Source organism: Streptomyces achromogenes subsp. achromogenes (assembly GCF_000720835.1).
Taxonomy (GTDB): domain Bacteria; phylum Actinomycetota; class Actinomycetes; order Streptomycetales; family Streptomycetaceae; genus Streptomyces; species Streptomyces achromogenes.
Genome location: NZ_JODT01000003.1, coordinates 112,583 through 168,252, shown reverse-complemented (window position 1 = coordinate 168,252; position 55,670 = coordinate 112,583). Strand labels below are relative to the sequence as shown.

Below are 55,670 nucleotides of genomic sequence, written 5' to 3'. Positions count from 1 at the left end.
CGGCCTCTACTCCACCGGCCGCATCCTGCGCTCCATGGCGATGAGCGGCTCCGCCCCCGCCTTCACCTCCCGGATGAGCCGCAGCCAGGTCCCCTACGGGGGCATCCTGCTCACCAGCGGGATCTGCGTCCTCGGCGTGGGCCTGAACTACGTGGTCCCCGCCGACGCGTTCGAGATCGTCCTCAACTTCGCGGCGATCGGCATCCTCGCCACCTGGGCCATGATCATGGTCTGCCACCTGCTCTTCTGGCGGAAGACCCGGCAGGGCGACCTGACCCGGCCGGCCTACCGGCTGCCGGGCTCCCCCTGGACCGAACTCGTGACGCTGGCGTTCCTCGCCTCCGTCGTGGTCCTCATGTACGCCGACGGCGGCGCCGGACGCACCACCGTGCTCTGTCTGCCGCTGATCGTCGCGGCGCTGGTCGCGGGCTGGTACGCCGTCCGCGCCCGCGCGACCCGCACCTCCACCGGCGCCGGCGCGTGACCCGCGTTCCGGACGGCCCCGACCCCTTGATACAGGCAGTGATGTACAGCAGTTCCCCCGCCGACGCCCCCGTCGTCCGCGAACCCCTCCACGCCCCCGTCGCCCACCTCGTGCGCGGCGGGGTCGTCGAGGGCATCCACTACGGCTCCGTCGTCGTCCTCGGTGCCGACGGCCGGGTGCGCTTCCGGCTCGGCGACATCGAGGCGGCCTTCTACCCGCGCTCGGCCCTCAAGCCCGTCCAGGCCGTGGCCATGCTGCGGGCCGGGCTGCCGCTCGACGGCGAACTGCTGTCGCTGGCCGCCGCCAGCCACTCCGGCGAGGAGCGGCACCTGGCCGGCACCCGGCGCATCCTGGAACTCGCCGGCCTCGCCGAGGACGACCTGCGCAACGTGCCCGACATGCCGTTCGACCCGGTCGTCCGCGACGCCTGGGTGCGGGAGGGCCGCATGCCCTCGCGGCTCGCCCAGAACTGCTCCGGCAAGCACGCCGCCATGCTGTGGACGGCCAAGCTCAACGGCTGGTCCCTGGACGACTACCTGGACCCGGCGCACCCGCTCCAGCGGAAGATCGCCGCCACCGTCGAGGACCTGACCGGCCGGCCGGCCGCCCGGGTCACCGTGGACGGCTGCGGCGCCCCGCTGTTCGCCATCTCCCTGCACGGCCTCGCCCGCGCCCTCGCCCGGATCACCACGGCCGCCCCCGGCACCCCCGAGGCCCGGGTCGCCGACGCGATGCGCGAGCACGCCGAGATGGCCTCCGGCACCGGCCGGGACGTCGCCGCGCTCATGCGGGCCGTGCCCGGACTCCTCGCCAAGGACGGCTTCGAAGGCGTCCAGGTAGCGGCGCTGCCCGACGGCACGGCCATCGCCGTGAAGATCGCCGACGGCGCGAACCGGGCGCGGATCCCCGTCGCCGCGGCGGCGCTCGCCCGCGCCGGCGTCGACCCCGCGCTGCTCACCGAGTTCGCGGGGGAGCCGCTGCTCGGCGGCGGGGAGCCGGTGGGCAGCGTACGGCCCGTGCGCGCGCTCGACCCCGACCCGGCCACCGCCCGCGCCTAGTCCCGCCGGAATTCCGCACCCCAGAAAGAGGCCCGCACCCTCATGACCGCCGCCACCCGCCGCGAACACGACCTGCTCGGCGACCGCGACGTCCCCGCCGACGCGTACTGGGGCATCCACACCCTGCGCGCCACGGAGAACTTCCCCATCACCGGCACCCCGATCTCCGCCTACCCGCACCTGATCGACGCCCTGGCCGCCGTCAAGGAGGCCGCCGCCCTCGCCAACGAGGAGCTCGGTCTGCTGGCGCCCGAGAAGGCCGCCGCGATCGTCGCCGCCTGCCGTGAGATCCGCGCCGGGAAGCTGCACGAGCAGTTCGTGGTGGACGTCGTCCAGGGCGGCGCCGGCACGTCCACCAACATGAACGCCAACGAGGTCGTGGCCAACCGCGCGCTGGAACTGCTCGGCCACGCCAAGGGGCAGTACACACATCTGCATCCCAACGAGGATGTCAACCTGAGCCAGTCAACCAATGACGTCTACCCGACCGCCGTCAAGATAGCGACGGTCTTCGCGGTACGTGGACTGCTCAAGGCGATGTCCGTACTCCAGGACGCCTTCGCCGGCAAGGCCGTCGAGTTCCGTGACGTGCTCAAGATGGGCCGTACACAGTTGCAGGACGCCGTGCCCATGACGCTGGGTCAGGAGTTCTCCGCGTTCGCCGTCATGATCGAGGAGGACCGCAGCCGTCTCGCCGAGGCCGTCGAGCTGATCCACGAGATCAACCTCGGCGCCACGGCCATCGGCACCGGCCTCAACGCACCCGCCGGGTACGCCGAGGCCGCCCGCCGCCATCTGTCCGCCATCACCGGCCTTCCGCTGGTCACCGCCGCCAACCTGGTCGAGGCCACCCAGGACTGCGGCGCCTTCGTCCAGATGTCCGGCGTCCTGAAGCGGATCGCGGTCAAGCTCTCCAAGAGCTGCAACGACCTGCGCCTGCTGTCCTCCGGTCCGCGCGCGGGCCTCGGCGAGATCAACCTGCCGCCGGTGCAGGCCGGTTCGTCGATCATGCCGGGCAAGGTCAACCCGGTCATCCCCGAGGTGGTCAACCAGGTCGCGTTCGAGGTGATCGGCAACGACGTCGCCATCACCATGGCCGCCGAGGCCGGGCAGCTCCAGCTCAACGCCTTCGAGCCGATCATCCTGCACTCCCTGTCGAAGTCGATCACGCACCTGCAGAGCGCCTGCCGCACGCTGGCCGAACGCTGCGTCTCCGGCATCACCGCCAACACCGAGCGGCTGCGCGCGACCGTGGAGAACTCCATCGGCCTGGTCACCGCGCTCAACCCGCACATCGGCTACACGGCCGCGACCGACATCGCCAAGGAGGCCCTCGCCACCGGCCGCGGCGTGGCCGAACTGGTGCTGGAGAAGGGCCTGCTGCCGGCCGGCCGGCTGGCCGAGCTGCTGCGCCCGGAGATCGTCGCGGGCAGCGGCGCACCAGCCGCCTGACCTGCGACAAGGCCACCTCGACACGCCTCGGGGACCGGCCGGGAGGCACAATGGTGATCATGACAACGACGTCGTCCGCCACCTTCCTGCCGGTCCTGGAGCGCATCGCCGAGGAGATCAGCCACACCCCCGGGCGCGGCCGGCCCGCCGACTACATCCCGGCCCTCGCCTCCCGCGACCCGCGCAGCTTCGGCATGGCCGTCGCCGAGCCGGACGGCACGGTGTACGGGGTGGGGGACTGGCGGGAGCCGTTCTCCGCCCAGTCGATCACCAAGGTCTTCACCCTCGCCCTGGACCTGGCCCGCGAGGGCGACGAACTCTGGGAGCACGTGGGCCGCGAGCCCTCCGGCAACCCGTTCAACTCGCTGGTCCAGCTGGAGTACGAGAACGGCATCCCGCGCAACCCGTTCATCAACGCGGGCGCCCTCGTCGTCACCGACCGGCTGCAGACCCGTACCGGGGACGCGGCCGGCGAGCTGCTGGACTTCCTGCGCGCCGAGAGCGGCAACCCCGGTCTCGACTTCGACACGGAGGTGGCCGCCTCCGAGACCGCGCACGGCGACCGCAACGCCGCCCTCGCCCACTTCATGGCGTCCTACGGCAACATCGACAACGACATACCGGTCCTGCTCGACCAGTACTTCCGGCAGTGCTCCATCGCCGCCTCCTGCGCCGACCTGGCCCTCGCCACCGGTTTCCTCGCCCGGCACGGCGTCCGCGCCGACGGCAGCCGGCTGCTCAGCCGCAGCCAGGCCAAGCAGGTCAACGCGATCATGCTGACCTGCGGCACCTACGACGCGGCGGGCAACTTCGCCTACCGGGTGGGCCTGCCCGGCAAGAGCGGGGTCGGCGGCGGGATCATCGCCGTCGTCCCCGGCCGGTGCACGCTGTGCGTATGGAGCCCGGGCCTGGACGAACGCGGCAACTCGGTCGCCGGGGTCGCGGCCCTGGACCGCTTCACCACGCTCACGGGCCTGTCGATCTTCTGAACGCACCCGGCGCACGCACCCGCCGCCGGACGCCCCCGCCCCGTCCCCTGCCGGTCACCCGTCCGCTCCCGCCCGGCCGGACCGGCGTCGCCCACCGGCCACCCGGCGTTGCCACGCTGCCCCGGTGTTGGCCATGGCGTTCCCCGTCGATCTCCGCCACTGCCAGGCCCTGGGCCTGGCCGGCACCGGCTTCCTCGCGCTCGGCGGCGAGACGGCCGGCGCCCTGCCGGTCCGGGAGCTGTGGGCGCCCGCCTCGGTGCACGCGGCCGTCGGCCTGGTCGGGGTGTACGTCGGCATCGTCCTGCTGACAGCGGCCTGGCTGCTGCTCGGCCGGCTGGTACGCGGCCCGCGACCGCCCACCCCGCGCGCCCTGCTGCTCGTGCTGGCCCTGTGGGCGGCCCCGCTGCTGCTCGCACCCCCGTTGTTCAGCCGGGATGTCTACAGCTACCTCGCGCAGGGCGCCATGGCCGACGCCCACATGGACGTCTACGCCCATGGCCCGGACCGGCTCGGCGGCCCGCTCGCCGACGAGGTCGCCCCGATGTGGCGGCACACCGCCGCCCCCTACGGCCCCGCCTTCCTGGCCGTGGCCGCCGCGCTGTCCGGGCTGACCCACGGCGAGATACCCGCCGGCCTGCTCGGCATGCGCCTGGTCGCGCTGGCCGGTGTGGCCCTCATGGCGGCGGCGCTGCCCCGGCTCGCCCGGCACAGCGGCGCCGACCCGGCCGCCGCGCTCTGGCTCGGCGCGCTCAACCCGCTGGTGCTGCTCCACCTGGTCGCGGGCGCCCACAACGACGCCCTGATGCTGGGCCTGCTCGGGCTCGGCCTGGTCGCCGCGCACCGGCCCCGGCCCGCCGCCGGTGCCGCCGGTGCCGTTCTCGTCACCCTCGCCGCGCTGGTGAAGGTACCGGCGGCGCTCGGCCTGCCGGTCGTCGTCGCCCTGCGGATCCGCTCCGGGGACCGTCCGCTGCCGGCCCTCCTGACCACGGTGGCGGCCTCTGCCGCGACCACGGTCGCCGTCACGGCCGTGGCCGGCACCGGCTACGGCTGGATCGGTGCCCTGGGCACGCCGGTCTCCCCGCACAACTGGGCGCCGACCGGCCTGCTCGGCCGGGCGACCGGCGCGCTGCTCGGCCGCCTCGGCAGCGGACTGGCCCCGCTGGCCGTCCCCGCCTGGCAGCTGCTCGGGCTCGCGGCCGCCGCCGTCGCCGTGCTGCTGGCCGGGCGCGCACTGCGCGCCCGGCCGGTGTACGCGCTCGGCCTGTCCCTCCTCGCCGTCGCGGTCCTCGGCCCGGCGCTCCGGCCCTGGTACGTGCTGTGGGGCCTGTTCCTCGTCGCCGCCGCCGCGCCCGCCGCCCCGGTACGGCACCGGTCGGCCGCCCTGGCCGGGGTGCTCGCCCTCGCCGTGCTGCCGAGCGGCGGCCCCGCCGAGCCGGGGCAGCTGGTGCTGGCGGTCGCCGGCGGGGCGCTCGGCGTCGTTGTCCTGTGGCAGGCCCTCCTGGCCGCCCGGGCCCCGGTCGCGGGACGCCCGGCATGACGGGTCCGAGCCGGTCCGGGGGGTCACGCGCAGGGCTGGAACGGCTGGCACGGCTGGGACCGCGCACGGACCGGGGCCGGCTCCTGCTCGTCCTGCTGCTGGTGGCCGCCGTCACCGCGTTCACGGCGACCGTGCCGCTGCTGCGGGGCTTCTTCGACCTGCGGGTGTACTACGGCACCGTGCACACCTGGGCGCACCACGGCGGCCGGATCTACGACTACCGGGTGCCGGGCACGGTGTACGGCTTCACCTATCCGCCGTTCGCCGCCGTGGCCATGCTGCCGCTGGCCCTGCTCGGCAGGGCCGCGGCGATCGCCGTGTCGCTGCTGGTGAACCTGGCCGCGCTCACGGCGGTCCTGTGGATCCTGGCCGGGCCCGGCCGGCGCCGCGACTGGTACCGGTGGGCGCTGTGCCTGTGCCTGCTGGCCCTGTTCGAGCCGCTGCGGGACACCTTCAGCTTCGGCCAGGTGAACCTGGTGCTGCTTGCTCTCGTCCTCGTCGACTGCCTGCTGCTGACGACCGGCCGGGGCCGCTGGGCGGGCGCCGGTATCGGGCTGGCCGCGGCGGTGAAGCTGACGCCCGCCCTGTTCATCGGCCTGCTGCTGCTCGCCGGGCGGCGCCGGGCGGCGGCCCTCGCGACGGCCGTCGCCGCCGCCGCGACCGGGCTGGCCGCCTGGGCCGACCCGGCGGCCTCCCGGTTCTACTGGACCGAGGCGCTGTGGGACACCGGCCGGGTGGGGCGGCTCGACTATGTGTCGAACCAGTCGCTGCAAGGGGTGCTGGCCCGCCTCGGCGAGCCGGGCCGCCCGCTGTGGGCGTCGGCGGTCCTGCTGACCCTGGGCGTCTGGGCGTGGCGGGCCCGCCGGGCGGCCGTGGCCGGCGACTGGCCGGCCGCGTTCGCGCTCACCGGCATCGCGGCCTGCCTGGTCAGCCCGGTCACCTGGGTGCACCATCTGGTGTGGCTGCTGCCGTCCTTCGCGGTCCTGGTGCGCGCCGGGCGCCCACGGATCGCGGGCGCCCTGTACGCGGTGCTGTGCACCAGCGTGGTGTGGCTGTGGTCCGGCGACGCCTCGGGCCTCGGCGGGTTCCTCGGCGCCAATGCCTACGTCTGGGTCTCGCTGGGCCTGCTGTTCGCCTTGCCGGCGGGTCAGCCGCGGGCCGACCGGCCGCCCTTGGCCCGCAGCGCCAGCGCCACGGCTCCCGCGCCGAGCCCGGTGAGCCCCGCCACGACGGCGGCGGGGGACCAGTCCGAGTCGTCGTCCGAGGCCGGTGCCCCGGCCGCCGCCACCGGCGCGGCCGACGGCTCGGCGCGGGAGGGCGGGCGCAGTCCGTCCAGCGAGCCCACCGGGTCCACCTGCCCGGCCGCCGCGAAGCCCCAGTCGAGCAGCGCGCGGGCCTCCTCGTACACGGTCAGCCCGCCGTCGGCCTGAGGGTTGAGGACGCTCACCACGAGGGTGTGCCCGTCCCGGCGCGCCGCGGCCACGAGCGTGTTGCCCGCGTTGCTGGTGTAGCCGTTCTTGATCCCGATCAGGCCTGGGTACGGCGCCACACCGTCCTCGCCGGTCAGCAGCCGGTTGGTGTTCTCGATGGGATACGACGAGCCGTCACCGGGAAAGCGGGCCTCGGCGGTGCCGCAGTACCGGGCGAAGTCGGGGTCGCGCAGGCCGGTCCGCCCGAACACCGCGAGGTCGAAGGCGGAGGAGACCTGGCCGGGGGCGTCGTAGCCGTCCGGGGAGACCACGTGGGTGTCCAGCGCGCCGAGTGAGCGGGCCTTGTCCTGCATCCTGGCGGCGGTGGCCTCCCAGCCGCCGCCGAGCCGGGCGAGGACGTGCACGGCGTCGTTCCCGGAGCTGAGGAACACCCCCCGCCACAGGTCGGCCACCTGGTAGGTGTGCCCCTCCTCGACGCCGACCAGGCTGCTGCCCTCGCCGACGTCGGCCAGTTCGTCGTAGTCCACGGTGTGCTGGAGCCCGCCGGGCAGCATGGGCAGGACGGTGAGCGCGAACAGGGTCTTCAGGGTGCTGGCGGGGGGCAGTTCGCGGTGCGCGTCGTGCGCGGCCAGCACCTCGCCGCTGCCCGCGTCGGCGATGAGCCAGGAGAGCGCCGATACGTCGGGCAGCTCGGGGGCGCCCCGGTGCGGCCGGACCTGCGTGCCGGACCTGTACAGCAGGGACGGCCCGGGCATCACCGCCGGGGGGCGGGGCGGGGCGGGTTCCCCGGCCGGGGGTCCGGCGGCGGCAGCGGCCGGTGTGAGCACCAGCAGGCCCGCCACACACAGGGAGCAGGCCGACACTGCCGCGCGATACGAGAATCCGGTGATCATACGATCAACCTACGAACAGGGTGCGGGTCCCTCACCCCGCCGGGGCCGTTCGGGGTGCCGAGCAACCCGGATGCCGCACCGGGGCGCCCGGGGCCGGGGTCAGCCGGCCGGGAGGGTGGGCCGGATCTGCCGCAGGAACGCGGCGTTGTCGGGGGTGGCGCGCAGCCGTTCGAGCAGGGTCTCCACGGCGGACGGACCGCCCTCCCGGGAGCGCAGGGCACGGCGCAGTCCGCGTACGGCGCTCAACTCGGCCGGGGTGAGCAGCAGTTCCTCACGCCGGGTGCCGCTGGCGTCGATGTCCACGGCGGGGAAGACCCGCCGGGCGGCCAGCTCCCGGTCCAGGCGCAGCTCCATGTTGCCGGTGCTCTTCAGCTCCTCGAAGAAGTAGCCGTCGGCCCGGGAGCCGGTGTCCACCAGCGCCGAGGCGAGGATGGTCAGGGAGCCGCCCTCCTCGGCCTGGCGCGCGGCGCCGAAGAACCGCTTGGGGCCGATCAGCGCACCCGCGTCGACGCCGCCGCTCAGGGTGCGGCCGCCGGCGGCGGAGGCGTTGTTGTACGCGCGGCACAGCCGGGTCAGCGAGTCCAGCAGCACCACGACGTCCTCGCCGGCCTCGACCAGCCGCTTGGCCCGCTCCACGACCAGCTCGGCGAGGGCGATGTGGTCCTTGGGCGCGCGGTCGAAGGTGGAGGCGTACACCTCGCCGCGCACCGAGCGGCGCATCTCGGTGACCTCCTCGGGCCGTTCGTCGAGCAGCAGGACCATCAGCCGGCACTCGGGGTGGTTGCCGGCCACGGCGGCGGCCAGCTGCTGGAGCAGCACGGTCTTGCCGCTCTTGGGCGGCGCCACGATGAGGCCGCGCTGGCCCTTGCCGACCGGCGCGAGCAGATCGGCGAGGCGTCCGGTCAGCGCGGCGCCGGGGTGTTCCAGGCGCAGGCGCCGGTGCGGATGGAGCGGGGTGAGTTCGTGGAAGTGACGGCGTGCGCGGGGCTCCCCGGGGGCGCGTCCGTTGACGCGCGCGATCTCGGTCAGGGCCCGCTGGGCGCCCCGGACGCCCTCGATCAGGTCGCCCTTGCGCAGTCCGTGGCGGCGCACCAGTGCCGGTGTGACCTGCGGATCGGCGGGGGAGGGCAGCAGGCTCGCGGCCCTGAGATGGCCCTTGCCGTGCGCGTCGATGTCCAGGACGCCGGTGACGAGCGGGGCGGCCGGCGCCTGCGGGGCCTCGGGAGGGGTGGCGAGTGTGGTGGTCATGGGGGTGTCCTTTCGCGGACGGGACAGGGAGGAGAAGGGGGGTGAGGCCGCGAGCGGGAGGCGTCTGCGACTGCCTCCGGGCGGCGGAGACGGTGCCTCGGGTACGGCGGAGAAGCCCGTCACGAGGCGGTACCGGAAAGCTGACGCGCCGGGGACCGGGGGATCCGGGACAGCGGCGAACCGATCAGCTGAGAAAGAGAGAATGGCACCGGCGCCCACCTTGGGCGTGCACGAGTGCTGATAGCACGCTACCACCGGATGGGGTGCTGTGTCCGTGTCGCGGTCAACAAACCACCCGAACGTGGCATTCCCGCGGGGCCGGCCGCGCCTGCCGGGCCCCCGGCCGGCCGTGCCACACAAAGGCGAATGTCCGGAGGGGAGTTGCCGGGGCCCGGTGCGGACACCCGATCATCGGGACGGGTCCGTCACCCCGGCCGGTCGCTCGTGGGAGTGGTGCTCCGGCGTGGAGCGGGCCGCCGCCGCGGGTGGTGCGGAACAGTGGGCGCGTGCCTCGCCGACTTCTTCCCCTGGTGGTCGCCGCTCTGGTGAGCGTCGCCGGCTGCACCACCGTCGACCCCGTCCCCCATCCCGGTGCCGCCGGCTCCCGGCGCGCCCTCCCGCCGGACACCGCGGCGAGACCGTCGGTCCTGCGGGCCCCGGTGAGCGAGCCGGCCACCGGGGCGGCGCTCGTGCGCACCGGCGACGGACAGCCGGACCGGCCGGGCCCGCGGGCCCGGACCCGAGGGCCCGCGTCCGGCGGTGGTCCGGCGCCCGCCGCGCCCCGGACCGCCCCCGCCGCACCGGCCACCCCGCCGCGCGCCGAGCGCCGCTCGCCCGTGCGGCACCCGGCACCCCGCCCCCGTACGGCCTCCCGTCCGCCCACCGCCGTGATGCGCGACCTGTGCCGCCGGGCGGACGGCGTGGCGGCATCCGAGATCGTCCGCCTCTGCCGCGAGACCTACGGCTGAGACCGGGACGGGGGCGTGCGCGGGCGTGGGCCGTGGCGCCGTAGGCTGCCGGCATGTTCGGTCCCGAAGGCCCCACCCTCCGCGAACTCGCCGTACAGGCCCTGTCGTCCGTCGAGCACGGATACGACCTGCTCGCGCCGAAGTTCGACCACACCCCCTTCCGGACCCCGGCCCCCGTGCTGGACGCCGTGGCCGAGGCGCTCGCGCCGCTCGGACCGTTCACGGACGGGCTCGACCTGTGCTGCGGCACCGGCGCCGGGTTCCGGCCGCTCGCCCGGCTGTGCCGCCGCAGCGTCACCGGGATCGACTTCAGCGCCGGCATGCTCGACGTCGCCCGGCGGCGGGTGCCGCCCGCCGGACCGCCCCGGGTTTCCTGGGTACGCGGCGACGCCCGGGCCCTGCCGTTCACCGGCGCCTTCGACCTGGTGGTCTCCTTCGGGGCGTTCGGCCACTTCCTGCCGGGGGAGCTGCCGGGGCTGTTCGCCGGGGTCCGCGCGGCACTGCGGCCCGGCGGCCGGTTCGCCTTCCCGGTGTTCGCCCCGCCCCGCCCCACGCACCCCGGTTTCTGGCTGCTGTCCGGCTTCGACGCGGTGATGCGGGTGCGCAACGCGCTGTGGCGGCCGCCGTTCGTCATGTACTACCGGGCGCTCCGACTCGGCGCCGTCCTCGGGGAGTTGGAGCGGGCCGGGTTCACGGTCGAGCTGCGCGTGCTGCCCGGGTCCGGCCGGCGGGCCGACGGCAGCCCGCGCGGCCGGCTGGTGGTGGCCCGGAGCGACGGCGCGCCCGAACCCGGCGCTCACACCGCGGCGGGCAGGGTGAACTCGTAGACCAGCGCGTCCTGTTCGGCGTGCACCACCAGATCCGTGATCTCCAGCGGGCGCGCGTACTGGTCGTGCACGCGCCGGGTCACCCGGACCGACGCGGCCTGCGAGACCTGGCTGATGGAGTCCCGGTGGTGCAGGCACAGCCCGGCCTTGCGCATCCAGTCGTAGGCCCGCCCGAGCTGCGCGGGCGTGGCGCCGTCGGCCCGGTCCCGGTAGCGCGCCAGCTCGGCCACCTCGGCCAGGGCCACCGCCGAGAACGACGTCACCGCCGTCCGCAGCGCCCGGCCGTCCGGTGTGACCGACCGGTAGTGGTGTACCAGCGTCGGCCGGTGCGGGGCCAGGCCCAGTTCCCGCGCGTGCTCCGGCGGCGGCACCTCCCAGACCACCGTGGCCTGGTCCACCGCACAGGGGTCCGCCGGCCGGGCGCCGACCGGGAAGGCGAGCGAGTCCGGGGACTCCACCGGCCGGCCGGGCAGCATGGCGTGGCTGCCCCGCCGGTCGGTGGCCACCACACCACTGCGGCGCAGCACCTCCAGCGCCTGGCGGACGGTCTCCCGGCTGACCCCGAAGTGCGCCGCCAAGTGCCGTTCGCCCGGCAGCCGTTCACCGGGCGGGATCGTGCCGTCGCGCAGCTCGTCGAGTAACAGCGCCGCTATGCGTCCGTACAGCGGCCGGCCGTCGACGGGCGGGGGATCGTTCGGGGTGGTGCGGGCCATGCCGCGCCCTCCTGTCGGTGACAAGACGTAGTCGTGCGGGTTCATTGCGCGACCACAATTAGCATTGGTCTAAACCACGAGGGAAGGGCGGTCGGTGGTTTCGACCGAAATCCACCCGCCCGCCACGGCGGTCACCGGGCGCCGTGACGCGCGGCTCACAGGGCGCGGTAAAGGGCGTCGACCAGCGCCGTCTTCCGTGGATCATCGGCGAGGCGGTGCCCCATGCGATTCATCACGTAGCCCAGCGACACCCCGGCCTCCGGGTCGGCGAGTCCACAGGAGCCGCCGAAGCCGTCATGGCCGAAAGCCCGCGGGTTCGGCCCGTACAGCCCGTGGGGGCCGCTCAGCCACAGACCGAGCCCGATCTCGGTCTCCCCCTCGAAGGCCGCGCCGAGCACCAGGTCGCGGCCGGGGCCCTCGCTCTCCCGCGCCCGCTCCGCGGCCCGCGGCGACAGGAACCGCCGGTCGCCGAACGCGCCGCGCCCGGCGAAGACGCCGTACAGCGCCGCCACCGCCCGCGCCGTGCCGTGCCCGTTGGCCGCGGGGATCTCCGCCGCCCGCCAGTCGGCGCTGTTCGCCTGCGCGGGCCCGGTGGCCGGGTTGGCCAGAGCGGCCCGCGCGACCGGCGTCAACGTGCCGAGGCCGACGGCCTGTTCGGCGCCCTGCGGGGCCGGCGCGAGCACCAGTTCGGCCGCCCGGCCGGCGTCCCGCGCCGGCAGGCCCACCGTGAAGTCCACCCCGAGCGGCCCGGCCAGCTCCCGCTCCAGGAAAGCCCCCGGCCGCAGCCCCGAGACCCGCCGTATCACCTCCCCGACCAGGAAGCCGTACGTCAGCGCGTGGTACCCGGACCGGGTGCCCGGCTCCCACCAGGGCGCCGTCGCGGCGAGCCGGGCGGTGGTCGTCTCCCAGTCGTACAGCTGCTCCAGGGTGTGCGGTTCACGCAGTCCGGCCAGCCCGGCGCGGTGCGACAGAAGATGCCGTACGAGCACCTTCCCCTTGCCCTCGGCGGCGAATTCGGGCCAGTACGCGGCCACCGGCGCGTCCAGGTCGAGCAGCCCCCGGTCGGCCAGGAGATGGGCGCACAGGGCGACGACCCCCTTGGTGGTCGACCACACGTTGACCACGGTGTCCCGCTCCCAGGGCCGGGTCCGCGCCGGGTCCGCCCAGCCGCCCCAGAGGTCCACCACCGTCTCCCCGGCGACGGTGACCGCCACCGCGGCGCCCAGCTCCCCGCGTGCGCGGAAGTTCTCCTCGAAGGCGTCCCGGACCGCGGTGAACCGTGGATCGCAGTGCCCGTGGATCCGTAGGGGCGTCCGGGGTGTCTCCTGCGTGGACATAAGGCCTCCGTCGTCGCCGGGAACCCGGTTCCGCGCCCACCGCGGCCCGGGTGGCTCCGAACGTACCGACTGCCCGGTCTGCGGGGAAGGGCGCCCCGGCCGCCCCGCCCGCCGCCGGGCTCAGGCGTACGAGCGCAGCCAGCGCACCCGCGCCGCCTCGTGGAACGGGCCGCCGCCCTCGTGGTCGTTGAAGTCGTACACGTCGATGGTCTTGTCCTCGTGACCCCAGGCGTTGAACGCCGCGAACACCGTCGACGGCGGGCACGTCTGGTCCTCCAGGGCCGCCGAGAACAGGGCGGGCGCCCGGCCCCGGGCCGCGAAGTGCACCCCGTCGAAGTAGGACAGCGTGCGCCGCACCTCCGCGGCGCGCTCCCGGTGCGTCTTGAGGAAGAGGCCGATCTCGCGGTACGGGTGACGGTCCGTCAGCGTCACCGCGCGCGGGAAGTCGCACAGGAACGGTACGTTCGGGGCGACCGCGACCAGGTCGGGCACCAGGCCGCCGACGGCGATCGACAGGCCGCCGCCCTGGCTGTCGCCGAGCACCACGGTCCGCGTCGCGTCGGTCAGCGGGTGCGAGCGGGCCGCCTCCACCGCGCGCACGCCGTCGGTGATCACCCGGCGGTAGTAGTAGTTCTCGGGCGCGTCGATGCCCCGGGTCATGTAGCCGGGATAGGCCGGGGCCGAGCCCACCGGGTCCGCGGTGTCGCCCCCGCCGCCCCAGGTGCTGCCCTGCCCGCGGGTGTCCATCAGGAAGTGCGCCCGGCCCGTCGACGCCCACAGCAGGCTCTCGTGCGGCAGGCCGCGCCCGCCGCCGTAGCCGAGGAACTCCACTACCAGAGGCAGCGGTTCGGTGGCCCCGGCGGGCAGCCGCAGCCAGCCCTTGACGGGGTGGCCGCCGAACCCGGCGAACGTCACGTCGTAGACCTCGACCGTGGTCAGGCCGGTCTCCACCGGCTCGAACCGCGCGTCCAAGTCGTGTTCGCGGGCCTCCTGGAGCGTCTTTTCCCAGAAGGTGTCGAAGTCCTCCGGTTCGGCGGACTCGCTGCGGTAAGCGCGGAGTTCGTCCAGGGGGAGATCGAACAGAGCCATCAACAACCGCCTTTGTGAAGGGAGGGTATGCGGTCTCACGGTACGTGGGTGATCGGATCTCTGCCAGGGATCCAGGGGCGCCGGGCCCCTTTCCCGCCGCTCCACCCGGAAATCAACGGCCCAGGTCGGAGGTTGAGTAAGCGCTTGTTACCGGTGAACTCGCACCGACGCGGCGGGCTCCCGGTGATCGGACCGCTCGCCGGTCACATCCGTGGCTGGGTCCACCGCGGCCCCGTCCGCTCCCACTCCCGCTCCCACTCGGCGAGCCGGTGGCGCAGGGCGATCCGGCGCTCGATCACCCGGGCGAGGTACACCGCCGTCGCGGTGCCGCCCGCCGCGCACAGCCCGACGGTCACGGCGTGCTGCCACACCGCCACTTCGCCCGGCGGCGGAGCCACGCTGCGGCCCCGGGAGTCGAACCACACCGAGACCGGCTCCCCGGCGCGCGCCCCGGCGGGCACCTGGGCCCACGCCGTCCGGACACCCTTGCCCGGTTCGGTCCAGCGGATCTGGGCGCGGTAGGCCTGCCGGCGGTCGCCCTGGGGTGCGGACGGCTGCCCGGTCGGGTCGTCCACCACGACGGCGCGCACCTCGTGGCGCTCGGCCCGCTGGACCGCGGCGAGCGCCCGGCCCCGGTCATGGGCGTGCAGGCCGGCGAACACCCCGACCAGGGGGGCGGCCACACACAGCAGGACGGTGACCACCAGCACCGTCCACGCCTCCACGACGTCCGCCCGGCGCCGCAGCGGATTGCGCCGCCAGCGCCAGCCACGCACCCGGGTACGCATGTCCACCTCCTCGCCACCGCAGGAGCCGCCGAACCGGCTGCGCCGGATTCCCGGCCCACCGCCCGCGCCGCTCACGCGCACGAACGCCCACACCCGTCTCGTACCCCGTTCGGCGCACCTCGCGCACGCCGCGAACCGCGAGTTCCGGACCATATGGCGCACGGAGGACACCACGCGCCCCACGATCGCGCGCCGAGCGCCGCCGCGCGACCCGGGCGCCGGGTACCGCCCGGATCGGCGACGACCTCGCCAGGCAACTCCCGCCCTCAGTGGCCTGGGCGCCAGCGATCGTGCGCTGTGCCGGAACGCGTGCGCTCCTCTCGGACGGGCATCTCGGCGGCGGGCGCTGTCGCTCACCGGGAATACCTCGTGCCCGGCCGGGCACGTGTCGCAGCGGTGAGCGCGGAGGCTCGGCGGGCGGTCTCGCAGCGCGAGCGCCGATGCCCGGCCGGGGCGGGGGTACGCGCGCGGCCGGCCGCTCTCGTGCCCCGGCGGCCCTCGTCAGCCGAAGCGCTCGATGCGGATGCGTTCGACCGGCTGGCCCGACGCGACCAGCAGCCGGGAGGCATGCTCGGCGAAGGCGTTGGAGCCGCACACATAGGCTTCCCACCCACCGGCGGGCCGGTCGGCCAGGAGCGGCGCCACATGTGCGGCCGCCATACGTCCCACCGGCACCCCGGGCGGAGCGCTGCGGGTGAACACGGGGGTCGTCTCCGCGCCCAGCTCGGCCGCGTAGATCAGCTCCTCGGGGCTGCGCGCCGACACCAGCATCCGCAGCGGGACGGTGAGGCCGCGGGCCCGGTGGTGCCGCACCATCGACATCAGCGGTACGACCCCGGAGCCGGCCCCGAGCAGCAGCGCGGGCCGGTCGCCCGGCCAGGCGAAGAAGCCGCTGAGCGGGCCGCGCACCTCCACCGTGTCCCCGGGCCGGGCCACGGTGTGGAACCAGCCGGAGACCTCGCCGTCCGGCACCCGGTCCAGGGTCAGTTCGATGTGCCCGGACGCGTCCGGCGCCGACGCGATCGAGTAGTGGCGCTGTGCCGCATAGCCGTCCGGGGCGGTCAGCCGCAGCATCAGGTGCTGGCCCGGCAGATGCCCCGCCCAGCCCGGCACCGCCAGGCGGAACGTGGTCGCGCGCGGCGTCTCGCGGCGGATCTCCGTCAGCGTGGCGGTCAGCCACCGCGACGCCGCCTGACCGCTCACGGCGATCCGCCCGGGCACCGCGAACCGTGTCACGGGAGTCGTCGTCTCAGTCACCGGAGTACCGCTGCTCCTCCCACGGGTTGCCCCGCGCGTGGTAGCCGTTGCGCTCCCAGAAGCCCGGCTCGTCGTGGTCGAGGAGCGTGATGCCCGCGATCCACTTGGCGCTCTTCCAGAAGTACAGGTGCGGTACCACGAGCCGTGCCGGGCCGCCGTGCTCGGGCGGCAGCGGCGCGCCGTCGTACTCCCAGACGATCCAGGCCCGCCCGCCGGTGAGGTCGGCGAGCGGCAGGTTGGTGGTGTAGCCCGTGTGGGAGTAGGCGAGGGCATGTGTGGCGGACCCATGTGGCCGGGCCACATCGAGGAAGGCGTCCAGCGAGACGCCGCCGAACCGCACGCCGAACTTCGACCAGCCGGTCACACAGTGGATGTCGCCTTCGTAGGCCGACGCCGGCAACGCGTGCGCGGCGGCCCAGTCCCAGGTGTGCGGGCGTTCGACCAGGCCGTCCACGCGGAAGGTCCAGTCGGCGGGCGAGAGGTCCGGGGTGACCTCGGCGGACAGGACGGGCCAGTCCTCGCGCGCGTCGTACTGCCCGGGCGGCAGCCCGGGGTTGTGGACGCGCGGGCGGCCCGTGAAGCCTCGCGTGACGTTCATGGTTCAACCGTACGTTGTCGTTCCGGGTGCTCCGTCCCTGGTCGGCGCCCCCATCGTTGCGGCCGTATGAACTCTGCCGGGGCCCGGGAATACCGCCTCCGCGCCGGTCCTTGCCGATCGGTGCCGGCCCCGGTGGGCCGGTGAACCGCACAGAGACCGGCCGAGAGAAGCGAGGAAACGAGGATGCCCCAGGCGTATGTGTCCGACACCGTGATCGAGAGGGCCGCATGAGCGTCGTGAGCAGCCCGGACGCCGGCCCCGGCCGGACCGCCGCCGGCGTCCCGCACCTCCTCGACAACCCGGCCCTCGCCTCCCTGACCGGCCCGCACGCGCACTTCGCCGAGCGGCGCGGCCGGGTGCTGCGCTACCCCGTCGACGTCTCGCCGTGGCTCGCGCTGCCCGACGACCCGGACGAGCGGGACTGGGCGGACCTGGCCGCGCTGGCCGGCCCCGGCGCCGAGGTCCCGCTGCCCGGCTTCCGCGGCCGGCTCCCGGCGGGATGGGAGGTCACCTTCCGGCTGGAGGGCGTACAGCTGGTGGACGACGGACTGGCCGCCGCGCCCGATGCCGAGGCCGTGCGGCTGGGGCCGGCGGACGTCCCCGAGATGCTGGACCTGGTGGCGCGCACCCGGCCCGGCCCGTTCCTGCCGCGCACCGTGGAACTCGGCACCTACCTCGGCATCCGCCGCGACGGAGCGCTGGTCGCCATGGCGGGGGAGCGGCTGCACCCGCCGGGCTGGACCGAGATCAGCGCGGTCTGCACCGATCCCGCCTTCCGCGGCCAGGGCCTGGCCACCCGGCTGATCCTCGCGGTGGCGCACGGCATCCGGGAGCGCGGGGAGACGCCGTTCCTGCACACGAGCGCCGGGAACACGGGCGCCATCCGGCTGTACGAGTCCCTCGGCTTCCGGCTGCGCCGCCGCACGGTGTTCCTGGAGGCACGGGTACCGCAGGACCAGCCGGACGACCGCGCGGCGGTACCGGTTCCCTAGCCCCGCGACGGCGCTCGTGGTGGCCGGTGACCGGTGCCGGTGACCGGTGGCCGAGGCAGGGAGCTGTGTCCGCGTCGGGGGCGGTGGCCGACGCCGGCCTGGCGTCGTCGCCGGCGCCGGGCCGTCAGTGCGGTGGCCCGGCGCCGTGGGGCATGCTCCCGGTGGGCCCGTGCGGCCACCGCGGGTCGCGCCGAGGTTCCGGCGGCGACGGCGCGGGGGCCGCACCCGAGGCGTGCCATGAGCTGTCGGGCACATGCGCACCACAGTGAACTGCCGGCGCCGCTCCCTCCAGGGCGCGGGCGACAAACGCCCGCGCCTCCGGGAAGTAAAGGGCCGATTGCGCCCCGCTGGGCCGATGCGCCTCGCTGTCCGAAGAAGTCCTCGGTCGCCACTTCGTCCGGGCGGATCCGCTCGATCACCGGCTCGGTCCGCGGTTACTGCCGGAGCTGGCCGGTGGTCTTCACCCACGGCCGCGGCAGCCGGACGTACGACCGCGACGGCCGTGCCTACCTGGACTTCTTCGCGGGTGCCGGCGCCCTGAACCACGGGCACAACCACCCCGTGCTCAAGCGCGCCCTGCTGGACTACCTCGAGCAGGACGGTGTCACCCACAGCCTGGACATGCTGACCGCCGCCAAGGAGGACTTCCTCACGGAGTTCGCGGCCCGGGTGCTCGCACCCCGCGGCCTCGACTGCCGGGTGCAGTTCCCCGGCCCGACCGGCACCAACAGCGTGGAGGCCGCGCTCAAACTGGCTCGCAAGGTGACCGGGCGCCAGAACGTCGTCGCCTTCACCGGGGGCTTCCACGGCATGTCCCTGGGGTCGCTGGCCGTCACCGGGAACGCCGCGAAGCGCGCGGGTGCCGGTGTGCCGCTCGGACACACCTGGCGCATCCCCTACGACGGCTTCGCCGGCGGCCGGGTGTCCGGGCTCCAGCTGCTGGACGGCATGCTGGCCGACAGCAGCAGCGGCATGGACCTGCCGGCCGCCGTCGTCGTGGAGACCGTCCAGGGCGAGGGCGGTGTGAACCCGGCCCGCCTGACCTGGCTCGCCGACCTCGCGGAGCTACAGCACTCCGGAGAAGCGGACCACGGCACGGGACCGCCTGTTCGAGGAGTCGCTGGGCGAACTCGCCCGGCGGCACACCGGTCATGTGGCGGCCGCGCGGGGGCGCGGCCTGGTGTGGGGGGTGTCCTTCCGGGAGCCGGGCATGGCCAAGAGGGCCGCTGCCGAGGCCTTCGCCCGCGGACTGCTCGTGGAGACGGCGGGTTCCCACGACGAGGTGATGAAGGTCATGCCGCCCTTGACCATCACGGATGAGGACCTGGCCGAAGGGCTCTCGGTGCTCCAGGAGGCCGTGACCTCCGCCGTCGGCGGCCGGCGGACCTGCGCCGCGCGCACGCGCTGAGGGTACGGGACGTCTCCGGGCGTGCGCTGAGGCCACGGCACGCCGCCGGGCGTACGCCCCTCACTCCGCGTCCGCGCCCGCCGGTCCCGCGTTGTACCGCTCCAGGTAGGCCGCGAACCGCACCAGGTCCTCCTCCGGCCACTCGGCGAGCCGTTCCCGGAAGGCCGCCCGGCGGCTGCGGGTGACCTGGGCCAGGATCTCCCGGCCGGCCTCCGTCAGGTGCAGCACCTGGACCCGGTGGTCCTCCGGGTCCAGCCGGCGTTCGATCAGCGCGGCCCGCTCCAGCGCCGCCACCTGCCGGCTCACCGTGGACTTGTCCAGGGCGTAGTGGGCCGCCAGGTCGGTCGCCCGGCAGCCGTCGCGTTCCTCCAAGTGGCCGAGCAGGGTGTACGACACCAGGGACAGCTCGGGGTGCATACGGCCGGCCGAGGCGCGGGCCCGGCGGGCGAAGATGGTCATCTCACGCTGGATCGTCTCGACGGCCGACTCCGCTGCGCTCACGGGAAATACCTCCTCCGGGGTTTCTAGTTGTATAGTACAACTTGGACTGAAAGTTGTATAAGCCAACCTTTGGAGGTCGCGCGCGATGAGGTCACCGGCACTGCGCCATGTGCTCACGCACCTGATCACCCCGCTGCTGATGTGCGTGGGCATGGGGCTCGCCTACATGGGGGCGTTCGTCACCCCCGAGCCGCACCATCTGCCGGTCGCCGTCGTCGGCACCACCCCGCAGGCCAAGGTCTTCGCGCAGACGGTCAAGGACACCGCCGGCGAGAAGCTCGACGTGCGCACGGTGGCCACCCGCGCCGACGCCGTCGGCCTGCTCCGGTCCCGCGAGGTCACCGGCGCCTATGTGCCCAGCGCCAAGGCGCCCGAGCTGCTGGTGGCGAGCGCCGCCTCCGACATGGGCGCCATGGCCGTCGAGAAGGTCTTCACCCCGGTCGCCGCCGGACAGGGCGTGCCGCTGAAGATCACCGACGTGGCCCGGCCGGTCGCCGACGACCCCACCGGGCAGGGCCTGTTCTTCCTGATGATCGCCGTCAGTATCGGCTCCTACGCCTCGGTCGCCGCGATCGGCGCCGCCGGTGCCGCCCTCGCGCTGCGCGTCCGCGCGCTGCTCGCCGTCGGTGTCTCCGCGGTGGTCGGCTGCGTCGGCGCGCTGCTCGCCGGGCCGGTGTTCCACCTCGCCCACCACGACCTCGCGGGCGTGTGGGGCATGGCCTGGCTGTACTCGGCGGGCATCCTGCTGATCGGCGTCGGCCTGCACACCTTCCTGAAGCGGTGGACCACGCTGACCATGATGGTGCTGTTCGTGATGCTGAACTTCACCAGTTCCGGCGGCCTGTTCCAGCCCGAGCTGCAGAACGCGTTCTTCGGCACCCTGCACGCCTTTTGGAACGGCGCCGGCTTCGTCGAGGGCGTCCGCAGCCTGCTGTACTTCGGCGACGACGGCCTCGGCCGCACGGTGTGGACCCTGGTCCTCTGGCTGCTGGCCGGCGTCCTGGTGACCGCGGTGGCCGCCGTGCACGAGGGCCGCACCCGCCGGGAAGCCGCCCCCGCCGGAAACGGCGCGGAGGCCGGCGCCGCGTCCGCCGCGCCCGAGGCCGGACGGACGGGCCCGCGGCACGCCAAGGACGAGGCCGCGCGGCACGCCGAGGACGAGGCCGAGGAAGAGGCCGAGGAATCGGTCGGCGTCTGAACTCGCCGGGGCGGAACGCCCGTCGGGCCGTGGGGTAGGGTGGCCGTCCGGCCGCGGAGACCCGCGGCCCCGAGGACGAGGAGGTGAGACCCATTACCGCTGTGTCGGCTGGGGTGCTCTCTCCTCGTGACGGCGCGGTACACCGGCAGCGGTGACCGCGGGAGCGCCCTGCGATCTCGCGCTCCCGAAAGGCTTCCCGCCCCATGACCGTACCCGCCTCCCCGACCCCCTCCGCCGTCGTCCGCGCGCTGCGTGCCGCCGGGTGCGTCTTCGCCGAGGACGAGGCCGAGCTGATCCTCGCCAACGCCCGCACCCCCGAGGAGGCGGCCGGCATGGTGGACCGGCGCGCCGCCGGACTTCCCCTCGAACAGGTCCTCGGCTGGGCCCGGTTCCACGGACTGCGCATCGCCGTGGAACCCGGGGTGTTCGTCCCCCGCCGCCGTACCGAGTTCCTGGCCGGCCAGGCGCTGGCCGCCGCGCCGGACGCGACCGTCGTCGTGGACCTGTGCTGCGGTTCCGGCGCGCTCGGCGCGGCCCTCGCGCACGCCCTGCCCGGGGCCGAGGTGCACGCCGCCGACATCGACCCGGCCGCCGTACGCTGCGCCCGCCGCAACCTCGCCCCCGTCGGCGGCCGGGCCCACCAGGGGGACCTCTACGACGCCCTGCCGTCCGGCCTGCGCGGCCGGGTGGCCCTGCTGACGGCCAACGTGCCCTACGTCCCCACCGCCGAGGTGGCCCTGCTGCCGGCGGAGGCCCGCGACCACGAACCGCTGATCGCGCTGGACGGCGGGGCCGACGGACTCGACGTGCTGCGCCGGGTCGCCGCCGGGGCGCCCGAGTGGCTCGCGCCCGGCGGCAGCCTGCTCACCGAGACCAGCGAACGCCAGGCACCCGCCGCCGTACGGGCCTTCACCGACGCGGGCCTGACGACCCGTCTGGCCGTCGACGAGGACCTGTACGCGCACGTGGTCATCGGCGTACGCCCCGCACCGGCGGGGGAGGGCGCAGCGCGGTAACCGAGGCGGCCCGCCCGCTACCCCAGCTCCTGCGCCCGGGCGATGAGCAGCGCCACGTCGTCGTGGTTGTCCGGGTGGCGCAGCGTGCGCAGGAGGTGGTCGCAGGTCTCCTCCAGCGGGCGGGCGGGGTCGTCCAGCAGCGACAGCAGCAGGGCCAGCCGCTCGTCCAGCGAGTCCGAGCGGGTCTCCACCAGCCCGTCGGTGTAGAACACCAGCTCGTCACCGGGCTCGAAATCGACCGTGACGGTGGAGAAGCCGACCCCGCCCACCCCGAGCGGCACCCCGGTGGGCAGGTCGAGCAGCTCCGGCGGGCTGCCGGGCCGCACCCGGGCCGGCGGCAGATGGCCGGCGTTGGCGATCCGGCACTGGCGCAGATGCGGGTCGTGGACGGCGTACACACACGTCGCGATGGAGTGGTCCAGGGCCGAGGTCGTCTTGTCCAGGTGCTCCAGCAGCCGGGCCGGATCGAGATCGAGCGCGGCGAGGGTGGTGGTCGCGGTGCGCAGCCGGCCCATCGTGGCGGCGGCGCTGACCCCGCTGCCCATCACATCGCCCACGACGAGCGCGGTCTTGCCGCCCTCCAGCGGGATGACGTCGAACCAGTCGCCGCCCACCTCGCTGGTGGCCCCGGCCGGCTGGTAGCGGGAGGCCACCTCCAGGGCGGTGGTGACCGGCGGATGGCTGGGCAGCAGGCTGCGCTGGAGGGTGAGCGCGGTGTTGCGGGCGTTCTGGTACCAGCGCGCGTTGTCGATCTGCACGGCCGCGCGGGCCGCCAGCTCCCGTGCCAGCAGTACGTCGTCCTCGTCGAACGGGGCCGGATTGCGGGTGCGCTTGAGGTCCAGCGCGCCCAGCACCTCGCCGCGCGCGATCAGCGGCACCGCGAGGTACGAGTGCAGGCCCGCCCGGCCGAGCAGCACGGCCGCCTCGGCGGAGCGGGCGATCAGCGGCAGGTCCTCGTCCTTCACCCGCGGCACCAGCACCGCCTCGCCGGTGCGCACGCACTCGGTGACCAGCCGGTCCGGTCCGTACCGGGCGATCTGGCCGGGCGGGTCGGCGGCCCGGACCGCGTCGCTGCCCTCCGCCGGGCGCACGGCCAGCGCCCGGATCACCGCGGACTCCGAGGGCCCGAGCGCGCTGGGCCGGCCCTCGACCACCGCGTCCAGCAGGTCCACCGCCGCCACGTCCGCCAGCTCCGGCACCGCGACCTCGGCCAGCTCGCAGGCGGTGCGCTCCAGCTCCAGCGTGGTGCCGATCCGGGCCGAGGCGTCCGCGATCACCGCGAGCCGGCGGCGCGCGGTCTCCGCCTCCACCGAGGCGCGGTGCTGCTCGGTGATGTCGACCAGCGAGACGGCCACCCCGAGCACATGGCCGAGGGTGTCCTCCAGCCGGTACAGCGAGTGCGACCAGGTGTGGTCCTCGTCCGGGTCGGCCGGGGTGCGGCCGACCAGCGTGTCGTCGATCAGCGGTACGCCCGTCTCCAGCACCCGCCGGGCCGCGGCCTCCAGGTCGCCGACGTTCAGCAGCGGCACCACCTCCCGCAGCGTCCGGCCCACGTGCTCGGCGGCCGGCATCCCGTTGATCTGCTCCAGGGCCGGGTTGACGGAGACGAACCGCAGCTCGGTGTCCAGGACGGCGTAGCCGATCGGGGACTGCTTCACCATCCGCTCGGACAGCGCCACGTCCTGTTCCAGCCGCCGCACGGTCGACTGGTCGGCGGCCAGCCCGAGCGCGTAGACGTCCCCGCGGTCGTCCAGCAGCCGCATGTTGCGGAACTCCACCAGACGGGTGCTGCCGTCCTTGTGCCGGACGGGGAAGCCGCCCGCCCAGCTCTGCCCGGTGCGCATCACGTCGGCGAACAGCCTGCCCACCAGCCGGCTGTGCTCCTCGTGCACCATCAGCCGGGCGGCGTACTGGCCGAGGGCCTCCTCGGCGGTGTACCCGAACAGTTGCTCCGCCTGCGGGCTCCACAGCACGATCCGGCCGTCCGTGTCCAGCACCACCGACGCCACGCCCAGGACGTCCAGCAGGCCGCCCGGGGGAACCGGACCGCGCGCGGGCTCGCCGCTCTCCGTGGCCGGAGCCTCGGCCGCACTCATGCCACGCACCGCCTTCGCCCGTCCGCACGGCACGCCGTGTCTCGTACCGACTGCCCTCGTTCCACCGCGTTCACACCGACTCTCCGCCGCCGTCGCCGTTCTCCCTCCACCATCTCTCACCACGGCGGCGGACGTCCGCCGGAGCCGTCGCGCCGGTGGTGCGCGCGGCCCCGGACTCCCGCCGGGACCGTACCGCGCGGTGACGCCGGCCGTGAGAGTTCACACCCATGGTGTGTCATTGGTCTGTACATGACCATGACGCCACGCCACACTGTCCGCCGTCCGAGTGTCCCGTCACCCGCCCGAGGAGCCGGCCATGCCCGCGTCCGCCCGGTTACGCTGCCACACAGTCCTCGCCGGACTCGTCACCCTCGTCACCGCCGCCGTCGTGTCCCTCGCCGCGCCCGCCCCCGCCTCGGCGGCCGGCACCTGGACCGAGACCGGCTCCGACCGCGCCGACCCGCTGACCGAGAGCCAGGGGCTGACCTCGGTGGAGGTCCCGGCGAACAGCCCGAACCGCTACACCGGCGTCGGCACCATTCCGCTCGGCCTGGCCGGCCGCGGCTGGAACCACGTGGGCGACCCCGACGCCTCCTACGACGGCTTCTACATCGAGCCCTACCAGCGGGACTCCGGCAACTCGAAGATGTTCCGGGTGCAGGCGCCCGGCGGCGCCTGGTCGGAGTACGTCCACACGCTCGGCCCGGGCGAGGCGCTGAACAACTCCTGGGCCGCCGTCTCGCCCGACGGCCGGTGGATGCTGTCCGGCGAGTGGGGCACCATGACCCGCCTGCTGGTCTTCCCGACCCCGGGCGTCAACCCCGCCACCTCGCCCTCGGCGGACCTCCCGCTGGTCGCCACCGTCCGCCTGGACCACGCCGTCCGCGACGTGCAGGGCTGCGACTTCACTGGCCCCACCACCCTCATGTGCTCCTCCGACGATCCCGAGGGCAGCCTCTTCGGCCTCACCAAGCCGCTGCTCCAGGTCGACCTCTCCGCCCCGCCGGACGGGACCGCCGATGTCACCGGGCACGTCACGGCGGTGCGCCAGTTGCCGCTGCGCAGCTCCTGCCAGGGCTCTTTCGAGGCGGAGGGCATCGACTACGACCGCCGCGGCGGCGTCCTGCGGGTGATCGTCGTCTCGCCCGGCTTCTGCGTGCTGACGGACAGCAAGACGTACAAGTTCACCCGCGGCTGAGGTGTGCGCGACGGCGCGTGGTGTTTTCCTGGGGGTGGACGCGGTTCGGCGGGGTACCCCGTTCCACCGCAGCGCGGCCACGAAAGGAGCGATCATGGAAGACACGGAGCGGTCGCATCCGGAAACCGTCACGGTGGAGATCAGCGGCTCGAAGGAGGACGCCCGTCTCGTCTTCGAGGCGCTCAGGTCCTGCTTCGCCTCCGACCGGGGCGCGGACGAGGAGCCCCAGCAGCTCCACGAGACCCGGCCGATGGTGTGGCTCGGCACCTACGACGTCGCCCAAGCCCGGGGCTCCGGCTGCTCGCCGGTCCACCTCGGGCAGCCGGTCCAGGCGGACGTCCAGGGCGGCTACTGGGCCGTCGACCGGTTCCGCACCACCCTGGACGCGATGTTCACCGTGAAGGAGACCTGTACGGCCTCCGGCGACCAGGAGCGGGATCTGCACCTGCTCCTGGAGAGCCGCTGAGTCACCGCGGCGACGCCCCGGCCGGTTACCGACCGGCCGGGGCGTACTGCGCCTGCCCGTACCCGAAGGACCAGTCGGCGTCGCCGTTCTCGGTCAGGGTGACCAGCACATTGCGCGGCTCGGTACCGGTCCGCTCGTGCACCAGCTCGGCGATCCGCCGGTACAGCGCCCGCTTGCGGCCGGCGTCGCGGCCGGCCCGCAGGGTGATCGCCACGAAGACGACCGCATCGTCCCGAGGGACGCCCGGGTAGTCGCCGTAGCGCAGGGTGCTGCCCACGCCGTCGTGGCCGGTCAGCACCTGGAAGCGGTCCTCCGGCGGCACCCCCAGTGTCTCCACGAGGGCGTCCTGGACGGCCCCGCCGAGCGCGTCGAGGCGGGCGGGGTCGGAGCCGAGCGTGTCTATGCGGACGAAGGGCATGGCGGAGCGTCCTTTCGGGCGGCGGATCGGTCACGACTACTCGTACATACTAGTAGGTACACAGGCGACCGGTTGTGCAACTAGTTGCACAAACCCTCGGGCTTCCTCTACAACAAGAGGCGACGACACCGCGCACGGAGGGCCCGATGAGCCGTTACCCGCACCTGATGACCCCGCTCGACCTGGGCTTCACCACCCTGCCCAACCGCGTACTGATGGGCTCCATGCACGTCGGCCTGGAAGAGGCCGAGCGCGGCTTCGAGCGGATGGCGGCGTTCTACGCGGCCCGCGCGCGCGGCGGCGTCGGCCTCATCGTCACCGGCGGCATCGCCCCCAACGAGGAGGGGCGGCCCTACGAGGGCGGGGCCAAGCTCACCACCGACGCCGAGGCCGAGCGGCACCGGGTGGTCACCGAGGCCGTGCACCGCGAGGGCGGCCGGATCGCCCTGCAGATCCTGCACTTCGGCCGGTACGCCTACCACCGCGACCTCGTCGCGCCCAGCCCCCTCCAGGCGCCCATCAGCCCCTTCGTGCCCCGCGAGCTGACCGACGCCGACATCGAGCGGACCATCGACGACTACGCCCGCACCGCGCGCCTCGCCCGGCAGGCCGGCTACGACGGCGTCGAGATCATGGGCTCCGAGGGCTACCTGATCAACGAGTTCACCGCCGCGCCGACCAACCGGCGCACCGACCGCTGGGGCGGCTCGTACGAGAACCGGATGCGCTTCCCCGTCGAGATCGTCAAGCGGGTCCGCGAGGCCGTCGGCGAGGACTTCATCGTCATCTACCGGCTGTCCATGCTGGACCTGGTCCCGGGCGGCTCCTCGCTGGCGGAGGTGATCACCCTCGGCAAGGCGGTGGAGGCCGCCGGAGCGACGATCATCAACACCGGCATCGGCTGGCACGAGGCCCGCATCCCCACCATCGCCACCTCCGTGCCGCGCGGCGCCTACACCTGGGTCACCAAGAAGCTCATGGGCGAGGTGTCCGTCCCGCTGGTCACCACCAACCGCATCAACACCCCCGAACTCGCCGAGGAACTGCTCGCCGACGGCTGCGCGGACATGGTCTCCATGGCCCGCCCGATGCTCGCCGACCCCGACTTCGTCGCCAAGGCCGCCGCCGGCACCCCCGAGGCCATCAACACCTGCATCGGCTGCAACCAGGCCTGCCTCGACCACACCTTCAGCGGCAAGATCACCTCCTGCCTGGTCAATCCGCGCGCCTGCCACGAGACCGAGCTGGTCCTCGCCCCGACCCGGCTGAAGAAGCGCGTCGCCGTGGTCGGCGCCGGTCCGGCCGGCCTCGCCTGCGCGGTCTCCGCCGCCGAACGCGGCCACGCCGTCACCCTGTTCGACGCGGCCGGCGAGATCGGCGGACAGCTCAACGTCGCCCGCAAGGTGCCCGGCAAGCAGGAGTTCGACGAGACGCTGCGCTACTTCCGTCACCAGCTCGACGCGCACGGCGTCGACGTCCGCCTGGACACCTGGGTGGAGGCCGCCGACCTGGACGGCTTCGACGAGGTCGTGGTCGCCACCGGCGTCACCCCGCGCACCCCGGACATCCCCGGCATCGACCACCCCCGCGTCCTCGGCTACCTCGACGTGCTCCAGGGCGGCGCCCCCGTCGGCGACCGCGTCGCCGTCCTCGGCGCCGGCGGCATCGGCTTCGACGTCGCCGAGTACCTCACCGACGGCGGCGACAAGGCGAGCGAGGACCCGCGGACCTACTTCCGCAACTGGGGCGTCGACATGGACTACCGGGCGCCCGGCGGCCTCACCGCCCCCGAGCGGCCCGCCCCGCCCCGCCAGGTGCACCTGCTCCAGCGCAAGACCAGCAAGGTCGGCGCCGGCCTCGGCAAGACCACCGGCTGGATCCACCGCACCGAGCTGAAGCACCGGGGCGTGACCATGGTGCCGGGCGTGCGCTACGACCGGATCGACGACGCCGGCCTGCACATCACCGTCGGCGAGGAGAGCACGGTGCTGGAGGTCGACACGGTCGTGCTGTGCACCGGTCAGGAGCCGCGCCGCGACCTGTACGAGGCGCTGGTCGCCGCCGGTCGCAGCGTCCATCTCATCGGCGGTGCCGACGTGGCCGCCGAGCTGGACGCCAAGCGGGCGATCAAGCAGGGCACGGAGCTGGCGGCGGCCCTGTAGGGGCCGGGGCCCGCCTCCCTAGGATGAGCCCATGTCACTCCCGCACGCGATCCTCACCGCCCTGCTGGAAAAGCCGTCGTCGGGACTGGAACTGACCCGCCGGTTCGACAAGTCGATCGGCTACTTCTGGTCCGCGACGCACCAGCAGATCTATCGCGAGCTGGGCAGACTGGAGGCCGAGGGGCTCATCCGCGCGCTGCCGGCCGAGCAGCCGGCCCGCGGGCAGAAGAAGAGCTACGAGGTGCTGCCCGCGGGCCGGGCCGAACTGGCCCGCTGGACCGCCGCCGCGCAGGACCCCAAGCCGCAGCGGGACGTGCTGCTGCTGCGGCTGCGCGCGGCGGCCGTCGTCGGCACCGCGGGCCTTAAGGCCGATCTGCGCCGCCACCTGGAGCTGCACCGGCGGCAGCTGGCCGAGTACCGGCAGATCGAGGAGCGCGACTTCCCGCCCGGCCGGGACACCCCGCAGGACCGGCTGCGCCACCTGGTCCTGCGGGCCGGGATCGACCTGGAGACCTTCTGGACCCAGTGGCTCACCCACGCCCTGGCGGAGTTCGCCGAACTACCGGAGACGACCGAGGGCCCTTAGAGCCGGTACGGCCGGGAGCGGCGGCGCAGGATCCAGCCGGTGGCGACGACTCCGGCGCCGACCAGGGCCGCGCCGGCGCCGAGGGTCAGCGTGCCGTAGTCGCGGGCGGCGCCGCCGAGGCCGCCCATCACGCCCCGGGACGGGGCCGGGCCGGTGGTCGCCGAGATCGTCGGCCGGGTCGGGACGGGCGTCGGCCGGGTCGGGACGGCCGTCGGCCGGGCCGGGACGGCGGCCCCGGAGACGATCACCGACTGGCTGCCCGCGGTGGTGCCACTGGAACAGAGCACGACCACGGTGTAGGTGCCCGGGCTCACCCCCGTCCAGGCCGCGGACTGGCTGACCGACGTGCCGGACAGGGCCACCTGCCGGCCCTGGGAGAAGTTGGCCTGACGGCTGGTGAGCAGGGCCGCCGTGCCCCAGCTGCCGTTGACCTGGGTGCACGCGCTGGTGACCACCGAGACCGTGGAGCCGATGGTGCTGACCGAGATGCCCGACACCGCGGCGGTCGGCCCGGCGAGCGCGGCCGGGAGCGCGGCGGCGGCCGCCAGGGTCAGGCCGGAGCGGAGCAGGAGTCGCGAGTTGTCCATGGACGGGCCTCCGGCGGCACGGTCGGCGGTACGTCCCATGCGCCGCCGGGGGTCGGGAAGCGCCCGTGCTGCCTCAACCGCAGCCAACGCCCCGCCGGGCACGGCCGCACCCGGAGCGGCCCGATCAGGTGACGGCGGCCCGCGCCCGGCCGGGTGTGCCCTCAGCCGCCCGTGGTCACCGTCCGCTCCGCCGACCAGCCGCCCCAGGTGCCGTCGGGCAGCCGGGCCCGCAGCCGCACCCGGTGTTCCTCCCCGGCGGCGGCGCCCGCGTAGAAGCTGTGGTGTGCCCGGCCGCGCGGGGGAGTGCCGCCCCAGACCAGCGAGGTGGCCGGGGCGCCGTCCAGGCCGATCTGGTACTCGGTGATCACACCGTCCACGCGCGGCGGGTCCCAGGCGAGGTCGATGTAGTAGGCGCCGTCGGCGCGGTGGGTGGCGGCGGTGAAGCCGGTCGGCGCGGTGGCCTTGCCGTCGTCGCCGCCCGGCGTGGTCAGGCGCACCGGCGGGCCGGCGGGGGAGAGGTTGTCGGCCGCGTCCCGGGCGCGCACCGTGAAGACGTAGCGGGTGCCGGGGCGCAGACCCGTGAGGACGGTGGCGGTCTGGTTCCCGCCGACGCTGTGGATCTTCACGGCGCCCTGGTAGACGTCGTACGACGACACGCCCCGGTCGTCCCGGGAGGCGCCCCAGGTCAGCTGGACGGCACGGCTGCCCACGGCCCGCCCGGTGGTCGTCCCCGGGCGGGCCGGTGCCGAGTGGTCCGCCGCCGTCACGGCCGGCGTCCGCGCCCGGACCGCCCGGCTCGGCGGACCCAGCCGGCCCGCGCCGTCCCGGGCCCGCACGGTGAAGGCGTACAGGGTGGACGGCCTCAGCCTGGTGACGTCCACCATGTGCTGCGCGCCCGGTACGTCGGCCACTTTGGTGGTGTCCCGATATACCTCGTAGGTGCGGACCCCGGCGTCGGCGGGGGCCGCGTTCCACATCACGTGCACGCTCGTGGCGCTGCCCGCGGCGGCGGTGACCCCGACGGGGGCGCCGGGGACCCGGCCGTCGCCGTCGTCCGCCCGGTTCCAGCCGCAGGAGCCGGCCAGTAGCACGGCCCCGCAGACCAGCGCGAGCGGAAAGGGAACGCGTCGCACGGCACTGCCCTCCCCGGACGGCCTAGGCATCACGTAAAGGTCCGGACCAATAGTGGACCGGCCGGTGTGAACGCGGCAAGGGGGCCGTGTTGGTGACCCTCCCCCTCGGTTACGTATGCTGAGGCTCCCTACGGCTGAACTGCCTCCGAGAACAGGCAAGTTCACGCCCGTGGCGCGGGAACGCTGTCGTCGCCGATCCCGCGCCGGCGCGGGTGGCCGGGGATCCGGGACGGTCCCCGCTCCGGATCCCCGGCCCCTGGTGTCCCCTTCGCCGCCCCCGGCAGACACAGCGGGACTGTCCCCTGACGGAGTGTCAGCGGCGTGCTCCATCCAGCCCCTTCGCGGCGCACCCCGTGGCCGAGGACCCGAGGCCACAGCACAGTGGGGTCGGCGTCCGGGGCCGTGGCACAACGGGCCGGACGTCCGCCCTGTCCCCGACGAGAGGTTCCCCCATCGTGCGTGTCCCGTCGCTGACGCTGGCCGCGGCCGGCGCCGCCCTGATCGCTCCGGCACTGCCCGCGCCGGCCACCGCCGTCCCGCCCGCCGAACGGGTCGCGGCCCGTGACGCGAACGCGGTCCGTGAGGGGAGCGCGGCCCCTGACGGGGGCATGGCCGGTGCCGCCCGTGGCGGGCACGCGGCTCCCAGCCGGGGAGCCGGCCGTGCCGAGGATCCGGGCCGGGCCGGGACGGCGGGCCGTGCCGAGCGGACGCGCCGCGCCGAGGACCCGGTCACCGCCGCCCGCCTCCTCGCCCGGGCCGACAGGTGCACCCGGGTCTCCCGGGGCCGGTACCGCACCGACGCGGGCCGCCCCGCGACCATTCCCGTCTGCGGCACCCGCGACGCCGTCTTCTGGAAGGCCGACCTGGACATCGACTGCGACGGGCGCCCCACCGCCCGCTGCAACCGCCGTACCGACCCGGTGTTCGCCGCCGCCACCGCGGTCCTGGGGTCCGACGGCCGCCGGCTGAACGCCGAGACCCTGCCCTACATCGTCCTCCCGGCGCCCAGCCGCCGCTGGGACCACCGGGCCTTCGGGGTGCGCGGAGGCTCGGTCGCCGCCGTCGTCTACGGGGACCGGGTGCGGTACGCCGTGGTCGGCGACACCGGCCCGCGCGACCTCATCGGCGAGGCCTCGTACGCCACCGCGCGCGCCCTCGGCATCCCGCCCGACCCGCGCTCCGGCGGGGTGTCCTCCGGCGTGACCTACATCGTCTTCCGCGACTCCCGGATCAGCGCCGCGGAGGACCGCGCGGCGGCGGTGGCCGAGGGGGAGCGGCTGGCCCGGCGCTTCCTCGCACGCCGCTGACCGCCGCGCACGGAAGCCTCCGCACGAGAGCGCGGGCCCGCTGCCTTGGCGGGCCTCGCTCTGCGGTGACCGTCGCTCGTGCCGGTTCCCGCGCTTTCGGTGACCGTCGTCGCTGCCGGGCTCCGTCGGTTTGCCGGTGCCGGCCTTCCGGCGACGGTCGTCCCTGCCGGGCACCGTTTTCCGACGGCTGTCGCTCGTGCCGGCCCCCGTGCTGTGGTGACCGGCTCCGCCGCCAGGCCCGCCGGCTTCGCCGGTGCCGGCCTTCCGGCGGTCGTCGTCGCTGCCGGTCTCCGCCTTACGGCGACCGGTGTCCCGCCGGTCCCGCCGCCCCACGGTCCTCACCCCGGCCGGACCCCGACACCCCCGCCGGGCCCCGACACCCCGGCCGGGACCGGCGTCCGTTCCGGTCCCGGCGGTTCCTTCCGGTTGCGGCGGTTCCTTCCGGCCCCGGCGGTTCCCTACCGGGCGTTCTCACACCTTCCGGTAGCTGTACGCCTCCGCCGCCGCGGCCTCCACCGCGTCCAGGTCGGCTCCCGCGGCGGCGGTGACGACCGCGGCCACCGCGCCCTCGACGAACGGCGCGTCCACCAGGCGGGTGCCCTCCGGGAGTTCGTCGCCCTCGGCGAGCAGCGCCTTCACCGTCAGTACCGCGCTGCCCAGGTCGGTGAGCACCGCCACCCCGGCCCCCCGGTCCACCGAGGCCGCCGCCGCGGAGATCAGCTCGGCGCTGGTGCCGATCCCGCCGCCCTCGGTGCCGCCCGCCGGGGCCACCGGTACCTCGGCCGCCCCGCCCGCCAGGCCCTTCGCGAGCTCGGCGACGGCCGCGGCCACCTGGGCGCTGTGCGACACCAGTACGATCCCGACCGGGCCGCCCTCACTCACCGTCCGCCTCCGCCGTCTCGGCCAGCGCGGCGATCAGCAGCGCCGACGAGGTCGCCCCCGGGTCCTGGTGACCGACGCTGCGCTCGCCCAGGTAACTCGCCCGGCCCTTGCGGGCCCGCAACGGTATGGTGGCCGCCGCGCCCTCCTCCGCCGCGGCCCGGGCGGCGGCGAAGCCCGTGCCGAGCGCGTCCACGGCCGGCACCAGGGCGTCGATCATGGTCTTGTCGCCGGGTGCGGCCCCGCCGAGCGTCATCACCGCTTCCACGCCCGCGCGCAGCGCCGCCGCCAGCTCCTCCTCGCCGACCTCGGCGGCATCGCCGAGCGCCTTGCCCGTCCGGCGCAGCAGGGTGCCGTACAACGGCCCGGACGCACCCCCGACCGTCGAGATCAACTGCCGTCCGGCGAGTATCAGGACACCGCCCGGGGTGTCCGGTGTCTCCTTCTCCAGGGCCGTCGCCACGGCCGTGAACCCGCGCTGCAGATTGCTGCCGTGGTCGGCGTCCCCGATGGCCGAGTCGAGGGCGGTGAGCCGCTCGGCCTCCCGGCCGACGGACGCGGTTGCCGTCGTCAGCCAACGGCGGAAGAAATCGGCGTCGAGCACTGGAACTCCTTGCGTGACAGGGCCGTTGACCACGCGGCCGGAATGGTGGTGCGGGCACATCGCGCGCTCACATGCCCCAGCGCAGGGCCGGGGTCTTCACCGGCGCGTCCCACAGCCGCAGCAGTTCCTCGTCCACCTGGCACAGCGTCACCGAGACGCCCGCCATGTCCAGGGAGGTGACGTAGTTGCCGACCAGGGTGCGGGCCACGGCGACACCGCGTTCGCGCAGCACCCGCTGCACCTCGGCGTTGAAGCCGTACAGCTCCAGCAGCGGGGTCGCGCCCATGCCGTTGACCAGCACCAGGACGGGAGAGCGCGGCGGCATGTCCTCCAGGATGACGTCGACCGCGAAGTCGGCGATCTCCCCGGAGGTCATCATCGGCCGCCGCTCCCGGCCCGGCTCCCCGTGGATGCCGATGCCCAACTCCAGCTCGCCGTCCGGCAGATCGAACGTGGGACTGCCCTTCGCCGGGGTCGTACAGGCGCTGAGGGCCACGCCGAAGCTGCGGGAGTTGTCGTTGACCCGGCGGCCGATGGCCTCCACGCGCTCCAGCGGCTGCCCCTCGGCCGCGGCGGCGCCCGCGATCTTCTCCACGAACAGCGTCCCGCCCGTACCCCGCCGCCCGGCCGTGTAGAGGCTGTCGGTGACCGCCACGTCGTCGTTGACGAGCACCTTGCCGACCTGGATGCCCTCGTCCTCGGCCAGCTCGGCCGCCATGTCGAAGTTCAGCACGTCACCGGTGTAGTTCTTCACGATGAACAGCACCCCCGCGCCGCTGTCCACGGCCGCCGCGGCCCGCGCCATCTGGTCCGGCACCGGCGAGGTGAAGACCTCTCCGGGGCAGGCGGCGGAGAGCATGCCCGGGCCGACGAAGCCGCCGTGCAGCGGCTCGTGCCCGGAGCCGCCGCCCGACACCAGCGCGACCTGTCCGGGCACGGGGGCGTCCCGGCGGACGATCACGCGCTTGTCCACGTCCACGTTCAGTTCGGGATGCGCCGCCGCCAGACCGCGCAACGCGTCCGCCACGACCGTCTCCGGTACGTTGATCAGCATCCTCATAGGTGTCTCCTCGCGAACCTGGCCCTAGACTGCCGTGACGGGGCGTCAGGTGCCGACGGTCACCCGGTGGAGACAGCCGTTCGTCCCGTCTACGGGCAGTATCCGCCCTGCGGCAGCCCAGGTCACGTGTGATCGCCCGGCTTTACGTTCCGTAGCGAACCGTCGACCAAGGGGAACAGCACTCTACCGGGCCCCCCGGACCGCGCCGGCACCAACTGCCCCGCCCAGCCCGGCCGGTTGGTCGCCGGAAGCGCCGCCGAAGAGGCCGGGAGCGCCACCGAGGAGATCGTCCGGCGGTCGTACGCCTCTCCCGGCCTCCGGCACCGCATCGGCCGCCGCGTCCGGGGAACCCGGTGGCACGGAGCCCCGCAGGCCGCCGACCGAGGAGGTGCCGTCGCCGTGGACGAGTGGAAGATGTGGGAGCACGACGGGGTGAGACTGTCCGCGCGCGAGCGGCTGGCGCTGGCGCGGATCGAGGCGGGCCTCAGGCAGGACCGGCGGTTCGCCCGCCGGATGGGCGACGCGCGGTACGGCCTGTGGCTGCCGGTGGCGGTGCTGCTGCTGGCGGTCGCGTCGGTGTTCGTCGCCGTCATGGGCATCCGCACCTCGGACCCCGCGCTGCTGTGGTGCTTCGCGCTGCTGTGGCCGTTCACCCTCATCCAGGCGTTCCGGCTGCTGTGCCGGGCCACCCGCCCGCGCCTCCGGCGGCCCCACCGCCGCCCCCGGCCCACGCCGTGGCTGTGAACCCCGTGCCCTCGTAGCCTCACGGTCATCACATGACACGCGCCGCCCGGGCCACGAGGGCCGGGCGGCGCGTCGGGTGTCGGGCCGGACCGGGGTACCCCGGGCGGGCGTCAGCTCTCCTTGCCCCGCCCCGACAGCGCGTCCCGCAGCCGGTCCACCAGGCCCGCTCCCGGTGCCAGCAGCTTGTTGGCCGGGGGAGTGTCCGGGGCCGAGGGATGCGGGCGGGTCGGTGCCATCCGCTTGGCCCGGCGGACCTTGTCGCCGAGCTCCATCAGCGCGTCCGGGGGACAGGCCGCCTCCAGCCGCGGGAACAGGTTCTGCTCCTCGTCGGTCACATGGGAGCGGATCTCGCTCATCAGCCGCGTCATCAGCCTGTCCAATTCAGGATCGTCCGCCCGGCAGCCCTCCAGGTCCTTCATGATCTGCTCGGCCTCGGCGTGGTCCTCGAGTTCCTTGTCCGCCAGCGCGTCACCGCCCGCCACGTGCTCGCGCACCGCCGGGTAGAGGTAGGCCTCCTCGGCGACCGAGTGCCGGACCAGCTCGATCGTGGCCTGGTCGCACAGGTCCTTGCGCTCCGGCGAGCCGGGCGGCAGCGCCTCGAAACGGCCGAAGATCTCCTCCACCTCACGGTGGTCGGTGGTCAGCTCCTGGATAACGTTCCCGCCGTGACCCATGGTCGTTACCTCCTGCGTGAGACGCGGCGGCCCGGGAGGGGCCGTGCCGTCGCCGTGCCGAGTGCCCCGGGTACCGCGCGTTACACGGACCGCCGCGCGCGGTCAGCGGATCGAGTGACGGGCGGCGGCCGTCAGGCCCGCCCCGGACAGCGCCCACGCCCACCAGTGGTCCAGCAGCGACGGGGACAGCGCGTCCGCCGCCACCAGCGCCGGCCAGCCCACCGCGCGCGCCTGCGCCGTGACCTTGGCCCCGCCCGCCACCGGATCGACCGCGATCACCGGGGTGCCGGTCCGCAGCGCCAGCACCAGACCGTGCAGCCGGGTGGTGACCACCAGGTCGCAGCGGGCGACGAGGGCGAGGAACTGCTCGGCGGTGGCGCACAGCCGCCAGTCGTCCACGGCCAGCCGGGTCTCGGCCGGCACCCGCGCGCAGTCCTGGCCGGCCAGCCAGCCGGTGATCGTGCCGTTGACCTCCGCGTGCCGCCGGCGCGCGCCGTACTCGCCCTGCCCCGAGGAGAGCACCACCGCGACCACCGGCGGCAGCGGGTCCACCGGGGCGTGTGCCGCGAGGTCCCGGCGGGCCGGGGCCGCGGTGCCGTCCCGGGCGACGATCGTATGGAAACCGGTGGCCGCCGGGTCCGCCGGATCGACCACCGAGACCCCGGCCGCCAGTCGTGTGCAGGACCTGAACCTTGCATGCAGCGCGGCGAATTGGGGGCCGTACACCGGCCCGCACACGAACAGCAGGGTGTCGTAGGCGTCCGGGTCGGCCGTCTCCAGGGAGAGCGCCCCGGGCCGGAACCCGGGGCTCCACGCCGTGTCGTGAGGGATGCCCGCCCCGGTCAGCGCCGCCGACATGTGCCGCTGGGCGAGCACGTCCCCGGCCGTCGCCTCCCCGTCCCGGAAACTGAACCAGCCGGTGAGCAGCAGCTTCTTCGGGGGCCGGCCCGGCCCGCGCAGGGTGTGCAGCACGGCTGCCGGGACGTCGTGGTGCATGGGGGTCTCCACCGTGGTAACGGGGGCGTCTGAGTCGCGCGAGTACCCGTGGTTCCGGAGAATAAGAGTCCAACGCGTGAATCCAACTGGCAGGGGAACCCAGCTGCCAGTGCCGTCCAGCCAGTGGCGGCCCCGCAGGGCGGTCCCGGACCTCTCCGGGACCCGGGCCCTGTCCTCTTCCTCCCCGACGGACCGGTGACGCCGGGCCCGGTGACGCGGCGCGCGTCGAACACCCGTATGCAGCCCGGCCGTACGCGAACGGCGCCTTTCCACGGCGCGCTTCCGGCCGCGCGCGACGCGGACGAAGGACGACGAAGGAGAAGCCCCATGACTGGTGCCACACCGTTCTCCTGGCGGCGCGCCCTCGTGACCGGCGGTGCCGGCTTCCTCGGCTCCCACCTGTGCGAGCGGCTGCTGGATTCGGGCGTCGAAGTCGACTGCGCCGACAACCTGGTCTGCGGCCGGCGCGAGAACATCGCGCACCTGGAGGCGCGGCCCGGCTTCCGGTACGTGTACTGCGACGTCAGCGCGGCCGACTGCGCCGACCACCTCCCGGGCCCGTACGACCTGGTCCTGCACTTCGCCTGCCCCGCCTCGCCCGCCGACTACCTCCGCCTGCCGCTGGAGACCCTGGAAGCCGGCAGCACCGGCACCCGCAACGCGCTGGCCGTCGCCGAACGCGACGGCGCCCGTTTCCTGCTCGCCTCCACCTCCGAGGTGTACGGAGATCCCCAGGTCCACCCGCAGCACGAGGGCTACTGGGGCAACGTCAACCCCGTCGGGCCGCGCAGCGTGTACGACGAGTCCAAACGGTTCGCCGAGGCCCTGGTCACCGCGCACACCGGCACCCGGGGCACGAACGCCGGCATCGTGCGGCTGTTCAACACCTACGGGCCGCGGATGCGCGCCCACGACGGCCGGGCCGTGCCCACCTTCATCTGCCAGGCCCTGGCCGGCGAACCGCTCACCGTGACCGGCGACGGCAGCCAGACCCGCTCCCTGTGCTACGTCGACGACACCGTGGACGGCATCCTGCGGGTCGCCGCGAGCAGGTCCGTACGGCCGGTGAACATCGGCGGCAGCGACGAGATCACCGTCGCCGACCTGGCCCGCCGGGTGGTCGCCCTCACCGGCTCCCGCTCCCCGATCGCGTTCGTCGACCGGCCCGTGGACGACCCCGGCCGGCGCCGCCCCGACACCACCCTCGCGCGCGAGCTGCTCGGCTGGTCGCCGCAGGTCCCCTGGGAGGAAGGGCTGAAGCAGACCATCGCGTACTTCACCGCCCTGCCCCCGGAGCCGGTGGCGCCCGCGCGGGACCCGGCCCCGCAGTCCTGACCCCCGCCCCTCACCGGCCCTGGAGACGCGCATGCACGTCCTCGGAATCAACGCACTCTTCCACGACCCCGCCGCCGCCCTGATCACCGACGGCCACGTCGTGGCGGCGGCGGAGGAGGAGCGGTTCTCCCGCCGCAAGCACGGCAAGCGGCCCGTACCCTTCTCCGCCTGGGAGCTGCCCGAGCAGTCGGCCCGCTGGTGCCTGGAGCAGGCCGGTCTCACCCCGTCCGACCTGGACGCCGTCGCCTACTCCTACGATCCCGTCCTCGCCCGCCCCGCCGCGGAGATGGGCCTGCACGACCCCTGGGACCACCTGCGCCAGGAGTACGCCCGGCAGGCCCCGGACTTCCTCGCCGAGGCGCTGCCCGGACTCGACCCGGCCAAGGTGCGGTTCGTCCCGCACCACGTGGCGCACGCCGCGTCCGCCGGGGCCGTCTCCCCGTACCCCGACTGCGCCGTGCTCGTCCTCGACGGCCGCGGCGAGTGCGGCTCCCACCTGGCCGGGCGGTACACCAACCGCGAGCTGACCGTCCTCGCCACCCAGCAACTGCCCGACTCCCTCGGCCTGTTCTACGAGGACCTCACCCAGCACCTCGGATTCCTGCGCAGCAGCGACGAGTTCAAGGTCATGGCGCTCGCCTCCTACGGCACCCCGCGCTTCGCCGCCCGGCTGCGGGCGTACGTCCACGCCGACGACCAGGGAGGCTTCCGCGCCCGCCCGGTGCCCTGGGCCGACCTCGTCCCGCCCCGCCCGGCCGGCGGCGCCTGGCACCAAGGCCACGCCGACCTCGCCGCCAGCGCCCAGCTGTGCCTGGAGGAGGCCATGCTGGCGCTCGCCCGCCACCTGCGCGAACGCACCGGCGAGGACGCCCTCGCCCTGGCCGGCGGGGTCGCGCTGAACTGCGTCGCCAACACCCGGCTGTGGCGCGAGAGCGGCTTCACCCACATCTGGGTGCAGCCCGCCGCGGGCGACGCCGGCACCGCGCTCGGCGCCGCCGCGCACATCGCCGGGCAGAAGGACACCCTGGAGCCGATGGAGACGGCCGCCCTGGGCCGCGGCTGGAGCGACGCCGAACTGCGGGCCTGGCTGGAGCGGGCCGCCGTACCCTACGAGGAGCCCGCCGACATCGCCGAGACGGCCGCCGAGGCACTGGCCGCCGACGGGATCGTGGCCTGGTTCCAGGGGCGCAGCGAGTACGGGCCGCGCGCGCTCGGACACCGCTCCCTGCTCGCCCACCCCGGCAAGGCCGAGAACCTGGAGCGGCTCAACGCGGTCAAGGGCCGCGAGGAGTTCCGGCCCGTCGCCCCCATGGTGCTCGCCGAACGCGCCGCCGAGATCTTCGACGGGCCGCTGCCCAGCCCGCACATGCTGTTCGTGCACGACGTGGCCGCCGACTGGAAGGCCCGCATCCCGGCCGTGGTGCACGTCGACGGCACCGCCCGCATCCAGACCGTCGACCGCGCCCGGGAACCCCTGGTGGCCCGGATGATCGACGGCTTCGAACGGCGCACCGGGCTGCCGGTGGTGGTCAACACCAGCCTCAACACCGCCGGACGGCCCATGGTGGACGATCCCCGGGACGCCCTGGAGTGCTTCGGCTCGGCCCCCGTGGACCTGCTGGTGCTCGGCCCGTTCGCGATCCGCCGGGGAAAGGCGTTCGCATGAGCGACGCGCCCGCCTACACCGTCGTCGTCCCCACCATCGGCCGGCCCTGCCTCGCCGAGTGCCTGCGCGCGCTCGCCGAGGGCACCGTCGAGCACACCCCGCACGAGGTGGTCGTGGTGGACGACCGGCCCGCGCCCGAGGGCGGCCTGCCGCTGGAGAGCGCCGGACAGCTCCTGGACCGGGTACGCACCCTGCGCACCGGCGGCAAAGGCCCGGCCGCCGCCCGCAACGCCGGCTGGCGCACCGTCCGCACCCCCTGGACGGTCTTTCTCGACGACGACGTCCAGGTGCTGCCGGACTGGTCCCGGCACCTCGCCGAGGACCTGCGCGCGGCCGGCCCCGACACCGGCGGCGTCCAGGGACGGCTGCGCGTCCCGCTCCCGGCGGACCGCCGGCCCACCGACTGGGAACGCACCACCAAGGGCCTGGAGAACGCCGCCTGGGCCACCGCCGACATGGCCTACCGCACCGAGGCGCTCAAGCGGACCGGCGGCTTCGACGAACGCTTCCCGCGCGCCTTCCGCGAGGACGCCGACCTCGCCCTGCGCGTCCAGCGGGCCGGCTGGAACCTCACCCGGGGCACCCGGATCACCCGGCACCCGGTCCGCCCCGCCCACTGGTGGGCCTCGCTGCCCGCCCAGCGCGGCAACGCCGACGACGCCCTGATGAACCGGCTGCACGGCCGGGACTGGTGGGACCGCGCCCAGGCGCCCCGCGGCCGGCTGCCCCGCCACCTGGTGGTCACCGGCGCGGCCCTCGCCGCCACCGCCTGCGCGCTGGCCGGGCGGCGCCGCACCGCCACCGCCTGCGCGGCCCTGTGGACCCTCGGCACCGCCGAGTTCGCCCTCGCCCGGATCATGCCCGGCCCGCGCACCGCCCGGGAGGTCGCCGGGATGCTCGGCACCAGCGTGCTCATACCGCCGCTCGCCGTGCGGCACTGGCTGCGCGGCCTCGTCCGGCACCGCAACGCCCGGCCGCTGGGGGGTGCCGGATGACCACCGTGTCCGCGATCCTGTTCGACCGCGACGGCACCCTCGTCGCGGACGTGCCCTACAACGGCGACCCGGAGCGGGTCCGGCCGCTGCCCGGCGCCCGGGAGGCCGTCGCGCTGGCCCGCTCCCACGGCCTGGCCACCGGCGTGGTCAGCAACCAGTCCGGCATCGGCCGCGGACTGCTCACCACCGGGCAGGTCCGGCGGGTCAACGAGCGCGCCGACGCGCTGCTGGGCGGGCTGGACCTCTGGCTGTTCTGCCCGCACACCCCCGAGGACGGCTGCCCCTGCCGCAAACCCCGCCCCGGCCTGGTCCGCGCCGCCGCCGTCCGGCTGGGCGTCCCGCCCGCCGCCTGCCTGGTCGTCGGCGACATCGCCGCCGACGTGCTGGCCGCCCGCGCCGCCGGCGCCCGGGGCGTGCTCGTACCCAACGCGGCCACCGCGCCCGAGGAGAGGCGGCGGTTCGCCGACGACAGCGCCCCCGACGTGCTCACCGCCGTACGAGACGCCCTCGGCGCCGCCGCGGGGAGGGCACCGGCATGAGATCCCTCGTCGTCCGCCTCGACAGCTTCGGTGACGTGCTCCTCGCCGGGCCCGCCGTCCGCGCCGTCGCCGCCCACAGCACCCACGTCACCCTGCTGTGCGGCCCGCGCGGCGCGGACGCCGCCCGGCTGCTGCCCGGCGTGGACGAGGTCCTGGTGTGGGAGGCGCCCTGGGAGGGCTTCGACCCGCCCCCGGTGCGCCCCGCCGACATCGACGCCCTCCTCGGACGGCTGCGCGCCGGCGCCCACGACAGCGCGCTCGTCCTCACCTCCTTCCACCAGAGCCCGCTGCCCACCGCCCTGCTGCTGCGGCTCGCCGGCATCGGCCGGATCGGCGCCGACAGCACCGACCACCCCGGCCGGCTCCTCGACGTACGCCACCGCCGGCTGCCCGGCCGGCACGAGGCCGAGGCCGCCCTCGACACCGCCGCCGCCATGGGCTTCACCCCGCCCCCGAACGACGACGGACGGCTGCGCGTCCTGCCGCCCCCGGACACCGGCGGCCTGACCGGCTACGGCCCCTACGTCGTCCTGCACCCCGGCGCCAGCGCCCCCGCCCGCGCCTGGAGCCCCGACCGCTGCGCCGAGGCGGTCGCCCTGCTCGCCGACGCCGGACACCGCGTCGTCGTCACCGGCGGCCCCGGCGAACGGGACCTCACCCGGCGGGTCGGCGGCGACGTGGCCGTGGACCTCGGCGGCCGGACCTCCCCGCGCACCCTCGCCGGGGTGCTGCGCCTGGCCGACGTCGTGATCAGCGCCAACACCGGCCCCGCCCACCTCGCCGCCGCCGTCGGCACCCCCGTCGTCTCCCTGTTCGCGCCGGTCGTCCCCGCCGAACGCTGGGCGCCCTACGGCGTCCCCGTCATCCTGCTCGGCGACCAGTCGGCGCCCTGCGCGGACACCCGGGCCCTGACCTGCCCGGTGCCCGGCCACCCCTGCCTGGACGAGGTCACCGGCCAGGACGTGGTGCGCGCGGTCCACAAGCTCATCCAGGAGCGGCCCTCATGAACATCCTCGTCTGGCACGTGCACGGATCCTGGCTCACCACCTTCGTGCAGGGCCCGCACACCTACCTCGTCCCGGTCACCGAGGACCGCGGACCCGACGGCCTGGGCCGCGCGCGGACCTGGGACTGGCCCGGGTCCGTCCGGGAACTCACCCCCGCCGAACTCCGGGACGCCGACATCGACCTGATGGTCCTTCAGCGACCGCACGAACCCGACCTGGCCCGGCGCTGGACCGGCCGCCGGCCCGGCCTGGACGTCCCCGCCGTCTACGTCGAGCACAACAGCCCCGACGCCGCACCCGAACGCCAGCGCCACCCGCTGGCCGGACAGTCGGCCGTCCCCCTCGTGCACGTCACCCACTTCAACCGGCTGATGTGGGACAACGGCCGGGCCCCCACCGAGGTCGTCGAGCACGGCATCATCGACCCCGGCCCGCTGTGGACCGGCACCGAGCGGCGCGCCGCCGTCGTCGTCAACGAGCCGCTGCGCAGAGGCCGTACCACCGGCACCGACCTGCTGCCCGGGTTCGCCCGCTGCGCCCCCCTGGACGTCTTCGGCATGCGCACCGAAGGCCTCGCCGGCCACCTCGGCCTGCCGCCCGACCGCTGCCGCACCCGGGACCTGCCCCAGCACGAACTGCACCGGGAGATGGCCCGGTGCCGCCTGTACCTGCACCCCGTGCGCTGGACCTCGCTCGGCCTGTCCCTGCTGGAGGCCATGTTCCTCGGCATGCCCGTGGTCGCCCTGGACACCACCGAGGTCCGCGAGGCCGTCCCCGAGGGCGCCGGAGTGGTCTCGAACCGCCCCGACGTACTGCGGGACGCCGTACGGGCCTTCCTCGCCGACCCCGAGCACGCCCGCGCGACCGGCGCGGCGGCCCGGGCCGCCGCCCGCGCCCGCTACGGAGAGCGGCGCTTCCTGGACGACTGGGAGCGCCTGATCAAGGAGGTCACCCGATGAGCCGCATTCCGCACTCGGCCGGGCGCGTCGCCATGGTCTCCGAGCACGCCAGCCCCCTGGCCGCGCTCGGCGGGCCGGACGCGGGCGGCCAGAACGTGTACGTGGCGCAGACCGCCCGGCAGCTCGCCAGGAAGGGGTACCGGGTCACCGTGTACACCCGGCGGGACTCGGCGGGGCTGCCGGACCGGGTGACGCTCATCGACGGTGTGCAGGTGGTGCACGTGCCCGCCGGGCCGCCCGCGCCCGTACCCAAGGACGAACTCCTGCCCCACATGGGGGAGTTCGGGAACTTCCTGGCCCGGCAGTGGGCGCAGCACCCGCCCCACGTGGTGCACGCCCACTTCTGGATGTCCGGCCTGGCCGCGCTGGCCGGCGCCCGGGACCTGAACATCCCCGTCGTGCAGACCTACCACGCGCTGGGCACCGTCAAGAAGCGCTACCAGGGCGCCGCCGACACCAGCCCCCCGCAGCGCCTCGCCGTCGAGGAGGCCATCGGCCACGAGTGCGCCCGGATCATCGCCACGTGCAGCGACGAGGTGGCCGAGCTGAAGGCCATGGGCCTGCCCGAGGACCGGATCAGCGTCGTGCCCTGCGGCGTCGACCCCGAACAGTTCGCCCCGGTCGGGCGCACCCGCCCGCCCGGCGCCCGCAGGCGGCTGCTCGCCGTCGGCCGGCTCGTGCCCCGCAAGGGCTTCGACCGCGCCATCCGCGCCCTGGCCGGCGTCCCCGACGCCGAACTCCTCATCGCCGGCGGCCCCGAGGCCGACCTGCTGCGCACCGAACCCGAGGCCGCCCGCCTGTACGGCATCGCCCGCGAGTACGGCGTCCTGGACCGGGTCACCCTGCTCGGCGGGGTCGGCCGGGCCCGCATGCCCCGGCTGATGTCCAGCGCCGACCTGGTGCTGTCCCTGCCCCGCTACGAGCCCTTCGGCATCGTCCCGCTGGAGGCCATGGCCTGCGGCACACCCGTCGTCGCCACCGCCGTCGGCGGCCAGCTCGACACGGTCGTGGACGGCACCACCGGTCTGCTCGTCCCGGCCGACGACGACCACGACCTCGGCGCGGCCCTGCGCGCCCTGCTCGCCGACCCCGACCGGCTCGCCCGCTACGGAGCCGCCGGCCGCGCCCGGGTCCTCGCCCACTACACCTGGGACCGGGTCGCCGACGGCGTGGCCGGGGTGTACGGCGCCGTGTCCCCGATCCGCTCGCTCTCGGGAGTCGTCCGATGAACACCGCCACCGACACCACGCACTGCGACGACCTCGCCAAGGCCCTGGAGGCGTTCCGCGACCACGCCCCCCTGATCGAGCGCTGGGGCACCGAACTCGCCCGGCGGCTCGGCTCGGGAGCCCGGCTGCTCGTCGCCGGCAACGGCGGCAGCGCCGCCCAGGCCCAGCACCTCACCGCCGAACTCGTCGGCCGCTACCGCGAGGACCGCCCGCCGTTCTCCGCCCTCGCCCTGCACGCCGACACCTCCTCCACCACCGCGATCGCCAACGACTACGGCGTCCAGGAGCTGTTCGCCCGCCAGACCGCCGCCCACGGCCGCCCCGGAGACGTACTCCTGCTGCTGTCCACCAGCGGCGCCAGCGCCAACCTGCTGTCCGCCGCCGAGCGCGCGCACCGGCTCGGCATGACCGTGTGGGCGCTGACCGGACGGCCCCCCAACCCGCTGCAACACGGCGCGGACGACGCCCTGTGCGTCGACGCCCCCCTGGCGGCCACCGTCCAGGAACTCCACCTGGTCGCCGTGCACATGCTCTGCGAGACCTTCGACCGGGCGGTGGAGAACGGCGAGACCGGGCGCGTGACCGCCGACGGCAGACCGGGGGTGGTTGGGCGGCTCGTCGGCCGGGCCCGCACCGTCGGCCGGACCCCGCCCGGCGGGCCCGTCGCCCCGCGGAAGGGGCAGGCATGACCGGCACACCGACCCCCCTGGCCCCCCTGGTCGTCGTCGGCGACGCCCTGCTCGACCACGACCTGTGCGGCCGGGCCGAACGGCTCGCCCCCGACGCACCGGTGCCCGTCGTGCACGGCACCCGGCGCAGCTCCCGCCCCGGCGGCGCGGCCCTCGCCGCCTGCCTCGCGGCGGCCGACGGACGCCCCGTCACCCTGGTCACCGCCCTCGGCTCCGACCCCGCCAGCGACACCCTGCGCGAACTGCTGGCGGGCCGTCTCCGGCTGGTCGAACTCCCCCTGGACGGCACCCTGGGCAGCAAGACCCGCGTCCTGGCCGGGGACCGGCCGCTGCTGCGCCTGGACGACGGTGAGGGCCGCGCCCGCGAGGCCACCCCGCAGGCGGTGGCGGCGGTCGCGGAGGCCGGGGGAGTCCTCGTCGCCGACTACGGCCGGGGCACCGCCGACGTCCTGCGCGACGCGCTGGCCCACACGGCGGCCCCCGTGGTCTGGGACCCCCATGTGCGCGGCCGGCCGCCCGTGCCCGGCGTCCGCCTCGTCACCCCCTCCGCCCAGGAGGCCCGCGCCTTCGCCCGGCGGCTGGCCGGGGACGACGAGGAGACGGCCGGCGACACGGCCGGACTGCGCACCGCCGCCCGGGACGCCCGCGCCCTGGTCCGGGCCTGGCGGGCACAGGCCGTCGCGGTCACCCTCGGCGACCGCGGCGCCCTGCTCTCGCACGGCGAGACCCCGCTGCTGGTGCCGACCCCGGGCGCCGCCACCGGCGACCCGTGCGGCGCCGGCGACCGGTTCGCCGCCGCGGCGGCCGGGCTGCTCGCCGACGGCACCCTCACCGAGGCCGCCGTCCAGGCCGCCGTGCACGCCGCCACCCGCTACGTCGCCGAGGGCGGCGCCCGCGCGGTCGCCACCCCGGACCAGCCGGAGACCCCCACCGACTCCCCGGCCGACGGCGACACCACCGCCGACGCCGTGCGCACCGCCGGCCGGGTCCGGGCCGCGGGCGGCACCGTCGTCGCCGCGGGCGGCTGCTTCGACCTGCTGCACGCCGGGCACGTCGCCCTGCTCCAGGCCGCCCGCCGGGCCGGCGACTGCCTGATCGTCTGCCTCAACTCCGACGCCTCCGTCCGCCGCCGCAAGGGCGGCGGCCGCCCCCTGGTGCCGGCCGCCGACCGGGTACGGGTGCTGCGTGCCCTGGAGTGCGTGGACGCCGTCGCCGTCTTCGACGAGGACACCCCCGAACGCCTCCTCGGCGAACTCCGCCCGCACATCTGGGCCAAGGGCGGCGACTACGCGCGGACCCCGCTGCCCGAACAGCCCCTGGTGGAGAGCTGGGGCGGACAGGTCCTGCTGCTGCCCTACCTCGACGGCCGCTCCACCACCGTCCTCGCCCGCCGGGCGGCCCTGACCCCCGCGGCGGGAGACCCCGAGTGACCCCCGCATCCACCCGGCCCGCCCCGGACCGAGCCGGCGCCTGGTACCGGTCCTCGCGCGGCCGTCCGGGCGAACGCGGGCCCGCCCGGCCCGTGCCGTCCCGCCGTCCCGGGGTACTCGCCGCTCACCTCGCGTTCCCGCCCCCGTCCCGAAAGGCCGCCCGGTGATCAGCACCCGCCCTCCTCCTCCCGCGGGCCCGCCCCACCGTCCGCCGCCGTCTCCCCTCCACCCCAAGGACCCACCCGGTGACCACTGAGCACACCCCACGCGTCCTGGTCCTGCGTGCGCTGGGCCTGGGTGACCTGCTGGCCGGTGTGCCCGCGCTGCGCGGGATCCGCCGGGCCTTCCCCGGGCACCAGGTCGTCCTCGCCCAGCCACCGGGCCTGACCGAACTCGCCCTGGCCACCGGGGCGGTCGACACCGTGTTCCCGGCCGAGGCGCCGGGCCGCGCGGTGCCCGACCTCGGCCACTGGCCGGGACCGCCCCCCGAGGTCGCCGTCGACCTGCACGGCAACGGACCCGAGAGCCGCGACGCGCTGGCCGCCCTGCGCCCGCGCCGGCTGCTCGCGCACGCCTGCCCGGACGGCCCGCCCTGGTCGGCGAACGTCAACGAACGCGACCGCTGGTGCGCCTTTCTGCGCGGCTACGGCATCCCCGCCGACCCCCGCGACCTGCGGCTGCCCCGGCCGGCCACGCCGTCCCCGGCGCCCGGCGCGGTCGTCGTGCACCCCGGCGCGGCCTCCGGCGCCCGCCGCTGGCCGCCGGAGCGGTTCGCCGCGGTCGTACGCTGCCTGCGCGCCGCCGGCCACCGCGTGGTCCTCACCGGCGGCCCCGGCGAGGACGCCCTGGTCCGCGAGGTCGCCGAACGCACCGGCCGGCCCGGCACCGACGTGCTCACCGGCGGCCTGTCGCCCGGCCGGCTGTCCGCCCTCGTCGCCGAGGCGTCCCTGCTGCTCAGCGGCGACACCGGCCTCGCCCACCTCGCGGTGGCCCATGGCACCCGCTCCGTCACCCTGTTCGGCCCCGTCTCCCCCCGCCTGTGGGGGCCGCCTCCCGGCCCGGACCACCTCGCCCTGTGGAAACCCGGCCCGCCCGGCGACCCGCACGGCCACGCCCCCGACGCCCGCCTGCTGCGCATCGGCACCGGCGAGGTCACGGCGGCCTGCCTGACCCTCCTGCGGGACGCCCGCGGCCGGCGCCGCCCCACCGGCCCGGAGGTGGCACATGTCCGCTGAGCACACCCTTGCCCCGGCCTGTCGGCCTACCGACCTGCTGGAGGGTAGGTGGCACATGTGCGTCACCCCACCGTTCCGGAGGCGGCGCATGTCCGTTGAGCACACCCCGGCTCGCGCCCGTCGGCCTGTCGGCTTGCCGGGCGGGAAGCGGCATATGTCCGCTGAGCACACCCCCGCTCGCACCTGCCGACCCGCCGGGCGGGAGGTGGCGCATGTCAGCTGAGCACACCCCCGCCCCCGTCCGCCGGGAGGTGGCGCATGTCCACTGAGCACGCGCCCGCCCCCGCCCCCGCCCGCCGGGCCACCGCGCCGGGCGACGCGCGGATCACCGTCGCGGTCATCACCCGCGACCGCGCCGCCAGCCTGCTGCGCACCCTGGACGCCCTGGCCGCACTGCCCGAACGGCCGCCGGTCGTGGTCGTCGACAACTCCCGCGACGACACCACCCGCCGGGCCGTCACCGGCCATCCCGCGCTCACCCGCCTGCTCCGCCCGGCCGGCAACACCGGCGCCCTCGGCCGCAACCTGGCCGCCCGCCACGCCCGCACCCCCTACGTCGCCTTCAGCGACGACGACTCCTGGTGGGAACCCGGCAGCCTGGCCCGCGCCGCCGACCTCCTCGACCGGCACCCGCGGCTCGGCCTGCTCGCCGCCCGCACCCTGGTCGGCGACGAGGCCGCCGAGGACCCGCTCAACGCCGTGCTCGCCGCCTCCCCCCTGCCCTCCGAGCCGGACCTGCCCGGCCGCCCGGTGCTCGGCTTCCTCGGCTGCGCCTGCGTGGTCCGCAAGGAGGCCTTCCTCGGCGTCGGCGGCTACCACCCGCTGCTCTTCTTCGGCGGCGAGGAGACCCTGCTCGCCTACGACCTGGCCGCCGCCGGCTGGGGCGTCGCCTACGAACCCACCCTGTGCGCCCGCCACCACCCCGGGGACCACACCCGCGCCGGCCGCTCCGCCCTCGTCCGGCGCAACCACGTCCTCACCACCTGCCTGCGCCGCTCCTGGCCGGTCGCGCTGCGCGCCGGCACCGGCCTGGCACTGGCCGCCGCCACCGGCCGGCCCGGCGCGCCCCGCGCCCTGAAGGAGACCGTCGTCCGGCTCCCGGCCGCGCTCGCCCGCCGCCGCCCCCTGCCCCCGCACGTCGAGCGAGCCGCCCGCCTGCTCGACCGGGAGGCGACCGGCCACTCCCGGGAAGGCACCGCACCATGACCACCCGGACCGGCCCCGACGACCGTACGACCGTCGTCGTGATCACCCACAACCGGCGCGAGGAACTGCTGCGCACCCTCGGCCTGCTGCGCCGGCTCCCCGAACGGCCGCCCGTGATCGTGACCGACAACGCCTCCACCGACGGCACCGCCGAAGCGGTCGCCCGGGACTTCCCCGAGATGACCCTGCTGCGCCCCGGCCGCAACCTCGGCGCCATCGGCCGCAACCTGGCCGTCCAGCGGGTGCGCACGCCCTATGTCGCCTTCTGCGACGACGACACCTGGTGGGCGCCGGGCTGTCTGCGCCGCGCCGCCGACCTGCTGGACCCCCGGCCCCGGCTGGCCGCCGTCACCGCCCGGATCCTGGTCGAGCCGGGCGGCACCGAGGACCCGGTCGTCCCCGAGCTGCGCGACTCCCCGCTGACCGGCCCCGACTGGCTGCCCGGACCCGCGCTCGGCTCCTTCCTGGCCGCCGCCACCGTGCTGCGCACCGAGGCCTTCCGGGCCGCCGGCGGCTTCCACCCCGGCCTGTGGCTCGGCGGCGAGGAGGAACTGCTCGCCTGCGACCTCCAGCGCCAGGGCTGGTGGCTCGCCTACGCCGGGGAACTCACCGTCCACCACCACGCCTCCCGGCTGCGCGACAGCACCGCCCGCCGCGTCCTCGGCCTGCGCAACACCCTGTGGTTCACCTGGCTGCGCCGCCCCCTGGGGCCGGCGCTGCGCCGCACCGGGCACCTGATCCGGACCGTGCCCCGGGACGCCGCCTCCGCCCGCGCCTTCGCCCACGCCACCGCCGGACTGCCGTGGGTGCTGCGCCAGCGCGACCCCGTACCGCCGGACCTGGAACGCCGGATCGCCACGCTGGAACGCGCCCGCCGGGACTCACCCGCACGGCGGTACGTCGGCTGACCGGCCGGCGCCACGACACGCCCGGGCACGTCGTTGCGTCCGGCATCCGGGTGCGGGCACAGTGAACCCCCGGTCAAGAAGCGGCCGGCCGATCCTTCCGCCCCGCCCAGGAAGCCGTCCGCCCATGGAAATCGGTCAGCCCTCCCCGGCCCGGGTCCGCCCCGGCGGCCCGGCCCCGCTGCTGCTGCGCACCGAGCGCGAGCACCGCACCGGCCTCGGCACGGTCAGCGTCCTGCGGGCCCGCGGCACGGTCGACGCCGACAACGCCGGACACCTGTCCGCCGCACTCGCCGCGCACCTCGCCGACGCCGAGCGGGCCGGAGAACACCCCCTGCTGGACCTGACCGAGTCCTACCTCGCCTGCGCCGCCGCGCTGCGCGCCCTGGCCGGTCCGGCCGGCGCCCTCGCCCGCGCCGGCCGCGCGCTGCACGTCGTACAGCCCCGGCCGCACGTCCGGGAGACCCTGGCCGCGGCCGGCCTGCCGGGCCTCCGCACCCACGCCACCCTGACCACCGCTCTGAGCGCCCTGGAATCCGCCGCGACGATGCCCACGGAACCCGGGACGGCACCTACGCAACCCCGCCCGCCCCAGGGGTAACCCGGGCGAACGCACGCGCATACGGGACCGACCAGCACCTGTGGCGCCGGGGGCGGCTCAGCGGCTCGTGCGAGCGAATCCGTCACCGCCGGGGGCGGCGCGGCCCAGGAGTCCGTACCCACGGAACCCGGCAGCCCCGGGCCGGTGGCCGTACAGCCCGGGTCGGTGGCCATGCGGCCCGGGCCGGTGGCCGCGCGGGCCGCCGTCCCCCGCCCGGCGCGGTGGATGGCGCGTCCGGCCGTCCGGGCCTACCGTGCGAAATGAGCCGGGGCCCGCAAGAGGCCGGGCGAGACCTCTGTGACGTCCTGTCTGGGTGATGCGATGAAACCTTCCTCCGGCCGGCCGGCCGCACCCGCCCGCCTCGTCATCGAGTCCTCCGTGGTGGAAGGGCTGCCCGCCGAGGGCGCGCTGCTGCTGCGCATGTCCGGCAGCCTGGACCCGCACGGCGCCGAACTCTGGTCGCAGGAGCTGCGCGGCCATCTGGAACAGGCCGACCGCGCCGGACTGCGCCCCGTGCTCGACATGGCCCATGTCCAGCTCGGCGGCGCCGCCGTGCTGCGCACCCTCAGCGAGACGACCCGGACGCGCACCGGACGCCCGGACCTGATCATCGTCCGCGCCCGCCCCGGGGTGCGCGAGGCGGTGCACCTGGCCCGGCTGACCGGCGTACGGCTCTACACCACCCTGGACGAGGCGCTGCGCGAGCTGGCCCGCGCCGCCTCCCGGGTGGAGGAGCTGCCCGCCTGGCGGTCCCAGATCGCCGACCCGGTCCGGCCCTCGTACGAGGACCTGTACAAGGAAATCCGCGCACTGCGCGCCCGGGTGCGCACGGCCCCGGTGATCGGTATGGCGCAGGGCGTGCTCATGGTCCGCTACGGCCTGCCGGACCCGGGCGCCGCCTTCCGGGCGCTGCGCGAGACCTCCCAGCGATTCAACGTACCGCTGCGCGTCCTGGTCTCGGCCGTGGTGGTGGCCCGCGCCCCGGCCGGCGAGGTGTGGTTCCCCGGCCGCCGCCCCCTGCCCGTTCCGCAGCTGCGGATCCTGGCCCGCGGCGGCCGGGACCCCCGCTACCGCCGGCAGATGATCGACGCCGTCCTGCACGAGGCGCTGGCCATCGGCCGGGCACCCGCCGGATACGTGCAGTCCGTGGACCCGGCGGTGAACGCCCTGACGCTGGAGACCCACCACGGCTGCGCGGAACCGGTCCTCGACCATCTGGTGCGCGGCCGGGGCGAGGGCACCGCCGACGCGGCGGCCCGCACCCGGGGCCGCCAGGTGAGCGTCCCCGACGTGGCCACGGACCCGCTGCTCGCCGACGACTGCCGGCGCGCCCTGCTGGCCGGCGGTGCCCGTGCCCTGCTCAGCGTTCCGGTGCTCTCCTCGGCCGGCTCGTGTACCGGCGTGATCAGCCTGCACTGGACCGACCCCGGCCACCGGCCCGCCGTCGCGCACGCCGAGGCGCTCGCCCTGCTGGCCGCGGACACCTCGGCCTGGCTGAGCTGGTACCACCGCTCGGTGCTCCTGGACGCCCTGGAACACCTCCACCGGACCCTGACACACGCCAAGCCCTGACGCACACCGGGCCCTGACGCGAACCGCGCGGTGACCCGGTCCGCCACGCTGTGCGTCACCCGCCCGGCCCTGGGAACCCGGACCGGGCACGTACCCGTACCACCGGAGGGAGGTCGGCGCATGCCCAATCCGCAGCAGCCCGAACAGCGGCGCAGCGACAAGGGAGGCGCCACCCCGCAGGACAGCGGCGGGCTGAAGGCCCGCCAGCAGGCCGAGCGCGGCTCGGGCGCCCGCCCGCACGGCTCGGACAAGGGCGGCAAGGGCGGGGGCGAGGGCGGCGGAGTGCCTCCGGCGCAGCAGCCGGACCACCCCTGACCGCACGCTTCCACACACACGAAACGGCCCGCGTCGGCCGCTCGGACGCCCCCGGGATCTCTCTGCGTCCCGGGGGCGTCCGGCGGTCCGGCGCGGGCCGGTCCTACGGTGATGACGGACGGGGATGACGTGCGAGGACGGTGACCGCGGGGCCCGTGTGGCTCAGTGGACCCCGGTGTCGCTCAGTGGGCCCCCAGCCCGCCCCCGCCGAAGGAGCCGCTGGAGCCCTTGCTCCAGCGCGGGCGCTCCTGCGACGCGCTCGGCCGGGTGTCCATGTTGGACAGGTCGTACGGGGTGAGCGGGCGTTCGCCCTTGGAGATCCGGGGGATCTCGGCGGACTCCCTGTTCTGCCGGACTTCGCGCACCGGCCCGCCCGGTGGCATCTTGGGCTGCTCCTCGGGGCGCGGGCGCGGGGATTCGCGGTAGCGGACGCGGGAGGTCATCCAGAAGCCGCCGCCGAGCAGCGCGAGCACGCCCACGGCCACGACGAACAGTACGAGGCTCATCAGGCCACTCGGCGCGGCCAGCTGCATCGATGCGGTGTTCATAGAACAGGAATACCCCGCCTATAGAGGTACAAATCCGGACACTATGGGTGAGCGATGGCGAGGTGAGGGGGCCGCGCGCACCGACGGCTGTGCGCCCCCGGTGCGGTGGTTTGCGCCCGCCCGCCCCGGCTACCCGACCGGCGTGACATCGCCGACTTCACAGCAGCTGTACCGGTTCCTTGAGGACCGTTTCACGTGTGCCCAGGCGTGCACGGAGTGCGCCCGGGCCTGTGCCGTGCGCGCGAGTCTGGTCGACCCGGACGGCGGCGAGGATCAGGAGCGCGTGCGCAGGCTGGGCATCATGTGCGCCGAGGCGTGCGATGCCACCTGCCGGGTGCTGAGCGAGGAGAACCAGCTGGACGAGGAGGCCATCCGAGTCCGGGTGGACTGGTGCCGCTCGGTCTGCCTGGAGTGCGCCCGCGCGTTCGACGGATATCCCGGCGCCGAGTCGGCCGCGGCCGGCTGCCGGGCCTGCGCCGACGCCTGCGCGGACTTCCTGGAGCTGCTCGGCTCGGCACCGTAACCCTGACCACTTGTCCCGCCGCGGCCGGCCCCCTGAAGCAGGGCTCGGCCGGCGCCGTCCTCCACGGCGAACTGGAACGTGGCTACCGCTCGGCGGTCGTTTCCACCCCCGACTGCCCCCGGCCTGCTCCCGCCGGTGCGCGGAGAGCGTCGCGTGGCCGCGCACGGAATGCGTCGTCGGCGTGTTCGACGCGCCCGTTTCCCGGGGAGGAGCCGGGAGAATCGACCGGTGGCGTCGACGGACCGACAAGAGGTGACGTGTGATGGCCGTGGCCACGTCCGCGGGCGCGGGTGATCCCGGGCTGTTCACGCCCGGCTCGGTGACCTGGCAGATGCACGGTGACCCGATGATGTGGGTCGCGGGGGTGCGGGCGCTGTACCTTCAGGCGCTGCATCCACGGGCGGTACGGGGGGTGACGCAGAACTCCGACTTCCGGCGGGACGCCTGGGGGCGGCTGCGGCGGACCGCGGACTTCGTGGGGACGACGACGTACGGCACCACCGAGGCCGCCGAGCGGGCCGGGGCCCGGGTCCGCGGGATCCACGCCAGGCTGACGGCGACCGACCCGGACACCGGCGCACGGTACGGCCTGGACGAGCCCGCGCTGCTGCTGTGGGTGCACTGCGCGGAGATCGACTCCTATCTGCACGTCCTGCGCCGCTCCGGCTTCCCGCTCACCGACGCCCAGGCCGACCGGTACGTGGCCGAACACCGGGCCGGCGCCCGGCTGGTGGGGCTCGACCCGGAGACCGTACCGGCGAGCCGCGCCGAGCTGGCCGCCTACTTCGCGAAGGTACGGCCGGAACTCGCCGCCGGCCCCGAAGCCCGCGAGGTGGACGACTTCCTGCGCCGCCCGCCGATCCACCCGCTCCTGATCCCGGCGCGGGAGCTGCTGTGGCGGTGGGTGGCACGCCTGGCGTACGCCTCCCTGCCCGCGTACGCCCACGAGCTCTACGGCAGACCCGCCCCCGCGCCCGCCACCGTCACCCGGGAACTGCGCGCCACGGGCGCCGTGCTGCGCGCGATACCCGCCCGGGTGCGCTGGCAGCTCCCCCCGAAGCACATCCTGCGCGCCATGGCCCGCCTCGGCCCCGACGCCCGCCCGGACCCGGACAAGCTCCGGCCGTGACCGTCCGTCGGCCTCCCGGCCGGTCCGAAAAAAGGGGCATGAGGAGCGCGTGCGGTGATCCGTCTGCGGCTGCCGGGCCGGACCGGCTCGTGTCCGGCGCCGGGGACGGGCCGGCCGTGATCCGCCCGACGGCGTCCGGGGCCCGGCTCTGGCCCTCGTGGATCAGCGCGTGCTACGAAGGACCATGTCCGCGAACGAGCCGACCCGCGCGTATGACGCCGTGATCGTCGGCGGTGGCCACAACGGCCTGGTCGCCGCCGCCTACCTGGCCCGGGCCGGCCGCTCCGTGCTGGTGCTGGAACGGCTGGACCACACCGGCGGCGCCGCCGTCTCCACCCGCCCGTTCGCCGGCGTCGACGCCCGGCTGTCCCGGTACTCCTACCTGGTCAGCCTGCTGCCCCGGAAGATCGTGCGCGATCTCGGCCTGGACTTCCGCGTCCGCCCGCGCACCATCTCCTCGTACACCCCGGCACAGCGGGCGGGCCGGCCCACGGGCCTCCTGGTCGGCGGGGGCGAGCAGCGCACCCGGGAGGCGTTCGCCCGGCTGACCGGCGGCGACCGCGAGTACACCGCCTGGCGGCGCTTCTACGGCATGACGGGTCACGTCGCCCGGCGCGTCTTCCCCACGCTCACCGAACCGCTGCCCACGCGGGAGGAGTTGCGCCGCCGCGTCGACGACGAGGCCGCCTGGCGGGCCCTGTTCGAGGAGCCGGTCGGCGTCGCCATCGAGGAGACGTTCGCCGACGACCTGGTCCGCGGCATCGTCCTCACCGACGCGCTCATCGGCACCTTCGCAGACGCCCACGACCCCACCCTGGTCCAGAACCGCTGCTTCCTCTACCACGTCATCGGCGGCGGCACCGGCGCCTGGGACGTACCCGTCGGCGGCATGGGCGCGCTGACCGACGCGCTGGCCGCGGCGGCCCGTTCGGCGGGGGCGCGCCTCGCCACCGGGCACGAGGCGGTCCGGATCGACACCGACGGACACACCGCCGAGATCACCTACCGCACGGCCGACGGCGAGGGCACCGCCGCCGCCCGGTACGTCCTGGTGGGCGCCTCCCCGCACCAACTGGCCGCGCTCACCGGCGATC

53 protein-coding genes and 2 pseudogenes (2 of these 55 running past the window's edge) are annotated in these 55,670 nt (G+C 75.3%); 36 read left to right on the top strand and 19 right to left on the bottom strand.

Going from position 1 to position 55,670, the window contains the following annotated elements:
• The 6 genes from IH25_RS0104275 to IH25_RS42940 form a co-directional block, all read left to right on the top strand.
• Positions 1-484 carry the end of an amino acid permease gene (locus IH25_RS0104275; protein WP_030603088.1) on the top strand. The gene continues 956 nt to the left of window position 1, outside the view, so 484 of the gene's 1,440 nt are visible here — the last part of the coding sequence; its start codon lies beyond the left edge, outside the window; its stop codon occupies positions 482-484.
• 41 nt (positions 485-525) lie between these two features.
• Positions 526-1,542: an asparaginase gene (locus IH25_RS0104270; protein ID WP_030603086.1), complete on the top strand. Its 1,017-nt coding sequence runs from the start codon at positions 526-528 to the stop codon at positions 1,540-1,542.
• Between the two features lie 42 nt (positions 1,543-1,584).
• Complete coding sequence (gene aspA / locus IH25_RS0104265) at positions 1,585-2,994, top strand: aspartate ammonia-lyase (protein WP_030603084.1); 1,410 nt, start codon at positions 1,585-1,587, stop codon at positions 2,992-2,994.
• 50 nt (positions 2,995-3,044) lie between these two features.
• The gene (locus tag IH25_RS0104260) at positions 3,045-3,983 is read left to right on the top strand and encodes a glutaminase (RefSeq protein WP_030603082.1); all 939 of its coding nucleotides are present in this window, start codon (positions 3,045-3,047) and stop codon (positions 3,981-3,983) included.
• Between the two features lie 133 nt (positions 3,984-4,116).
• Positions 4,117-5,520: a polyprenol phosphomannose-dependent alpha 1,6 mannosyltransferase MptB gene (mptB, locus tag IH25_RS0104255; protein WP_030603080.1), complete on the top strand. Its 1,404-nt coding sequence runs from the start codon at positions 4,117-4,119 to the stop codon at positions 5,518-5,520.
• Complete coding sequence (locus tag IH25_RS42940) at positions 5,517-6,950, top strand: glycosyltransferase 87 family protein (RefSeq protein ID WP_037654334.1); 1,434 nt, start codon at positions 5,517-5,519, stop codon at positions 6,948-6,950. Before mptB ends, IH25_RS42940 begins: the two co-directional genes overlap by 4 nt.
• A 59-nt stretch (positions 6,951-7,009) precedes the next feature.
• On the opposite strand, the pseudogene IH25_RS42935 reads toward IH25_RS42940, so the two are convergent.
• Positions 7,010-7,705: pseudogene (locus IH25_RS42935) on the bottom strand (D-alanyl-D-alanine carboxypeptidase family protein); the annotation flags it as partial.
• 237 nt (positions 7,706-7,942) lie between these two features.
• A complete protein-coding gene (rho, locus tag IH25_RS0104240) occupies positions 7,943-9,091 on the bottom strand; it encodes a transcription termination factor Rho (protein ID WP_030603059.1) in 1,149 nt (382 codons plus the stop codon).
• Positions 9,092-9,597: 506 nt separating this feature from the next.
• Here rho and IH25_RS0104235 point away from each other — a divergent pair.
• On the top strand, positions 9,598-10,059 hold the full coding sequence (locus IH25_RS0104235) for a hypothetical protein (RefSeq protein WP_245172686.1): 462 nt from the start codon (positions 9,598-9,600) through the stop codon (positions 10,057-10,059).
• Positions 10,060-10,112: 53 nt separating this feature from the next.
• Positions 10,113-10,886: a class I SAM-dependent methyltransferase gene (locus IH25_RS0104230; RefSeq protein ID WP_030603052.1), complete on the top strand. Its 774-nt coding sequence runs from the start codon at positions 10,113-10,115 to the stop codon at positions 10,884-10,886.
• On the opposite strand, the gene IH25_RS0104225 is transcribed toward IH25_RS0104230, so the two are convergent.
• From IH25_RS0104225 to IH25_RS0104200, 6 genes are all read right to left on the bottom strand, one after another.
• Positions 10,856-11,599, bottom strand: coding sequence for a GntR family transcriptional regulator (locus tag IH25_RS0104225; RefSeq protein ID WP_030603050.1), 744 nt, complete (start codon positions 11,597-11,599; stop codon positions 10,856-10,858). The genes IH25_RS0104230 and IH25_RS0104225 overlap by 31 nt on opposite strands.
• 155 nt (positions 11,600-11,754) lie before the next feature.
• Positions 11,755-12,936: an EstA family serine hydrolase gene (locus tag IH25_RS0104220; protein WP_030603048.1), complete on the bottom strand. Its 1,182-nt coding sequence runs from the start codon at positions 12,934-12,936 to the stop codon at positions 11,755-11,757.
• Between the two features lie 120 nt (positions 12,937-13,056).
• Positions 13,057-14,025 carry an acetylxylan esterase gene (locus IH25_RS0104215; protein WP_030603045.1) on the bottom strand — a complete coding sequence of 323 codons (969 nt, stop codon included), beginning with the start codon at positions 14,023-14,025 and terminating at the stop codon, positions 13,057-13,059.
• A 203-nt stretch (positions 14,026-14,228) separates the two neighbouring features.
• Entirely contained in the window at positions 14,229-14,813 is a 585-nt protein-coding gene (locus IH25_RS0104210) for an Rv1733c family protein (RefSeq protein ID WP_030603042.1), read from the bottom strand.
• A 501-nt stretch (positions 14,814-15,314) separates the two neighbouring features.
• Entirely contained in the window at positions 15,315-16,070 is a 756-nt protein-coding gene (locus IH25_RS0104205) for a ferredoxin reductase (RefSeq protein WP_030603039.1), read from the bottom strand.
• Positions 16,063-16,668: a sulfite oxidase-like oxidoreductase gene (locus IH25_RS0104200; protein WP_030603037.1), complete on the bottom strand. Its 606-nt coding sequence runs from the start codon at positions 16,666-16,668 to the stop codon at positions 16,063-16,065. The genes IH25_RS0104205 and IH25_RS0104200 overlap by 8 nt, the downstream gene beginning before the upstream one ends.
• Before the next feature lie 227 nt (positions 16,669-16,895).
• On the opposite strand from IH25_RS0104200, the gene IH25_RS0104195 reads away from it, so the two are divergent.
• Together IH25_RS0104195 and IH25_RS37370 are read left to right on the top strand one after the other, a co-directional pair.
• Positions 16,896-17,660: a GNAT family N-acetyltransferase gene (locus IH25_RS0104195; protein WP_030603034.1), complete on the top strand. Its 765-nt coding sequence runs from the start codon at positions 16,896-16,898 to the stop codon at positions 17,658-17,660.
• Between the two features lie 405 nt (positions 17,661-18,065).
• Positions 18,066-19,068 (top strand): annotated as a pseudogene (locus IH25_RS37370) (aminotransferase class III-fold pyridoxal phosphate-dependent enzyme).
• Positions 19,069-19,128: 60 nt separating this feature from the next.
• On the opposite strand, the gene IH25_RS0104185 reads toward IH25_RS37370, so the two are convergent.
• Entirely contained in the window at positions 19,129-19,569 is a 441-nt protein-coding gene (locus IH25_RS0104185; protein WP_030603031.1) for a MarR family winged helix-turn-helix transcriptional regulator, read from the bottom strand.
• Positions 19,570-19,654: 85 nt separating this feature from the next.
• On the opposite strand from IH25_RS0104185, the gene IH25_RS0104180 reads away from it, so the two are divergent.
• Together IH25_RS0104180 and IH25_RS0104175 are read left to right on the top strand one after the other, a co-directional pair.
• Positions 19,655-20,767, top strand: coding sequence for an ABC-2 transporter permease (locus tag IH25_RS0104180; protein WP_030603029.1), 1,113 nt, complete (start codon positions 19,655-19,657; stop codon positions 20,765-20,767).
• A 203-nt stretch (positions 20,768-20,970) separates the two neighbouring features.
• A complete protein-coding gene (locus IH25_RS0104175; RefSeq protein ID WP_030603026.1) occupies positions 20,971-21,783 on the top strand; it encodes a putative protein N(5)-glutamine methyltransferase in 813 nt (270 codons plus the stop codon).
• A gap of 17 nt (positions 21,784-21,800) precedes the next feature.
• Here the strand turns inward: IH25_RS0104175 and IH25_RS0104170 are convergent, their stop codons facing one another.
• A complete protein-coding gene (locus tag IH25_RS0104170) occupies positions 21,801-23,879 on the bottom strand; it encodes a SpoIIE family protein phosphatase (RefSeq protein WP_030603022.1) in 2,079 nt (692 codons plus the stop codon).
• Between the two features lie 316 nt (positions 23,880-24,195).
• Here IH25_RS0104170 and IH25_RS0104165 point away from each other — a divergent pair, with 316 nt between their 5' ends.
• Both IH25_RS0104165 and IH25_RS0104160 read left to right on the top strand, forming a co-directional pair.
• Complete coding sequence (locus tag IH25_RS0104165) at positions 24,196-25,077, top strand: hypothetical protein (protein WP_030603019.1); 882 nt, start codon at positions 24,196-24,198, stop codon at positions 25,075-25,077.
• Between the two features lie 94 nt (positions 25,078-25,171).
• Positions 25,172-25,543: a hypothetical protein gene (locus tag IH25_RS0104160; RefSeq protein ID WP_030603015.1), complete on the top strand. Its 372-nt coding sequence runs from the start codon at positions 25,172-25,174 to the stop codon at positions 25,541-25,543.
• A 25-nt stretch (positions 25,544-25,568) separates the two neighbouring features.
• On the opposite strand, the gene IH25_RS0104155 is transcribed toward IH25_RS0104160, so the two are convergent.
• Positions 25,569-25,961: a tautomerase family protein gene (locus IH25_RS0104155; RefSeq protein ID WP_030603012.1), complete on the bottom strand. Its 393-nt coding sequence runs from the start codon at positions 25,959-25,961 to the stop codon at positions 25,569-25,571.
• 146 nt (positions 25,962-26,107) lie between these two features.
• Here IH25_RS0104155 and IH25_RS0104150 point away from each other — a divergent pair, with 146 nt between their 5' ends.
• Complete coding sequence (locus IH25_RS0104150; protein ID WP_030603009.1) at positions 26,108-28,123, top strand: NADPH-dependent 2,4-dienoyl-CoA reductase; 2,016 nt, start codon at positions 26,108-26,110, stop codon at positions 28,121-28,123.
• A 31-nt stretch (positions 28,124-28,154) separates the two neighbouring features.
• Positions 28,155-28,709: a PadR family transcriptional regulator gene (locus tag IH25_RS0104145; protein ID WP_030603005.1), complete on the top strand. Its 555-nt coding sequence runs from the start codon at positions 28,155-28,157 to the stop codon at positions 28,707-28,709.
• Here IH25_RS0104145 and IH25_RS0104140 read toward each other — a convergent pair.
• Both IH25_RS0104140 and IH25_RS0104135 read right to left on the bottom strand, forming a co-directional pair.
• The gene (locus IH25_RS0104140; protein ID WP_030603002.1) at positions 28,706-29,296 is read right to left on the bottom strand and encodes a hypothetical protein; all 591 of its coding nucleotides are present in this window, start codon (positions 29,294-29,296) and stop codon (positions 28,706-28,708) included. The two genes, IH25_RS0104145 and IH25_RS0104140, sit on opposite strands and share 4 nt — an antisense overlap.
• 161 nt (positions 29,297-29,457) lie before the next feature.
• The gene (locus IH25_RS0104135) at positions 29,458-30,429 is read right to left on the bottom strand and encodes a fibronectin type III domain-containing protein (protein ID WP_030602998.1); all 972 of its coding nucleotides are present in this window, start codon (positions 30,427-30,429) and stop codon (positions 29,458-29,460) included.
• A 455-nt stretch (positions 30,430-30,884) separates the two neighbouring features.
• On the opposite strand from IH25_RS0104135, the gene IH25_RS0104130 reads away from it, so the two are divergent.
• Complete coding sequence (locus tag IH25_RS0104130) at positions 30,885-31,736, top strand: glycoside hydrolase family 75 protein (protein WP_030602995.1); 852 nt, start codon at positions 30,885-30,887, stop codon at positions 31,734-31,736.
• A gap of 471 nt (positions 31,737-32,207) precedes the next feature.
• Here IH25_RS0104130 and IH25_RS0104125 read toward each other — a convergent pair whose 3' ends face one another.
• The 3 genes from IH25_RS0104125 to dhaK all read right to left on the bottom strand — a co-directional run bounded on the left by IH25_RS0104125 (position 32,208) and on the right by dhaK (position 34,279).
• Entirely contained in the window at positions 32,208-32,618 is a 411-nt protein-coding gene (locus tag IH25_RS0104125) for a PTS-dependent dihydroxyacetone kinase phosphotransferase subunit DhaM (protein WP_030602992.1), read from the bottom strand.
• Positions 32,611-33,219, bottom strand: coding sequence for a dihydroxyacetone kinase subunit DhaL (gene dhaL, locus IH25_RS0104120; RefSeq protein WP_030602989.1), 609 nt, complete (start codon positions 33,217-33,219; stop codon positions 32,611-32,613). The genes IH25_RS0104125 and dhaL overlap by 8 nt, the downstream gene beginning before the upstream one ends.
• 67 nt (positions 33,220-33,286) lie before the next feature.
• Positions 33,287-34,279, bottom strand: a complete 993-nt coding sequence (gene dhaK, locus IH25_RS0104115) for a dihydroxyacetone kinase subunit DhaK (RefSeq protein WP_030602987.1) — start codon at positions 34,277-34,279, stop codon at positions 33,287-33,289.
• A 237-nt stretch (positions 34,280-34,516) separates the two neighbouring features.
• Here dhaK and IH25_RS0104110 point away from each other — a divergent pair, with 237 nt between their 5' ends.
• Positions 34,517-35,023, top strand: a complete 507-nt coding sequence (locus IH25_RS0104110) for a DUF3040 domain-containing protein (RefSeq protein ID WP_245172685.1) — start codon at positions 34,517-34,519, stop codon at positions 35,021-35,023.
• 110 nt (positions 35,024-35,133) lie between these two features.
• Here the strand turns inward: IH25_RS0104110 and IH25_RS0104105 are convergent, their stop codons facing one another.
• The gene (locus IH25_RS0104105; RefSeq protein ID WP_030602982.1) at positions 35,134-35,697 is read right to left on the bottom strand and encodes a hemerythrin domain-containing protein; all 564 of its coding nucleotides are present in this window, start codon (positions 35,695-35,697) and stop codon (positions 35,134-35,136) included.
• Between the two features lie 102 nt (positions 35,698-35,799).
• Complete coding sequence (locus IH25_RS0104100) at positions 35,800-36,693, bottom strand: polysaccharide pyruvyl transferase family protein (RefSeq protein ID WP_030602978.1); 894 nt, start codon at positions 36,691-36,693, stop codon at positions 35,800-35,802.
• Between the two features lie 327 nt (positions 36,694-37,020).
• Here IH25_RS0104100 and IH25_RS0104095 point away from each other — a divergent pair, with 327 nt between their 5' ends.
• The 15 genes from IH25_RS0104095 (at position 37,021) to IH25_RS0104025 (ending at position 52,376) form a co-directional block, all read left to right on the top strand.
• On the top strand, positions 37,021-38,028 hold the full coding sequence (locus IH25_RS0104095; protein ID WP_030602976.1) for an NAD-dependent epimerase/dehydratase family protein: 1,008 nt from the start codon (positions 37,021-37,023) through the stop codon (positions 38,026-38,028).
• A 31-nt stretch (positions 38,029-38,059) separates the two neighbouring features.
• Positions 38,060-39,694: a carbamoyltransferase family protein gene (locus tag IH25_RS0104090; RefSeq protein ID WP_030602974.1), complete on the top strand. Its 1,635-nt coding sequence runs from the start codon at positions 38,060-38,062 to the stop codon at positions 39,692-39,694.
• Positions 39,691-40,689, top strand: a complete 999-nt coding sequence (locus IH25_RS0104085; RefSeq protein WP_030602972.1) for a glycosyltransferase family 2 protein — start codon at positions 39,691-39,693, stop codon at positions 40,687-40,689. Before IH25_RS0104090 ends, IH25_RS0104085 begins: the two co-directional genes overlap by 4 nt.
• Complete coding sequence (locus IH25_RS0104080) at positions 40,686-41,228, top strand: D-glycero-alpha-D-manno-heptose-1,7-bisphosphate 7-phosphatase (protein ID WP_030602969.1); 543 nt, start codon at positions 40,686-40,688, stop codon at positions 41,226-41,228. The genes IH25_RS0104085 and IH25_RS0104080 overlap by 4 nt, the downstream gene beginning before the upstream one ends.
• Complete coding sequence (locus IH25_RS0104075) at positions 41,225-42,235, top strand: glycosyltransferase family 9 protein (RefSeq protein WP_030602966.1); 1,011 nt, start codon at positions 41,225-41,227, stop codon at positions 42,233-42,235. Before IH25_RS0104080 ends, IH25_RS0104075 begins: the two co-directional genes overlap by 4 nt.
• Positions 42,232-43,194: a glycosyltransferase gene (locus IH25_RS0104070; RefSeq protein ID WP_030602963.1), complete on the top strand. Its 963-nt coding sequence runs from the start codon at positions 42,232-42,234 to the stop codon at positions 43,192-43,194. Before IH25_RS0104075 ends, IH25_RS0104070 begins: the two co-directional genes overlap by 4 nt.
• Positions 43,191-44,423, top strand: coding sequence for a glycosyltransferase (locus IH25_RS0104065; RefSeq protein ID WP_030602961.1), 1,233 nt, complete (start codon positions 43,191-43,193; stop codon positions 44,421-44,423). The genes IH25_RS0104070 and IH25_RS0104065 overlap by 4 nt, the downstream gene beginning before the upstream one ends.
• A complete protein-coding gene (locus tag IH25_RS0104060) occupies positions 44,420-45,112 on the top strand; it encodes a D-sedoheptulose-7-phosphate isomerase (protein WP_030602958.1) in 693 nt (230 codons plus the stop codon). Before IH25_RS0104065 ends, IH25_RS0104060 begins: the two co-directional genes overlap by 4 nt.
• Positions 45,109-46,542, top strand: a complete 1,434-nt coding sequence (locus IH25_RS0104055; RefSeq protein WP_030602956.1) for a PfkB family carbohydrate kinase — start codon at positions 45,109-45,111, stop codon at positions 46,540-46,542. Before IH25_RS0104060 ends, IH25_RS0104055 begins: the two co-directional genes overlap by 4 nt.
• Positions 46,543-46,787: 245 nt before the next feature.
• Positions 46,788-47,777: a glycosyltransferase family 9 protein gene (locus IH25_RS0104050; RefSeq protein WP_030602953.1), complete on the top strand. Its 990-nt coding sequence runs from the start codon at positions 46,788-46,790 to the stop codon at positions 47,775-47,777.
• Positions 47,778-48,035: 258 nt separating this feature from the next.
• A complete protein-coding gene (locus tag IH25_RS0104045; RefSeq protein WP_051753772.1) occupies positions 48,036-48,983 on the top strand; it encodes a glycosyltransferase family 2 protein in 948 nt (315 codons plus the stop codon).
• Complete coding sequence (locus IH25_RS0104040) at positions 48,980-49,891, top strand: glycosyltransferase family 2 protein (RefSeq protein ID WP_030602946.1); 912 nt, start codon at positions 48,980-48,982, stop codon at positions 49,889-49,891. The genes IH25_RS0104045 and IH25_RS0104040 overlap by 4 nt, the downstream gene beginning before the upstream one ends.
• Positions 49,892-50,015: 124 nt before the next feature.
• Complete coding sequence (locus tag IH25_RS0104035) at positions 50,016-50,489, top strand: STAS domain-containing protein (protein ID WP_209445267.1); 474 nt, start codon at positions 50,016-50,018, stop codon at positions 50,487-50,489.
• Positions 50,490-50,810: 321 nt separating this feature from the next.
• Positions 50,811-52,061, top strand: a complete 1,251-nt coding sequence (locus IH25_RS0104030) for a GAF and ANTAR domain-containing protein (protein WP_051753771.1) — start codon at positions 50,811-50,813, stop codon at positions 52,059-52,061.
• A 120-nt stretch (positions 52,062-52,181) separates the two neighbouring features.
• A complete protein-coding gene (locus IH25_RS0104025; protein WP_030602938.1) occupies positions 52,182-52,376 on the top strand; it encodes a hypothetical protein in 195 nt (64 codons plus the stop codon).
• A gap of 182 nt (positions 52,377-52,558) precedes the next feature.
• Here the strand turns inward: IH25_RS0104025 and IH25_RS0104020 are convergent, their stop codons facing one another.
• Positions 52,559-52,924 carry a DUF6479 family protein gene (locus IH25_RS0104020; RefSeq protein ID WP_030602932.1) on the bottom strand — a complete coding sequence of 122 codons (366 nt, stop codon included), beginning with the start codon at positions 52,922-52,924 and terminating at the stop codon, positions 52,559-52,561.
• A gap of 142 nt (positions 52,925-53,066) precedes the next feature.
• Here IH25_RS0104020 and IH25_RS0104015 point away from each other — a divergent pair, with 142 nt between their 5' ends.
• From IH25_RS0104015 to IH25_RS0104005, 3 genes are all read left to right on the top strand, one after another.
• Positions 53,067-53,447 carry a ferredoxin gene (locus IH25_RS0104015; RefSeq protein WP_030602929.1) on the top strand — a complete coding sequence of 127 codons (381 nt, stop codon included), beginning with the start codon at positions 53,067-53,069 and terminating at the stop codon, positions 53,445-53,447.
• 262 nt (positions 53,448-53,709) lie between these two features.
• Positions 53,710-54,576, top strand: coding sequence for an oxygenase MpaB family protein (locus IH25_RS0104010; protein ID WP_030602927.1), 867 nt, complete (start codon positions 53,710-53,712; stop codon positions 54,574-54,576).
• A gap of 184 nt (positions 54,577-54,760) precedes the next feature.
• Positions 54,761-55,670, top strand: the 5' portion of a protein-coding gene (locus IH25_RS0104005) for a phytoene desaturase family protein (protein WP_051753770.1). It continues 698 nt past the right edge of the window; only the first 910 of its 1,608 coding nucleotides appear in the window; it begins with the start codon at positions 54,761-54,763; its stop codon lies off the right edge, out of view.

Bases quoted from the DNA above. Each gene is read 5' to 3' on its own strand.
- IH25_RS0104270 (WP_030603086.1), top strand. From the start codon at position 526: ATGTACAGCAGTTCCCCCGCCGACGCCCCCGTCGTCCGCGAACCCCTC.
- aspA (WP_030603084.1), top strand. From the start codon at position 1,585: ATGACCGCCGCCACCCGCCGCGAACACGACCTGCTCGGCGACCGCGAC.
- IH25_RS0104260 (WP_030603082.1), top strand. From the start codon at position 3,045: ATGGTGATCATGACAACGACGTCGTCCGCCACCTTCCTGCCGGTCCTG.
- mptB (WP_030603080.1), top strand. From the start codon at position 4,117: ATGGCGTTCCCCGTCGATCTCCGCCACTGCCAGGCCCTGGGCCTGGCC.
- IH25_RS42940 (WP_037654334.1), top strand. From the start codon at position 5,517: ATGACGGGTCCGAGCCGGTCCGGGGGGTCACGCGCAGGGCTGGAACGG.
- rho (WP_030603059.1), bottom strand. From the start codon at position 9,091: ATGACCACCACACTCGCCACCCCTCCCGAGGCCCCGCAGGCGCCGGCC.
- IH25_RS0104230 (WP_030603052.1), top strand. From the start codon at position 10,113: ATGTTCGGTCCCGAAGGCCCCACCCTCCGCGAACTCGCCGTACAGGCC.
- IH25_RS0104225 (WP_030603050.1), bottom strand. From the start codon at position 11,599: ATGGCCCGCACCACCCCGAACGATCCCCCGCCCGTCGACGGCCGGCCG.
- IH25_RS0104220 (WP_030603048.1), bottom strand. From the start codon at position 12,936: ATGTCCACGCAGGAGACACCCCGGACGCCCCTACGGATCCACGGGCAC.
- IH25_RS0104215 (WP_030603045.1), bottom strand. From the start codon at position 14,025: ATGGCTCTGTTCGATCTCCCCCTGGACGAACTCCGCGCTTACCGCAGC.
- IH25_RS0104210 (WP_030603042.1), bottom strand. From the start codon at position 14,813: ATGCGTACCCGGGTGCGTGGCTGGCGCTGGCGGCGCAATCCGCTGCGG.
- IH25_RS0104200 (WP_030603037.1), bottom strand. From the start codon at position 16,668: ATGAACGTCACGCGAGGCTTCACGGGCCGCCCGCGCGTCCACAACCCC.
- IH25_RS0104195 (WP_030603034.1), top strand. From the start codon at position 16,896: ATGAGCGTCGTGAGCAGCCCGGACGCCGGCCCCGGCCGGACCGCCGCC.
- IH25_RS0104180 (WP_030603029.1), top strand. From the start codon at position 19,655: ATGAGGTCACCGGCACTGCGCCATGTGCTCACGCACCTGATCACCCCG.
- IH25_RS0104175 (WP_030603026.1), top strand. From the start codon at position 20,971: ATGACCGTACCCGCCTCCCCGACCCCCTCCGCCGTCGTCCGCGCGCTG.
- IH25_RS0104170 (WP_030603022.1), bottom strand. From the start codon at position 23,879: ATGAGTGCGGCCGAGGCTCCGGCCACGGAGAGCGGCGAGCCCGCGCGC.
- IH25_RS0104165 (WP_030603019.1), top strand. From the start codon at position 24,196: ATGCCCGCGTCCGCCCGGTTACGCTGCCACACAGTCCTCGCCGGACTC.
- IH25_RS0104160 (WP_030603015.1), top strand. From the start codon at position 25,172: ATGGAAGACACGGAGCGGTCGCATCCGGAAACCGTCACGGTGGAGATC.
- IH25_RS0104155 (WP_030603012.1), bottom strand. From the start codon at position 25,961: ATGCCCTTCGTCCGCATAGACACGCTCGGCTCCGACCCCGCCCGCCTC.
- IH25_RS0104150 (WP_030603009.1), top strand. From the start codon at position 26,108: ATGAGCCGTTACCCGCACCTGATGACCCCGCTCGACCTGGGCTTCACC.
- IH25_RS0104145 (WP_030603005.1), top strand. From the start codon at position 28,155: ATGTCACTCCCGCACGCGATCCTCACCGCCCTGCTGGAAAAGCCGTCG.
- IH25_RS0104140 (WP_030603002.1), bottom strand. From the start codon at position 29,296: ATGGACAACTCGCGACTCCTGCTCCGCTCCGGCCTGACCCTGGCGGCC.
- dhaK (WP_030602987.1), bottom strand. From the start codon at position 34,279: ATGAGGATGCTGATCAACGTACCGGAGACGGTCGTGGCGGACGCGTTG.
- IH25_RS0104105 (WP_030602982.1), bottom strand. From the start codon at position 35,697: ATGGGTCACGGCGGGAACGTTATCCAGGAGCTGACCACCGACCACCGT.
- IH25_RS0104100 (WP_030602978.1), bottom strand. From the start codon at position 36,693: ATGCACCACGACGTCCCGGCAGCCGTGCTGCACACCCTGCGCGGGCCG.
- IH25_RS0104095 (WP_030602976.1), top strand. From the start codon at position 37,021: ATGACTGGTGCCACACCGTTCTCCTGGCGGCGCGCCCTCGTGACCGGC.
- IH25_RS0104090 (WP_030602974.1), top strand. From the start codon at position 38,060: ATGCACGTCCTCGGAATCAACGCACTCTTCCACGACCCCGCCGCCGCC.
- IH25_RS0104085 (WP_030602972.1), top strand. From the start codon at position 39,691: ATGAGCGACGCGCCCGCCTACACCGTCGTCGTCCCCACCATCGGCCGG.
- IH25_RS0104080 (WP_030602969.1), top strand. From the start codon at position 40,686: ATGACCACCGTGTCCGCGATCCTGTTCGACCGCGACGGCACCCTCGTC.
- IH25_RS0104075 (WP_030602966.1), top strand. From the start codon at position 41,225: ATGAGATCCCTCGTCGTCCGCCTCGACAGCTTCGGTGACGTGCTCCTC.
- IH25_RS0104070 (WP_030602963.1), top strand. From the start codon at position 42,232: ATGAACATCCTCGTCTGGCACGTGCACGGATCCTGGCTCACCACCTTC.
- IH25_RS0104065 (WP_030602961.1), top strand. From the start codon at position 43,191: ATGAGCCGCATTCCGCACTCGGCCGGGCGCGTCGCCATGGTCTCCGAG.
- IH25_RS0104060 (WP_030602958.1), top strand. From the start codon at position 44,420: ATGAACACCGCCACCGACACCACGCACTGCGACGACCTCGCCAAGGCC.
- IH25_RS0104055 (WP_030602956.1), top strand. From the start codon at position 45,109: ATGACCGGCACACCGACCCCCCTGGCCCCCCTGGTCGTCGTCGGCGAC.
- IH25_RS0104045 (WP_051753772.1), top strand. From the start codon at position 48,036: ATGTCCACTGAGCACGCGCCCGCCCCCGCCCCCGCCCGCCGGGCCACC.
- IH25_RS0104040 (WP_030602946.1), top strand. From the start codon at position 48,980: ATGACCACCCGGACCGGCCCCGACGACCGTACGACCGTCGTCGTGATC.
- IH25_RS0104035 (WP_209445267.1), top strand. From the start codon at position 50,016: ATGGAAATCGGTCAGCCCTCCCCGGCCCGGGTCCGCCCCGGCGGCCCG.
- IH25_RS0104030 (WP_051753771.1), top strand. From the start codon at position 50,811: ATGAAACCTTCCTCCGGCCGGCCGGCCGCACCCGCCCGCCTCGTCATC.
- IH25_RS0104025 (WP_030602938.1), top strand. From the start codon at position 52,182: ATGCCCAATCCGCAGCAGCCCGAACAGCGGCGCAGCGACAAGGGAGGC.
- IH25_RS0104020 (WP_030602932.1), bottom strand. From the start codon at position 52,924: ATGAACACCGCATCGATGCAGCTGGCCGCGCCGAGTGGCCTGATGAGC.
- IH25_RS0104010 (WP_030602927.1), top strand. From the start codon at position 53,710: ATGGCCGTGGCCACGTCCGCGGGCGCGGGTGATCCCGGGCTGTTCACG.